This is a genomic window from Sediminibacillus massiliensis (genome assembly GCF_900156915.1).
GTDB lineage: Bacteria > Bacillota > Bacilli > Bacillales > Amphibacillaceae > Sediminibacillus_A > Sediminibacillus_A massiliensis.
Genome location: NZ_LT732535.1, coordinates 461,374 through 518,644, shown reverse-complemented (window position 1 = coordinate 518,644; position 57,271 = coordinate 461,374). Strand labels below are relative to the sequence as shown.

Here is a 57,271-nt window from a genome sequence, read left to right as displayed (position 1 = left end):
GAGAAAGGGAACTGTCGAAATGACCGTGGCGCTTGATTTGGTGAAAACACAGGAATCCCTCATTTCCGTAAGTTGATAGTTTATTGTACGCCAGGAAATTAAATAGGTGTAGGCAGATTCATAACAAAAAAGAACAAATCAGAAGAAACGATTTGTTCTTTTTCTAAAAATTTTAGTCTGATATCACATCAGCGGTAATAATTAAAGCAAAGGTTCCACTCAATATTAGTCCAAACAGAACAGCAGAAAGCATTTTCCTCACTTCCTTTTCCGGAAATCTGTTACATCATTAATTACATTATAAGCCCGGAATTCCGGCAAGAATCGGAAAAAGTTTGTCAATTTCATGAAGGTGCACGAGTTATTTCCCGGGCAAGCGCATAAACCGACTTTACCTGCTATCCAACTGCACGCATAGTGTCGTCAATTGACGTTAAAAAGGGAATGAAGCTTGTATTTGCAAATGGTCTTTCCATTTTTCCACATTAATTCGACAACTTTCCCCTGGCCAATCTGCATGGCATCACGATCTCGTTTTATTTCGATCGTTTGATTCATGGGAAATAACCGGTATCCTTCAAAGTGGATTTCAAAGAGATTTTCGAGTTCATTCCTTCTTACTTCTTTTCCATAGGTCAGTATGTGGTTTTCCAGTGACAGAGGCATAGACATGAAACTCCCCCATTATGCGAATAATATTTTACTTTAATTTATGATTCGCATAAGAAAAGATTTACATCAAGTGCCTCTTTTCTTCTGTATTGATATAAGTATCGGTGATATTCATAAAATCATTTAAATGGAAAGGGAAATCTATACCATACTTCTCTAATAACGTCGTGTTTCTAGTAAACTTTTGTACATAATCAAATCCTAATGGACATCCTGATTGAATTAAAGTATCCAAAATAGATATAATTGTTTGAAATGCCGCCGTAACTTCCATCGTTTCCATAAGGGACAAGTCATTTATCTCCGGAATTTCCAGTAATTTAAACTCTCTCAATTTTTTTATGTATTCTTCAGAAAAAAATACAGGGAAAACTCTTTGGTACAAATCTTGAATAAGGTCTGTTATATAATCATGTTGATCGGGAGTAGACGCTGTGACTACCTTCATATTAATCCTCCTGTTTACAGGTTTGCAAGTATGACCAATCCCCGGTCTCTGCACCAGGGAGTCGTTGACCGGAAATTGATCTCATTTGCAGTGCTTATTCAACTATATCATGATGATTACCTGTTTATTAAGGAACAATTATTGGCAAAAATCAATGTAGCAAGAAGGAAACATGAGAACCTTTCTGGGAAGGAGTGATTTGCAGTTTTGCTTGAATCTCCTCTTTCAACTGCGGCACGTGGGATATGATTCCCAGCAATCGATTGCTTTGTTGTAATCCTTTTAGGCAATCAATAGCCTGTTCAAGCGACAGCTCATCCAGCGTACCAAATCCTTCGTCAATAAATAATGTATCAAGCTGCACCCCGCCAGCATGTGCTTGTACTACATCCGACAATCCGAGGGCAAGGCTTAGAGAAGCTTTAAACCCTTCGCCTCCTGACAATGTTTTAACGGAACGCTGCTGACCGGTGTGGTGGTCGACCACCTCTAAATCCAATCCGCTTTGGGCCCCGCGTTTTGCGACTTGATCACTTCTTATCAATTGATAGCGATGATCAGTCATTTGGTCAAGCCGGATATTGGCCTGCATAAGAATTTCATCTAGGAAAGAGGATAAGACATAACGTTCAAAGGATAGCCTTAAATGATTCTCACCTCTAGCCAAATCTGCTAATTCCCCAATATCAAAATACTGTTTGGAAAGAGAGGTATGCTGTTCTACCAACTCGTACAATGTGGCATCTATTTGCTTCAATTGCTGGATTTGTACAGATAATGATTGATTGGCTTCATGAATTTCTTCCAGTTTCTTTTCCCATGCCGAAAGTTTTTCCTCCATCATAGCGAGATCAGGTTTTTCTACACCGTTCACTTTTACATTCAATTCATCCAACCGATTGGACACAAACTGATATTTTTGGTTGTATTGTTGGATGGCCTCTTTCCATTCCTGCAGTTTAGCTTCTGACACTTTGGCTGAATGATAGCCTGCCTCATCTTTGAAACCATTCTCCAATCTTTTCTTTTCGAATTTCTCCGCTTCATTGTCATACTTCGCTTTAATCTCGACTGTGAAGGCTTGCAACTGATTCGTGATTGTCTTGATCTCATGAAGTTGTTCTTTTTCATGTTGGTATGTTTGTTGGAGTTTGTTCCAATATTTAAGCCAATCTTGGTATTGTCTTTCTTTCACGGCTATATCGGTCCTTATCAAAGATGGATCGGTTTCAACGTTTTTCGTTTCATTTTTTATACTGTCTATCTTCGTATTCACCTGGTACCATTTTCCGGATATTTTCTCTTTCATTTCTTTGTACTTATCCAGTAACTGCTGTTGTTTGTCCAATTCCTCCTGTAATTTTTGTTTATCATCTTTTGCTTTTTCTACAGACTTCAAATATTCGCTCACTTTATTCAAGCGTTCTGACAGCTCGGTTTCTTTTTCCTTCCAAGTAGCAAGATAAGCTTTAACTGATTCCTCTTCATAGGAACCAAGTACCTCTTCGAATTCTTGAAAAGCCTGATCAAATAACCTTCTTTGGGTTTGTCCATCTGATTTCACTTGAATATAGTCATTTTGTAAGGAAGTGAAGTTTTTCTCTTTTACTTTCAGTTCTCTTCTGGTTTTTTCCAAGTCTTTATCGACTGAATCGATTGTAGTTCCGGTAACTAGCTGTGGATGGTCTGTACTGCCACATACCGGACATGGAGTCCCAGGCTGTAGATTCTGCGCCAGATACCTTGCATGATTCCTTTGCTTTTCATCTTCCATGTTTGTAAGGGTATCTCTTAGTTGTTCTATTTTCTGTTGTTCCTGAGTGAATTGCCGCTGTACTTTCTGGAACTGTTGCCGCATTTCGTTTAACTTGTGGCTTTCCTCTATCAAATTCTTTAGTTTGCTGATAATTTCTCTAACATTCTTACGTTCGTTTTCGAGATGATAAAACTCTTTTGTCCATTTCTCATGATTGCTCAAGCGTTGTTCCAATTCCTGACTTTGTTCTATTATTGCTTTGATTGACTGCTGTGCATCTATTATCTTTGTATCGATTGTTTGCTGTTCTGTCTCCACTTGTTGTTTTTCGGCCAGCAGCAGCTGGTATTGCATAATACTCTCTAATTGTTGTTTCAGTTCATCTATTTGTGCTTTAAGTTTCTCTCTGTCCGTTTCCTTGTTTAACTCTTCCTCATACGTTTTTCTGACTTCTGAGAAATGGGAACCGACTTCCTGTTGCTTTTTCTGATAACCGGCCAGCTTTTCATTCTGCTCCTGCCATTCTTGTTTCCTATAAACCATTTGCTCCTCAAAAGGCACAACCCTTGCTGCTGTTTCAGCCAATTTCACACGATTTTGTTTTTCGAGTATTTCTTGCTCTTGCCTTTTCAGTCTTTGTTTTTCGTTGAGAAGATTTTCTTTTTCGTTGAACAAATCCAATAGTTGCTTTGCTTGATAATATTTTTCTTGTGCTTTATTGAATTCCTTTTTCTTTTCTGTTTGATCAGAGAGTCCCTTATCCAGAGCTATCTCTGTTTCTTTAATTTCCGCTTGCAGCTTTTCTAAAATTTTCTCCGTAGAATCTATTTCTTCCGGTTGGAAATGGATCCAGTTTATTTTAGAAAATTCTTGTTCCAACTGCCAGTCCAATTGCCGGATGGATTCCTTCAGTTCTTTTGATTGTCTCTTGAATTCTTCTGTTATCCGCTCGTAAAAATGGGTGCGGAAGATCTTTTGTAGTATTTCTTCTCTTTCCTTACTATTCTCTGAAATTAGTTTGCGGAATTCCCCTTGAGGTATCATGATCATCTTACGAAACTGCTCATAATCCAAACCGAGCTTTTGCTCAATCAGGTCATTGACGTCTTTGATTTTGGAAGTGACCAACTTGTGTCCTTCCCCATCTATTTCATACATCACGGCGCGTGCGGGTTCTTCGGTAAAACCTTCTCCTCGTTCTTTCAGTTTAAGCTGTTTAGGATTTCTGATAACTTTGTATGTTTTGTCCTTTAAGGCAAACGTGTAACTTATTTCCGTTGCCTTCCCTACCTCTGCGAAGTGACTCCTTAGGGAATCCTGATCCCGATCGCTGCCACTCGCTTTTCCATATAAAGCATAGCAAATAGCATCAAAAATAGTAGTTTTGCCTGCACCGGTAGGACCCGTAATTAGAAAAATAGATTCATTGCCAAGTTCTCTAAAATCGATGGTTTGTTCGTTGTTATAAGGGCCGAATGCAGTCATTGTCAGGGTGATAGCTCTCATAATCATCCATCCCTTTCTTGGTCGACTAGTAGTTGAACGACTTCCTGAAGTTGCCTTTTTCTATTTTCCGGTATTATTTCGCCCTTCATTTCTTGATAAAAGGCTTCAAACAGTTCACTGTGGGACATCTTTTGCTTTTCTTTTATTTTCTTCAAATCACTAAGCTGCATTTTTGAAGACAGAACCTTCCGTTCCAGTCTTAGAATGTTCGGATATACTTTTCTCAACTTTCCCATCGGATCAACAAGCTGTCCATCATCCAGCAGTCTTACATGCAGGTAATCTTCCGTTGGTTCATTATTGATTAAGTCTTCAAAGAACCCCTCAATAATTCTCAAATCCCTTTTAGGATGTAGGGGATGGAGAGAGATATCATAACTACCATCCTTATCGATGTCTACCAGTGCGATGGATTTATTATGATTAGCTTCTGAAAAAGAATACTTCAAGATAGAACCACTGTAACGAATACGTTCACTTGTAATCCGTTGAGGCTGGTGTAAGTGTCCAAGCGCTACATATGAAAACGACTGCAATAATGCTGCATCCACATAGGGACTTCCGCCTATCATGGATAATCGCTCTTCTGATTCAGACTCCATGCCGCCCGCTAAAAAAGCATGCCCGACAAATACATGCCGCTCATCCATATTATTTTGGCTCTCTATATGTTTGACGATTGCCTCCATTGCGGATTGATGGGATTGAATGGAGTCATCTTGGAAAAAAGAACGGACGTCGGCTGGTTCAAGATATGGAATCAAATGAAAATGCACAGGCCCTTCTTCATCAAACAACGTGATTGGAGTCAATGCTTCTTTTAGTTTTGTTTCCAAATAAAGTTGCTGGGAGCGAAATAATCTGCTTCCAAAATCTAACCGGTCCGGACTGTCATGGTTGCCGCTGATGGCCAAGACAGGAATCTCATAATCTATGATCAACTTCGTAAATATATCATTCAATAATTCTACAGCTTCTTTGGGTGGAATAGAACGGTCATACAAGTCTCCAGCTATGACGATTACATCTGGCTTTAACTTTTCAACCAAAGCAACCAATTCGTTAAGAATATGACGTTGATCCTCTGTCATATGGACACTGTTCACTATTTTTCCCAAATGCCAATCGGCTGTATGTAATATTTTCATGCAATTCCCTCCTATCTCTATTTTAGCACGATACATGTTTATTGTATTTTTCAAATTACTGGATACTTAGTAAAATGGTTGCTTGATTGGACGTGATTTGATTGGTTGTTTCCACTGAATATGGTGCGAGGATGACTTTTTTTAAGTTGTTTATTTAGAACATAGTTTTGTGTAAACATATTAATCATGAGGGACTTCTTGTTTGCTTTTTCTGAAAACAAAAAACCTGGCTTGCAGCCAAGTTTTCGTCTTTTATTATGATTCATTGTTTAAATAGTCTTCCCAAAGACGATCAAACACCTGTGAAGCCTCGGTAAAAGGAATATTCCATTCCAGGTACCTGCTGATCTCATCGTATGATGAAGACTGTTTGGGAAAATCATGGTCATTAAACATCCAGTCCGCAAGGCGCCTCTCATCACTACTTACACCTGCACCTCTATATCTCATCATATAATGGTAAAAGGAACGCATTTTTACTCACCTCATGCTTTCATTGCTCATTCGCTGTCATCTTGCATGAATTTTTCATGCTGCCGCTGTTTTCTCCGATAAGTAATATCTGACAAAAAGATACTTATTTCATATAAGAGAATTAAAGGAACGGCCACCACCAGCTGCAATACAAAATCCGGCGGAGAAATCATCGTACCAATGATAACCAGAATCAAATAAGCATATTTTCTCGTTTTTCTCATAAATGCAGGAGTCAATACACCCAAACTGGTCAAAAACATCGTGACTATAGGTATCTCGAACAAAATGGCAAACGGGATGGTTACACGCAATAAAAAACGAAAATACTTATCCACCGTGAATATTTCATTGAACATCCCGTCATTCAACGACAATAGAAACGGCAGGATCAAATCGATGAAAATGAAATATCCGAATACAAGGCCCCCTGTAAACAACAAAAAAGTGGCAGGAATATATGCAAGAGACACTTTTCGTTCACGGGGTGTCAATCCAGGTTTTACGAACAGCCAAATCTGTAAAGATAAGAAAGGTATCGTTCCTACCAATCCAACTATCGATGCCATAGTGAAATATATCCAAATAATTTCCCCAGGACTGATTACATTTAAAGTAAAATCCAAATCGTTAACGAAAAAACCGTAAATTTCCTTCACGAATACAAATCCTGTAATAAAAAATACCAGGAACACAACTGCTGTCCAAATGATCCTGTTCCTTAACTCGGACAGGTGTCCTGTCATATTCATCTCTTTATCTGGTGACTTGTTGCTACCGTCAGACAAACCAATTCCCCCTGCTGGAACATTTTATGTGCAGAAAAGAAGATGTAAGGTTCGCCCCTTACACCTTCGATCAATCAGTTATTATTTTTCTCTTCGACTTTCTTCGGTTCTTCGTCAGATATAATATCTCTTGTAGCTTTTTTGAACTCCCTTAAAGAACTGCCGACAGCTTTGCCGATTTCAGGCAGCTTAGACGGTCCAAATACCACTAAAGCTATGATTAAAATTAATATTAACCCCGGAAATCCTATGTTACCGAACATTACACATCACTCCGATGAGTTTATTTTTTTGGCGTATGGCTTTTATCTTCGTCTTTCTCATGTTCATCAGTCAACTCTCTGGTCGAGTCTTTGAACTCTTTTAAAGTTTGACCTGTTGCTTTGCCGATCTCGGGCAGCTTTTTAGGTCCGAAAATTAGAAGCACGATAATAAGTATCAAAATCAAACCAGGGATACCGATTGCTGACAATCCCATTACATTCACCCGCTAACTGTTAAGGTTATCTTGCAGAGCTTCATCTATCAGGCTCATACTGCTGAAGAAATATATTTCACGTCTAATATATCATCTTTTCCGAGGAATGTCCTATAATTACATAAAGTTTTCAATTTGTTCATACTCTTCCCGATAATTCATGTTGAAAAAATGTCGGCTTAATATGGCTTCTGGTATTTGACCATCCAATTCCAGATAGTTTACTTTCAGCTGGTCCAGAAACTGTTTCACTTTGTATTGCTTCCCATCCAAACAAGCTCTTAACTTTTCCAGGCTTTTTCGGTGATATATGCCCGACAATGGTTGAATTCTGTTCTTAAATATTGGTATTACAGCTTCATACTCATCCATTTGATTGGCCAAATAATCATAAACCTCATGTGAGATAAAAGGCATGTCACATCCGGTAAGGCTTAACATGCTGCTATCGTCATAAGAAAACGCCGCCTCCAAACCGGCAAGCGGACCTGCCTCTTGGTAACGGTCCATGAAAATCGGCAAGCCAAGGAATTCAAATACTTCGGGCTGATTGGCGATGATGATCGTTTCAGGAAAGCTTTTCTGTAGTTCTTCAGCAATCAGACTTATAGCCGGACGCTCGCCTATTGGCAACAATGCTTTGTTCTCCCCCATTCGGGAAGATTTTCCACCAGCAAGTATGACACCAGCTTTTTTCACTGTGGACACCTCCCTCTATCTATTGTTTACGCGATCATATTGCAAGAAAAAATAATCGTAGGGATTGCGATCGTCTTTCTCCCCTTTTTCTTTTTTTACCAGTTTCCAATCTTTCTCATCGAAATTTGGGAAGTATGTATCTCCCGGAAAAGATTCTTCAATCAGAGTCATATACATTCGGTCTGCATATGGCAATATTTGTTCGAACAGAACTCCGCCCCCGATAACGAACAGTTCTTTATCAGGATTGCGCTGATCCCAATCTAGAATGGAATCAACTGAATGTATAACATGACAATTTTCCGCCCGAAAATCAAGATCAGTAGTCAAGATGACATTTTCTCTGTTTGGCAATGGCCCGTTCATCGAGTCGAACGTTTTCCTGCCCATGATAATTGTATTGCCGGTAGTCAACTTTTTGAAAAACTTCAAATCATTCGGAAGCCGCCAGGGCAATCCGTTTTTATATCCGATCACTCTGTTTTTGTCCATGGCATAGAGTAATGAAATCAAATTCGCAATCTCCTTTTCTGCTTGATTATACGGCAACCGGAGCTTTTATAGCCGGATGCGATTGGTATTCGACGATCTCCAGATCTTCCATTTCGATGTCAAATATGGACCCTTTATCGTCCTTTATTTTCAGTAAAGGAAGTTCGTATGGTTGCCTGCTCAATTGGGTATGAATTTGTTCGACATGATTGGAATATATATGACAATCACCGATAGTATGAATGAACTCGCCTGCTTCTAATCCGCATTCTCTGGCAATAAGATGTGTCAGCAATGCATAGCTGGCAATATTGAATGGCACTCCCAAAAAAATGTCTCCGCTTCTCTGGTATAATTGACAAGACAACTTACCTTCGGCTACATAGAATTGAAAAAGGGTATGACAGGGCGGAAGTGCCATAGTCGGAACATCTTCAGGATTCCAGGCAGTTACTATATGCCTGCGCGAGTCCGGATTTGTTTTGATAGCTTCTATGACTTGCTTTAGCTGGTCGATTGAATCTCCCTTGGATGTTTTCCAGTCACGCCACTGCCTGCCATAGACGGAGCCAAGCTCACCAAACTCTTCTGCAAACGACTCGTCGGTTAAAATTTTATCCTTGAATTTTTCCATTTCATTTTGATATACCTTTTGGAAATCCGGGTCATGCTGGCTTCTACGGCCAAAATCCCGCATATCAGGACCGGAATATTTCTCACTTTCGATCCATCTTTTGAAAGCCCATTCGTTCCATATATTATTATTGTGCTCCAAAAGATAGCGGATGTTCGTATCTCCTTTCAGAAACCATAACAATTCACTTGCAATCAATCGAAACGGCACCCGCTTAGTCGTCAGCAATGGGAAGCCTTCCTGCAAGTCGAATCTCATCTGATGGCCGAACAATGAATATGTTCCCGTTCCTGTTCGGTCCCCTTTTTTGTTACCTTCTTCTAATACTTTCCTGCACAAATCCAAATATGCCAATTCACCGTTGCTCATAAACCTTCCCTACTTCCATTTAAAATTTCAGCTAATAATAATAGAGGGGTATTTGTCGTAAATCCTCTCTTTTCAGGCTGGCAAGGAAACAATAGGTTTCCGGTGCCTTTGCCTTTATCCGTTCCACTGACTCTTCCGAATAATAATAATAGGCAAACATTTCCGAGAAATATTCCGACGGATAATCTTGAAAATAGGCTTTATCAGGAAACATGCTTTCTACTTCTGTCAGCCAAATATCTTTCAGTCGGTTCGCATAATCATTCGATGAATTCAAAATCCGGTATACGGTATGACCGATTTCATGGAGTTCCAGATTGATGGAACCATGGCCACTGCCTTTTTCGCTGGCACCTACCTTAGCAGATACTAACCAGCTTCCCCCCGCTCCGGGTACTTCTGACCAGGTAATGTCGTGGTTCCATCCCCGGGGTTCTTGCCATTTCAAATAATACAATAAAGGCTCATCGGTAAGCCTGCCTTCGAATAATCTGATTTTCACACCTTGGTGGGTCAACATATCCAATACTGAGCGGTCAATACTATTAATCCTGCCGAGCATACCGATCAATGCTTTTGTGGATTTTGCCCTTTCCGGCACGATGACCAACTTGTCCAACAAATCATAATTGGCATAATTTCTAACCTGATGGAATTTCTCGTTTCCCATAGCTTTTTGGAGAACTATCCCTTGAAACGGCCGTGTAAAGTCTGAAAAAGGAATAATGATAAAAATAATGACAATAAAAACAACTTTACAATGCTTCAGAACATGAATCATGTTATCTTCTAGAGGGTAGTGAAGTTATGCTCTCTTCTTTAGGTTTTGTAAATGCGGTATTGCCATTTTAACATAAACACAGGTCTCTGAGTATTGCATGCAGAACAGCTCTTACTCAAAAGGGTTTTGTACTTGTCATGTCTTCCATTCACGGAAGAATTGTTCCAAAAAGCTCTCCATATACCTATGTCTTTCAGCCGCTTCAGATTTTCCGGACTCTGTATTCATCAATTCCTTTAAAAGGAGCAGTTTATCATAAAAATGCTGGATGGATGTATTGCTTTTTTCCTCATCGAATAGCAGCTGATTTTTCGCCCCTCCATAGGCAAAAGTCCTGGCTATACCGATTGCACCGATTGCATCGAGCCTGTCAGCATCCTGAACCACCTTTCCTTCCATGGTATCTGGAATAGTCCCCTTGCTGAAGGACACATCGGCTACAGCCAGTTCGATCAGTTTTATCATTTCTTCCGGCAACCCCAATTCTCGCAGAAATCCTTTCATCTCGTTCTTTGCTTCCTCGCCATCGGCAAACAATTTTGCGTCACCGATATCATGAAGCCAACCAGAAACTTCCGCAATGAACGGGTCTGCTCCTTCTATCGTTGCAAGCCGCCTTGCCGTTAAGGCTACACGCTTCATGTGATGATAATCATGTCCAGTCGGGTCTTCATGAAAAAGCCCATATACATACGATTGAATGTTTGATAAGAACTTCTTTTCATTCATCCTGCCATCTCCTATCCATTGTTGTTGAATAAATCCAATTGTCTCGGATTTAATTCTGTATAGTCAATGCCAAGCAGTGCTATTAATTGCTTAGCATTCGCTGCGGCATCCCCACCAGAGTTATTGTTGAATAACACTGTAATATTCTTCGATTGTTCGCTTAATTTTTTTATGTTATCGGCCCACTCCAGTAATTCTGCCTGGTTATAATTATATAGAAAGCGTACCGCCCGCCAATCTTTATTGCCATTCCTGTTCCAACCATGAACATTTCTTCCATGGAAGCGGATAAGGGTTTTGTGTACACTGGTCGGTTCCAGCACAGCAGGTACAGAACCTCTTCCCGCTTGAGGTTCATCACAAATAGTATGTATCCAGCCTTCTTCTTTCATAAAACGGAGTGTGTTTTGCTTATATTTCTCTTCAAACCATGACTGGTTTCTGAATTCTAAAGCAAGTGGTAAGTCAGGAAGCAATCTCCGGATTTTCTTGAGCTTGCCCACGTTCTCTTGGGAAACCTCGAACCATGGAGGGAATTGGAACAACACAGCATCCAGTTTCTGAGCATCCAGAACCGGCAGTATGGAATCATAATAGGCTTTGAATAAGTCTTTGGCTTCCTGGTTGTTCATCGTGCTCCTGTCGTGCCCAGTCATTTTCTGATACGCTTTTATGACGAAGGAAAAACGTTCAGGTGTTTCACTTACCCATTTTTCATAATTCCTCTGCGGCTGGATCCCATAAAAGGCCGAATCTACTTCTACAACAGGAAAATGAGAACTGTAAACGGCTAATTTATCTTTAGAGGGTGTTTTATCAGGGTATAAAATCTCGTGGTCTCCCCATCCAGTAACTCCTATATTGATAGTCATGCTCCGGCTCTCTCCTCTCCTTAAACATTTTATATAGTAAACATTATAAAATAAAGTCAGATACATAGGTTAGTTAATCGGTTAATATAGAACTCAGGCGTTAACTTTTGAGCTTCTCAACCAAGTCAGTTTGAATTTGACTTTTTAGGATGAAAAAGTTTCTCCATGCTCCCTGAATATAGCGTCAAAAATTTAAATGCTTCTCACAAAATTGTTAAACATTATAAAATAAAGTCAGATACATAGGTTAGTTAATCGGTTAATATAGAACTCAGGCGTTAACTTTTGAGCTTCTCAACCAAGTCAGTTTGAATTTGACTTTTTAGGATGAAAAAGTTTCTCCATGCTCCCTGAATATAGCGTCAAAAATTTAAATGCTTCTCACAAAATTGTTAAACATTATAAAATAAAGTCAGATACATAGGTTAGTTAATCGGTTAATATAGAACTCAGGCGTTAACTTTTGAGCTTCTCAACCAAGTCAGTTTGAATTTGACTTTTTAGGATGAAAAAGTTTCTCCATGCTCCCTGAATATAGCGTCAAAAATTTAAATGCTTCTCACAAAATTGTTAAACATTATAAAATAAAGTCAGATACATAGGTTAGTTAATCGGTTAATATAGAACTCAGGCGTTAACTTTTGAGCTTCTCAACCAAGTCAGTTTGAATTTGACTTTTTAGGATGAAAAAGTTTCTCCATGCTCCCTGAATATAGCGTCAAAAATTTAAATGCTTCTCACAAAATTGTTAAACATTATAAAATAAAGTCAGATACATAGGTTAGTTAATCGGTTAATATAGAACTCAGGCGTTAACTTTTGAGCTTCTCAACCAAGTCAGTTTGAATTTGACTTTTTAGGATGAAAAAGTTTCTCCATGCTCCCTGAATATAGCGTCAAAAATTTAAATGCTTCTCACAAAATTAGTAAACATTATAAAATAAAGTCAGATACATAGGTTAGTTAATCGGTTAATATAGAACTCAGGCGTTAACTTTTGAGCTTCTCAACCAAGTCAGTTTGAATTTGACTTTTTAGGATGAAAAAGTTTCTCCATGCTCCCTGAATATAGCGTCAAAAATTTAAATGCTTCTCACAAAATTGTTAATTTTTACTCCTTGACAAGTAGAATTCCGAGTGCATTATATTCTTGACTAGTATATTAAAATAGGCTATATTGGAGTCAAGCAAAGAAGATGTAAAGGATTCAGTAAGGACAGGTAGCTTCATTAGAAGTTGGATTGGAATTATGATCCTCATGCTTCTGACGGGCTGCCTTTTTTGTTTCCATACCTCTTTCTTTGTATCATTAACACGTTTGACGTGGTAGTTTTTAGGGAGGATTATTAACATGCAAAACGGTGTAGTGAAATGGTTCAATGCAGAAAAAGGTTACGGATTTATTCAATTGGAAGATGGGAATGATGTTTTCGTACATTATTCAGCCATCCAAGAAGAAGGATTCAAAACATTAGAAGAAGGCCAAGAGGTAACTTTTGAAATTGTCGAAGGTGACCGTGGTCCACAAGCAGCTAATGTTACTAAAAATTAATCATACAACATTAAGCGGTGGTCAATTCGGCCACCGTTTTATTTATTATCTGTCTGGATTCAAAAATCAGACAACAATTAATCACATACTATGTAATCTGGAGGCTTACGCATGATCGAAGTATATACAGATGGGGCAGCAAAAGGAGATCCGGGCCAAAGCGGGGCAGGCATCTACATTAAGGATGGAACCGCTCAAAAGATGTTTTCCATTCCACTTGGCATTCATACGAATCATGAAGCAGAATTTCTTGCCGTCATAGAAGCACTGAAAATATGCAGACAGCAATTTCCCGGTGAGATCCTTTCTTTCAGATCAGATTCTAAATTAGTAGTAGACGTTATCGAGAAAGACTTTACAAAGAATAAGACCTTCCTTCCTTTTTTGGAAGAAATAAAAAAATCCTCCTCAGAATTTCCGTATTTTTTCATCAAATGGATTCCTGAAAAACAAAACAAACATGCCGATAAGTTAGCGAGACAAGCCCTCCGGGAAAAGGAAGAAGAGTTTGACACAGATTAAGCGCCCGAGAGAGATCGGGCGCTTTTTCATACAAGGCTCACTATTTTATGTACAATCCTTTTTCTCTCAGTAAATGGTTTGCTTCGCCGGCATCACGGACAGTTGAATGAGCTAATAATTCAAGAACACTTAAATAAAAGCTGCCGTCAAATTCAACTTTGAGTTGTAATGTTACTTTAAGTGCCTTGATAACTTTCCAGTCTTCTGCATTGGTTGAATTCTTGCCGAGATATATAAATCTGATATTTTCATCAGTCAATTTAAATCCTTGGGTCCATAAATCTTCGATAAAGTAGCCGAGCTTGTTCCTTTTTCCGATTTCCAAAGTCATCCTTTAGACACCAACCTAACTTCATTCGAACTTACTTATTAAATTAGTAGATAAATTCCCTTCCTCATTATGACGAAGTAAAACTTGTTTGTCCAGAACATCTACCTGTTTTTCAACCTGGCCAGTGCTTTTTCTTCCTCCGGGATTCGTATAACCAACAACAATAGATGGATGATCGGGAAGAGAACTGCAGTCAAGTAGGCCTGGAAAAGAAGTGGAATGATAAACAATTCAATCCCCACAATCACATAGTTAGGGTGTTTCATCATCTTATAGGGCCCTTTCGCTACCAAATCTGCCCCCGGAAGAATGAGTATTTTAGTGTTCCAGAACCTTCCCAGCGATGTGATGCACCAAACCCTGAAAAGTTGAGCAAGGATAAAAAGGATGAACAGCCGGTAATCTAGCGCTACCCCGCCAGGATGTCTCAGCAGGGATTCAACCAGCAGGAATATAAAAAACAAGCTGTGAACAATGACGAACCATTTATAGTGACCCGCCCCCTCTTCGTATCCTCCTTTTGATTTTATCCACTTTTCATTGCTTCTGGCTACTGCCAATTCCGCCAGCCGCTGGACGACGAGGAATAACAGCAGCCCCCACATCCACAAGTTCATCCGGACCACTCCACCTCTAATAATTCTGAACTAAAACCAGGACCCAAAGCGGAAACAATGCTCTTTTCTCCCGGTTCAACACCGTTCTTCATCCATTCTTTCAAGATATATAAAACTGTACAGGATGACATGTTGCCATGGTCGTGCAAAACTTGATAGGAAAATTGCAGGGAATCTTCGGAAACGTCCAGGACCTTTTCAATTGCGTTCAACACTTTTTTGCCTCCTGGATGTGCAATGAAAAACCCATAATCGGTTGATATGGTTCCCTGTTTTTCCATGAAATCGTCCACATGTTCTTTCCAAAATGTCTCGACAAGACGGGGAATGCTTTTAGCAAAGATGACTTCAAAACCATGAGGAGCAATTTCCCATCCCATGACATCCAGCGATTGTTTCTTCAATCGAGAGCTTACTGCTTTGACTTTCGGGACAGGTTGCCGGATATGGTGTCGATATTCCGATTTGTCCCCTATCATCAATGCAGCCGAAATGCCATCACCGAATAAGGCAGAGCCAATAAAGTTGCTTTTCCGTTCGTCATCCTTCTGAAAGGTCAAACTGCATAACTCTGCACATACGATCAATGTCACTCCGGAATTATTCGCCTCGAGCCATTCATGACCTCTGGCAAGTCCGCTTGCTCCGCCGGCACATCCTAACCCCCATAAGGGAATTCTTGTGATATCATCCCTGAACGATCTCTTATTGACAATATGGGCATCCATCGATGGAGTCGAAATTCCAGTACTTGATACAAAAACAAACGAATCGATGGCTTCATATGGTATAGGATCATGAAAGTTTTCTTTACTGGATAAACACTTATCGATGGCTTCCAAACTATGCTGAAGTGTTTTTTCCTGATAAATCCGGTTTCGTTCTACAAAAGAATGCTGCTCTGAAAACCAGGCCTTTGAAACAACAAACTGTCTGTTGGCCACATGAGCATTTTCGAACACAGGCATTAACCTGTCGAGTTCTTTTTCCGGCCGGGGGAAAATATTTTTGATGAAATCTTTGACTTCTGTTTGTTTCATATTGAATTCGGGTTGACTAGTACCGATTGAGGCAATATAGGACATAAACTGACACCTTCTCTTTTTCTTGGTATTGGTCTGAGTTTGGCTGGAACTGGGAAAAAAAGACTCCACTCAATATGTAATACCCTGTTCCTGACCGTAATAACAATTTTTGAAAGAAATTTGAATAGGTTGTTAGTTTTTCCAACTGCACTTAAAAATATGAAGATCAAAAGTCATTTACTAGAAACCATAAATGGTCATTCCACCATCAACGAATAATGTTTGTCCGGTAATATAATTGCTGGCATCTGAAGCCAGGAAAACAGCACTTCCTGCCAATTCTTCCAACTTTCCGATCCTTTTCAAAGGAGTTCTGGCCAATATGTCATCTACGTAATCCTTATCTTTCAATATTTCTTCCGTTAGAGAAGTGGGGAAATACCAAGGTCCAATGGCATTTACCCTTATGCCATATTTACCCCACTCCATTGCGAGGTTCTTTGTCATTTGAATAAGACCGCTCTTTGTCATAGCATAAACGACCCCTGTCCTTAGCGCCACATGTCCTGCAACCGAGGTGATATTGATTATTTTGCCACCACTATTCTGCTTCATCTTTTTTGCTGCAGATTGAGCGAGGAAGAAACTGCTCTTCATATTAATATCGATGATCTTTTCCCATTCTTCCTCGGTTACCTCCAAGGCTTCACTTCTGAAGTTGATACCCGCATTGTTGACCCATACATCAATTTTCCTGTCACCTATCAACTCATCCAACTGTTTGGTGATGGATTGATAGTTTCGCACATCCTCACAAATCGTGTATGCAAAACTGCCGAAGCTTTCCACCTCTTTTTTTGTTTCTTCGAGTCCCTGTTCGGTTCTTGCAATCAACACTAGATCTGCCCCTGATTCCGCATAGGCTGAAGCAATCGCTTTTCCAATTCCTTTCGTGGCTCCTGTTACTACCGCAAGCTTGCCTTCCAGTTTAAAGCTGGGTAAATACATATTCTTCACTCCTGTCACTTTTACAATATTTAGATTTTTCCAACATTTTCAAAAAGTATTTACTTTTCATTACCAGAGTACTAAAATACATAATTGTTCACAAATTATACATATATCGAAGGGGGTTATCAGATGAAAAAGTTGTTACTACTATTTGGTATCATATCTGTTATGGTAGTCGCAGGCTGTTCCCAATCTGATTCCGGTGAAGAAGAAGCCAGTGACAATTCTTCTACAGAAGAAAATCAAACAAATGAAGATCAAACAGACAGCACACAAGTGAAGAAAGATGTACTTAATGCACAAAGGGATTTCACTAGCACAATCAGCCCGTATCAACAAAAGATCAACGCATATCAAGCAAGTCTTGCAGATGAGGAAGCTGCAGAAGAAGATACACAAGCAGCAGCTGAAGAAGCATTGACAGCGGCAAAAGACGCTCAAACTGAACTTGAAGGATATGAGTTCAGCACGGACCTCCCGGAAGATGTCGAAGAGAAATATAACAGTGCCCTTTCGTCACTAAGCGAGTATTATGCAGAGATGCATTCCGCAATCGAAGAATCTGCCTTGGATCCTGACTTTTCGAATGCTGAAGCTAAATGGGAAGAGTTCCAGACACAAATCAATGAACTTTATGAAGGCATCGATATGCATGCACCGAACATGGGAGATGCATTAAGCTAAATATTTCACGAAAAAACATGAGGGTTTGATAACCTCATGTTTTTTTGTACGTAACTTATCCTCTTTCCCCCATTCCTCTATTCCTCCATCGTCCGAAAAAAGAGACTTTGTCACAAAAAAGCCACATACTTTTCTACAATACAGTTAGTAAAATCCTCATACCTTGCAGTCCAGGCGTTAATGAACAAACTGTGAATCCTTGCCGGCCGGTGAAAAAACCATCTTCCCATCGTGTAACATAAAATGTGTAAGCAATTCAGGAAAGGGGTTGGATGATGATGGCTGGAATGCCTGCAAACAAGCACAAAACGGATGTTGCTTCACAGCTGGGAACAGAACCGGATTTAAAAGGAACACTGATTTCTGTTTTGGCACTGGGCGGTTTCATCGTGTTTATCGGAATCATATTGATGCTGTATATCTTTTGCTATATGGTGTTTACTGCACCAAAAGAAAAGCAAGAATTTCCACTGGCAGAAGTAGCTGAAGATGCAGAACCCACTCCCATGTTCCTGGAAAATTGGAAACTGTGGATCGGGATAACCATTACACTGATTGTCTTTGCATATACAATTCCTTTCATGGATATTATCCAACACTCTCCTCCAGGATCGCCTGGTTATGAAGCATTGATCAGATAAAAGCGAGCCACCATCCTTTGCACGGATGGTGGCTCGTTCCATTTAGAATTGATAAATTTTGGCGTACTTTTCATTCAGATGTCTGACTAAATAATCTGGATTCAATTCTTCACTCGTTACGTCTTTTAATATTTCCAGTGGTTTTTTCATTTTTCCATACTGATGGATATTATCGCGCAACCAATTCTTGATTGGTTCGAAATTCCCATTTTTAATCTTTTCTTCGAAATCCATCTGCTCCATTAAAGTATGATGGAACTGCGCTGCATACATGTAACCTAAAGCGTAAGAAGGAAAATAACCAAAATCCCCTGCTGCCCAGTGTATATCCTGCAAAGTACCTTCTTTGTCAGACGATGGTCTGATTCCGAGATAATCCTCCATTTTCCGGTTCCATAACTCCGGTAATTCACTGACGGAAATTTCCTCGTTAATCAACGCCTTTTCCAATTCATAGCGGACCATGATATGTAAAGCATATGTCATTTCATCTGCTTCAATCCTAATAAAAGATGGCTTCACTTCATTGACCGCCCTGTAGAAGTCATCAAATGATATATCATGAAAAGACTCGGGCGCATACGATTTAAACAATTCGAAATGATTTTCCCAGAACGCTTCACTTCTCGCCACAAAATTTTCCCAAAACAAAGACTGGGATTCATGGATACCCATCGAAGTTCCGGTAGCGAGAGGCGTTTGCATCAATTCATCCGATATGTTTTGTTCATATAGGGCATGCCCCCCTTCATGAATAGTTCCAAATACTGCCATCCGGAAGTCTTCTTCGTCATATCTCGTTGTCACCCTGACGTCGTGCTGATTGACAGAGATTGCAAATGGATGAATCGTTTCGTCCAATCTTCCCGCCTCAAAGTCATACCCCATCCTTTTAAGTATTTCAAGGCTGAATTGTTCTTGCTGCCGCTTCGGAAAATGGGTCTTCAAGATGGATGGATCCGGTTTAGACTGGGAATCCTTCACTTTTTCCACCAGTCGGGAGAGTGATTCCCTCAATTTAGGGAACACTTCATCCAGAATTTCAGTGGTCACCCCCGGCTCATATAAATGGAGCAAGGCGTCATACCGATGTTTCTCATATCCCCAATAATCTGCAAATTTCTTATTGAATTCCACCAATTTTTCCAAGTATGGTTCTAGTAGTTTAAAATCATTATTTTCTCTTGCTTTTTGCCACACAGTCTCGGACTTTGACTGCAGCATAATGAATGACTTGTATTCATCATTGGGGATTTTCCGGTTTCTCTCATACTCTTCTTCACATTCTTCCAATGACTTTTGGAGAATAAGACTGTCAGTTTTTCCTTTTAACCCATCGATTAAATGTTTGATTCTTTCAGAAGTGGAAAGTAAATGAAGCTTTTCTGATAAGATACCGATTACCTCCGAGCGCTGATCCACTCCCTTTGAGGGGATTTTGGTCCTTAAATCCCATTGAATCAGAGCGAGAGCCTCTTCATATGCCTTCCTCTCTTTTAACAGCTCACTGAATTCTTTTTCCAACTGTTGAATAGACGCCATTTCTTCCCCTCCCATTATTGCCTGCCGAAATATTGATAATAGTCCGTCTTGATAAAGCCATTGAAAAGTTTCCGTTTTTTTGAAGCCTTTTTGCCATAGAGTTTTTCAAAGTTCTCATTAGAGGTCAAAATATAAACGCTCCAGCTTGGATGATCTTCCATTGCCCTGCCAAGGTCCTTGTACATTTGTTCAACCTCTGCTTTGTCCCCCAGTCTTTCACCATATGGAGGGTTACCGACAAGATAGCCATGTTCTTTCCGCGGATAAATATCCCTCACTTGCATCTGTTTCCAATCAACTAAATCACCCAAACCTGCTTCCATCGCATTGTCCTTTGCCACATTTATCATACGATGGTCGATATCAGACCCTGTGATATCCAGGGGTTGATCGTAGTTGGCGAGGTCCTCGGCTTCTTCAAGTGCCCTTTCCCACGTTTTGTTCCCGATCCACTGCCAGTTTTCCGAACTGAATTCACGATTGAAACCCGGAGCTATATTTTGCCCTATCATCGCCGCTTCGATCGGAATTGTACCAGAGCCGCAAAAAGGGTCGGCGAATGGACGGTCAGGGGTCCAGTTTGTCAATTTGATGAGAGCGGCCGCCAAGGTCTCCTTCAAGGGAGCTTCTCCTTGTCCAATTCTGTAACCGCGTTTATGCAGCCCAGTTCCTGATGCGTCGATCGTCAAAGTCGCCTTGTCTTTCAGAAGTGCCACTTCTATCCGATAAAATGCGCCAGTCTCTTTTAACCAGGACGCCACCCCATGTTTTTGCTTAAGTCGTTCGGCTACAGACTTCTTCACTATCGCCTGACAGTCCGATACACTGTACAATTTAGACTTGACTGATTTCCCGATAACAGGGAACTCCCCATCTTCTTCAATATATGACTCCCATGGGAGAGCTTTCGTTTTCTCGAACAACTCATCAAAAGAGGTTGCTTCGAATTCGCCGACAAGCACTTTTATTCTGTCAGCGGTACGGAGCCACAGATTGCATCTCGGAATAGCCGAAACATCCGCGTTGAAGATCACTTTGCCATTTTCCACTGAAACGTCGTCATACCCAAGATCTTTCACTTCTCTCGCTACGATGGATTCCAAGCCCATCGCCGCTGTGGCTATCAATGTTACTTGCTGGTTCATATGTATTGATTCCTTTCTTTGCCATAGTGCTTCCTATCGGTTAGATTGCCCTAATAAAGAAACAAAAAACCCTTTCTATCCGATGCCTCCGGGTTAAGAAAGGGTTACTAATGATGTAATAATTGTAAGCAAGACCCCTGAATGTTCTGTAAGCCATGTTCTGTACTATTGTACTGCAAACGGTGGTCAGCCTCGTACGCAAGTAGTAATCATCTATCTCCAGACTAGAGCCTGGCCCTCTTTCGGTTCTGTTTCCCTAATAAAGGATGCCCCTACCATTATTTGGGTTGCTCACTCGCGGGGTTTACCTCGTTCCACTCAGACAGTTTCCTGACTGACTACGTCACTGTGGCACTTTCAAGGTTGCGATGCCATATCCTCAAAGGACTTAGGCATCATCCCTGCCGTTAATCCCCAAAGGGGATTACCTTGACTTATGACTTCGTCAAGCGCGAACACTACAGGCATCGCAGCCTGTGTGAGCATGGACTTTCCTCTACACATAAATGTGCAGCGATTACTCAAACATTCATCGATTGCTTATCTATTGTAATATGATTGGTTGCACACGTCAATGCGACAATAATGATTATATCAAATGGTAAGACGCTTTGCACTAGTAATGATTACCAATCCAATAGATCAAGAATCGGCATCTGCATATTTTTTTCCAAAAACAGCTTTTTCTAAATTGGAAACCCTCTTCAGAATATCATAATTCACTTGGTGGTTCGTCGTAGTCGATCTAGTCCTTGACTGATCGGATTGTTTTCTTAAGCGTTCATTTTCCTGTTTTAATTTATCCATTTCTTGTTGAAAGGCTTCATAATCCTGGATGATAATGTCCAAAAACTCATCAACCTCTTCTTGATTGTACCCACGCATACCAGTTTTAAAGTTTTTTTCCAATATATCTTTTCCAGTTAATTGAATACGGTCTAACCCCATTGTTATCACCTCATATCTCATCCAACTTATCCTTTATTTTTTCAAAACATTTGCTAAATGTCAATTTTAACTCTTGTTCAATCCCAATGTTCCGGATTTTCCATCTGTATGTCGTTGACTATTTCCTCAAGCTCCATCGGTGTGATCAAATAAATCGGATAACCATTCTTTTGATTTGCCGATGCTGCAACATCATAAAAAAAGCGGGTGCTGCCAGGAAATTCTTCATTTAACAAGATTACGCAGCCGTCACTTTTTTCGACAAGCCATTGATTCTTTGCTTTGAATTGATAAGGCCCTTTATAGCCACCATGATAGATCGGCTGGTGAAAATCTGCCTGAAGGACAAGTTCTTCGTATATCATCTTTAAAGAATCCGGCCACCTTTGATCTTGATCTTCAAATGGCGGGATGATACCAAGTTTGATGTCATAAGTGTCCTGCAGCTCTTGCACAACCTGCCCGGCCCATAACTCTACCCCCATCTGTCCCGATATCAATACCCATTCCAAACCTTCTTCTATAAATGATATTATCTTTTTTTTAATTGCAGCTTTTATGTATTCTATCCGCTTATCATCCTGTTTGAAGATGTTCATTTCCATCGGTTTGTAACCTGTAACTGTCAGGATTTTCATCTTCCGTTCACCTCCTCTTGTCAACAAGGAAAGAGCTGGCCTGTTGTCCAGCTCTTTTATTTATCAACACCATTTTTTGTTCTTTTTCCATCCTTTTGGTCCGTATGGTCCCATTCCAGGGCCTCCCGGACTCATCGCACCTGCTACCTGGCTGCCGGGGCCATATGGTGAAGTCGATGCACCGGCCACCTGGCTGCCTGGTCCGAAAGGAGGTGTAGCAGCACCGGCCACCTGGTTGCCGGGAACATTAAAGGAACCTCCGTACAGGTCCACACTGTCAACTGTGTTTTGTACTGAAGTGGAATGTGGATAAACATGGTTATTTTTTATTAAATGGTGATTCATTACGGTCGTATGAGAGGGATGAACATGTTGAACATTCTCCTCATAACAATTATGGACCACGTTATGCTTAGTAGGATAAACGATTTGATTTGCAGGCTTCATACATCCATGATGCGGGCCATGATGACGTCTCATAACAAGTCTCTCCTTCCTTAATTATAGGTTCACTAATAACCTATGATAAGTGGCCGGTACTTGTCTAAGACATTAACCTATTTTATAGGAAAAGTTACTAATTAATGACTTGCTTACACTTCTTCCGCCGGCAGGTCGCTTGGTTCGAAAGAAAAAGGGAGCAGCTCCTCCATTGTCATCGTTTTTTGATCGTCATGGAGGTTGCCGATATGGATAAGCATTTTCTTGTCAAAAAACTCACTCATCACTTGCCTGCAAGAACCACAAGGTGGAACAGGCCGACCGGTGTCCGCGACGACGGCCATTTCGGAAAAATCGGTCTCTCCTTCCGAAATGGCTTTAAAGATGGCAACCCGCTCAGCGCAAAGACTGACAGGGTATGCTGCATTTTCAATATTACAGCCTGAATAAACTTTCCCTGAAGTTGTAAGCAAAGCAGCACCAACAGGAAATTTGGAATAAGGTGTATATGCTTTCGCTCGTATTTCCTTCGCTTTATTGAGTAAATCGATTTTTTCCATTATGACAGCAATCCTTTCTTTGAGAGAAAAATAGAATTTGGTCCTGTTGTCAGGAAGTTTGTTTCCCGATATCTTTCAGCAACAAATCAAATACATATTGAACGGATTGATACAATTCCATATATCTCTTGCGTTTCACATCGATGTAATAGCTATGCAAAAGCAGAAGTTGCAAATTTTCTGAGGTGGAAGCAACTTGTTGAGGATGGACGCTGACCTGTTTGTTTTGAACGAATGCAGAGGCATGCTCTTCCCATTTTACAATCAAGTCGTGAACAGGAGTAGTCTCTTTTTTAACGAAAGAAAAAAATTCCCTGTCCCTTCTATCCTCCGGTTTGTCGTTTGTTTCATAACGGTTTCTTAGGTTTTGGAATATATCTTTCAATTGGAGGGTAATATGTTGTATTTCCATGAAATTTTCCCGCCTTTCACATCTACTTTATCATTATTTGCGGGCAATTTGCATTCTTTTGAAAAGATTTCTGAAAACAGAGGGAGAACGCTTCTGTGATTTAAAGGAGAATTGTCCCGTATCTATTGGTTTTGGTTTAACCTTATTTAACTCTTCCCTCAGTTTGATGACCTCTGTTTGAAGCTCATCTATCTCATTTCTATGGGCAAGTGTCATCGTCAATACGATGTCATCCGCTTTTGTAGAAAGTCTCTGGTCAATAATGCGCAAACGGTCAGAAAGCTCCACATAAGCTCTTTCAAATTCCTTCTTGGAAACTCCGGGTCTTTTGACTACTTCCTTATGTGCAGTTTTCATTTATACCTCTCCTTTTTTTCGGATATTAAAGAAAGTATTCTGCTTTTTTTCTTCTTCCCCTTCCAGGCTGACAAAACTAGAAAAAAACATACAAAAATAGTGCCTGGTCGTATTTTTTACCGGACACTGTCTAAAACTAAAAGAAAAGGAGGGATAACCATGAGTGAAAAACCTAAAGCAAGGGAAAGCAAACCGATGAAAAGTCAACAAACAGAGAAAAAAAGAGGTTACGGTGATAAAAAACTGGAAGGACCGGACAGACCTTCTGTCTAATCCGGACAATAGACAAAGGGTTGTCATCTCTGAGACAGCCCTTTTTTTACAACCATTCTCTTTTCAATTTGGACAATGATTGCAGCAAAGCCCGTTTCCGGTAGAAGCTTTCAGCGGTAACATCGTTGTCCCCTGTTTCCTTTATCCTCAGCCACTTTTTCTTTATACCCCCTTTTAAGTACCAATCATTCCGAATAATATCACGGTGGCTGATAACAGGATAAACCAGTCGTAAACAAGGACCTGGTGTAATGCCGTCATTTCCATGCAAAAACTGTTCGTAATCCCTTCTTGAACCTGTATGCTCGGTTTTCATTGCAAAATCGATGACTTTCTCATAGAAGCCGGATTTGAAAAGTTTGAATGCAAGTTTGTTTCCCAACTGGATCCGCTTATCAAGAGAAGAAAAATCATGAACACATGTCCCGACCAACTCTCCATCAATGGTTGGCAGAAGGACAGCATTCAAATGCAAAAAATCTTGAAGAATATAAGGGAAATTGAAAAAAACATGTTTACGATAATATCGATTCTTAATGACAGGCTGTTGTATGACATTCTGCTCATTGATGATCAATGCATTCATTAATCTATTTTCCACACCTTTTTCCCAAAAAGCCATCCATTCACTGACCATATAGCTGGATACATTGAAAGATGGCAGTAAGTCGAACAATGGCCTTTTATGGTCCTTTGAAAGTTGATAGGTAACCAATTGCGGGAAGGCGTCGGAAAATATCAGCCAATTTGCTCTTTCATAAGTGGAAAACAACTGCCACCTTATATGTTCTGGAAGGAACTCACTAAACAGGGGCGTTTTAAGATCCGTGATATTCCAACCAGCATTTCTGGATACCATGCTCGCCAGGAAAGACCATTTTATTTCTGGAAATGCCAGGAAAAATTGCAGGTATGCTTTCGTCCTGGAAATATTGTCGGTGTTCGCTAGTTCTGTTACAGTTTTGATATAATTTATTAGAGTTGTCCTTGTCTGCTGCATTTGCTTCACCTCAGGTTTATTGTGTGCAAGAATCATGCAGTATAAAGGAAATGTCATAATTTTTTTTAAATATAACTCTCATAAATCTTCTTTTTTTGGTATGATACTGTCATGCACAGGAGGTATGATAATGAATTATCCAAACGGAAAGAAGGCTTCTTTGCGTGGAAATGCCAACTCCCCCAGTCCTGCCTTTGCCAACCGTGGGATGAGCCTGGAGGATGACATCAATGAAACCAATGAATTTTATCTTTCTACAAGGAAAGCAGTGATCCACAAGAAACCGACTCCCGTACAAATCGTAAAAGTGGATTACCCAAAAAGAAGTGCAGCAGTGATTAAGGAGGCCTATTTCAAACAGGCTTCCACTACAGACTACAATGGAGTCTATCGCAGTAAGTACATTGATTTCGAGGCTAAACAGACAAAAAATAAGACGTCCTTTCCCCTCTCAAATGTACATCAACATCAGATTGATCACATGAAAGAAGTGATCGAACATGGCGGGATCAGTTTTCTGATTGTCAGATTCAGTGTATATAATAAAACATTTCTTTTTCCGGGAGTGAAACTTTTTCAGTTCTGGGAAAGTCAATATAATGGGGGGAAAAAATCCATTTCATATGAAGAAATCAAACAGGCTGGTATCATAATCCCCTTCAAGTACCAGGCAAGGGTAGATTACTTGCAAGCAGTGGACCAGCTTTATTTTTAGAACGGAGGAAGATGAGTTATGGCAGAAAACAGCCAATCTCGAACAGCAAGACGAAAACAGCTTAAGAAAAAGAAGAAACCATTATGGAAAAATGCCTTTAAAATAATCGGCATCATCATTTTATTGATTGGATTAGGTATAGGCGGACTATTCACATATTATATTGTAACAGCTCCGAAACTTGACGCAGACAAACTATCAGTACCAGCTTCTACAAAGGTACTCACAAAAGACGGAGAAGAATTTGCAAACCTCGGGGATCAAAAAAGAACAAAAATCGAGTACGATGACCTCCCGCCTATTTTAATAGATGCTGTGACAGCGACGGAAGATTCAAGATTCTTCAGCCACATAGGAATTGATTTCAGAAGAATTGGTGCTGCTGTCTTGGCAAACTTCAGAAGCGGATTCGGTGCTGAAGGAGCAAGTACGATTACACAGCAGGTGATTAAAGGATCTTTCCTGTCACCCGAAAAAACACTAGAAAGAAAAGTACAGGAACAATGGCTTGCCCTTCGTTTAGATAGCCAGTATTCGAAAGAAGAGATACTGGAAATGTATTTAAACAGGATCTACTATGGAAATGTATATGGAGTAGCCGAAGCAGCCGATTTTTATTTCGGCAAAGAAGATTTAAGTGAGTTGACTTTACCCGAAGCGGCCTTATTGGCTGGGTTGCCTCAACGGCCAAGTGCCTATGATCCAACCAAAAATCCTGACCTTGCACAAGAAAGAATGAATACGGTATTGAGTTTGATGGTACAACATAACAAAATAACCGAAGAAGAAGCGGAAGAGACACGGCAAGTCAAGGTCGAATCCATGCTTGTTGACTCCGATTCCCGGCCGGACTCTTCTCCATATGAAGCTTTCTTGCAGCAAGTGCAAAAAGAGGTTAAAGAAAAACTTGATGCAGATATTTATAGTGACGGATTGGAAGTCCATACAACACTAGATCCAGCTGCCCAAGAACAAGTAGAATTCTTGTTAAGCAACAGCGATGATAATCCAATCCAATATCCCGACAATGAATTCCAGGCAGGCGTCTCTGTTCTCGACACTTCAAGTGGAGCAATCAGGGCGATTGGAGGAGGCCGAAAATTTGATGATTCCAAAGGCGGATGGAATTATGCGATCGATGGCAACGGCCGACAGCCAGGATCTACTATCAAGCCGATTACCGTTTATGGACCGGCGATCGAGCATAATCAGTGGTCGACATATCATCAAATCAATGATGATGCTCCATATCAAGTAGGTGACAGTGCTATCCGGAATTGGAACAGAACTTTCCAAGGCTGGGTCAGTATGCGTTATGCATTGGAACAATCGCTCAACGTACCTGCAGCCAAGACACTCGAAGAAATAGGTTACGATGTCGCACAGCCGTTCGCCGAGGGGCTTGGAATTGAGTTCGCGGATGACAGAATGACAATCCGTGATGCAATCGGAGGAACCGAAACAGGTGTTACATCCCTTCAGATGGCTGGAGCTTACAGTGCATTCGGTAATAAAGGAATATATACAGAACCTTACTCTGTTACAAAAGTAGTCTATAGTGACGGCCGGACGGTCGAACTTGAACCAGAATCCGAACCTGCAATGCACGAATATACGGCATATATGATCACAGACATGTTAAAAAGTGTCGTTACTGAAGGAACTGGAACCCGTGCAAATGTCCCTGGCCTTCCAGTTGCGGGGAAAACAGGTACGACAAACGTAGCTGGCGGAGATGGTGCAAACAACGCCTGGTTCAGTGGTTACACCACTGATTATACAATCGCTGTGTGGACCGGATATGATCAGAGTTCCACCACTATTCCGTCTGGATATACTCAAGTCGGTCAGGACATTTTCCGGGAAACGATGGCTAAAATATCTCAAGGGAAAGAAACTGCCGATTTCGAAAAACCAGATTCTGTCGTCGAAGTAGCAGTCGAAAAAGGTTCAAATCCTGCCAGACTGCCTAGTGAATATACACCGCAATCTAGCATCGTTACAGAATTGTTTGTAAAAGGCCATGAACCATCTAAGACTTCGCAAAGATTCGACCGGCTCGATCCTGTCAGCGGTCTTTCCGCTTCTTATAATGAAGAATCGAATTCGATAGAAGCAACATGGAATTACGAAGGTGATGAAGATGTTGCTTTCGAGATAAGTGCCGGGACCGGTGGGTCACTCAACAATTTATCGACAACCGATGATAAAAGTATCGAAATAAGCAGCGTCGATCCAGGTACGACTTATACAATTTCCGTCAAAGCCATCAGTGATAATGACTCGAGTGAAGCAGTCTCCGTTCAGGTCGAAGTTCCAGGTGAAGAGGAAGAAGAAGAGGAACAACCGGAAGATAATGCAGATGAACAAGAAGAAGATCAACAACAAGACGAAGAAAACCAAGAAGATGCTCCGCAAGACCAAGACGGTGAAAACGATCAGGATAATCAAAATGGTAACGACGATAATGGACAAGGAAACAACAATGGAAATCCCGGCAATAACGAAGGAAACGGTAATGGTAATGGTAATGGCAACAACGGTAATAATGAAGGGGGAGCAAATAACGAAAATGGTGAAGGCTCTTCGGATAATGAGGCAGACAATCAGGAATCAAACGATAATGAGGGGGAAACTAACGAGGATTCCCCACCTGCAGAAGAGCCCGAAACAGGTAACGACGAACAGAACAACGAAAACAGCGAAGCATCCAGAAGTCTACACGCTTCTGCTTGGTCAGAGGTATGGAAATACGTTAGCTGAATAACCGATGACATAAAGAAAAGGACAGCTGCCAATATAACGGCAGCTGTCCTTTTCTCCTTTTTTCTCGATTTAAAGGTCGATGTTTTTCTCCCTTACTTTCATTCGTTTCTGCCCTTCTCGGCAGATATCCAGCAAATCACATTCATCGCAGTTTGGGTTTTTTGCTTTGCAATGGTATCTTCCAAAGAAAATCATACGGTGGTGTGTTTGGCTCCACTCCTCCTTCGGAACTTTCCGCATCAAAGTATTTTCCACTTCCAGCACCGAGTCTTTCCAGCGGCAGATGGCAAGCCGTTTCGAGACTCTTTCTACATGGGTGTCCACGGCAATGGCCGGCTCATTAAATGCTACCGACGCCACTACATTTGCTGTTTTTCTCCCTACTCCCGCCAATTTTACCAATTCATCCCTTGTAGAAGGAACTTCGCCTTCATACTCATCCAATAGCATTTGACATAGTTTCCGGATGTTTTTAGCCTTGTTTCTATATAAACCGATGGACCGAATATCCTCTTGTAATTCTTCAAGAGGTACGGAAAGGTAGTCTTCAGGACTTTTATACTTCTTAAATAAGTCTTTTGTAACTTTATTGACAAGTGCATCTGTACACTGTGCAGATAGCACTACAGCAATCACCAATTCAAATGGATTGTCGTGAGTCAGTTCGCATTCTGCTTCGGGAAACATTTCAGCCATGACATCGAGGCAGCGACGAACCTGTGTTTTGTTCAACATTTCTTTTTCCCCTCTCAATCCTCTTCAAGCCAATTATAATACAGCGAAACATCCCTGTTTGACCGTTCCGCCTGGGCCTGCTGATTGTTTTGGTTTACGTGGAAAGCCTTACTCTGTTTTCTTGCTTGTTCTACAGATTTAATCCCTTTCTTCTTCCACTCACCCAATATCCTGTCAATATATCTGAAGTTCAGTTTCCCCATTAGCACAGCTTCGCGCAATGCAGCCTTGATTAAAGACGGCTCTTGGTTATCTTGGTCAATCCATATATTGACCGTCTCAATTTCGAATGGGGATAACGGCCGACCGAATTCTTGTTCAAACAAGATGAAAATGTTCGTTTGTTGTTCGGCTTTTTGCTGTTCGTTGCCTTGTCTGGATTGACCCGTATCATTATAAAGGCTCTCCCAAAGGGGTTCAAGTGAATAACACTCGTTAAGAATTTGACGGTCGTTTTCTTCTTGTTCGATCAATAATAAATTTTTCTGTATCAGCTTTCTCAGTATGCTCGAACACTCCTGATCCGAGAGAGTGGTGAACTGAGCTATCTCAACCGGTGTAGGAAAGTAGTTTCCATTCATTTGAAATCGGTGAATATGTAAAATGACCATAACCTCTGATTCCGTTAATCCGATAGCATGATATTTCTGCAGTATAAGCGACGGGATCACCAATTGGTCTTTAAATAATGACTGATAGTTCCTGTTACTTGACATGGTTGTGTCACCTCTACCTTATTATTGCACATTGAACCTGGTTTCATGATTGACATAATAATCCCTTGTCACCATATACAGTGGCAAGGGATTAAATCAAGTGAAGTGTTTATCATGGATACAGTCGGTTGAGCAATCTAGGGAATGGAATGGTTTCTCTTACATGCTCGACACCGGAAAACCAAGCAACAGTCCGTTCGAGTCCTAATCCAAAACCGGAATGTGGAACACTTCCGTATTTTCGCAACTCAAGATACCATTGATAGGCGTCACCGGTCAAATTATGCTCCTGGTACCTTTGTTCCATCAATTCGAGGTCATCGATTCTTTGTGATCCCCCGATTACTTCTCCATATCCTTCCGGAGCAATCAAGTCCGCACATAATACTACTTCAGTCCGCTTGGGATCCGGTTTCATATAAAATGCTTTAATGTCCGCAGGATAATGGGTGATAAACACAGGTTTATCAAAGCTTTCAGCTATAGCAGTCTCATGGGGTGCACCGAAGTCTTCACCCCATTCTATATCATCGAATCCTTTTTCTTTAAGAAGTTGTATTGCTTCATCATACGTAATGCGAGGAAAAGGCGCTTGGATTTTCTCCAGCTTCGTAATATCCCGATCAAGTGTTTTTAACTCGAGTGCACAATTGTTCCGTACATTTTCTGCAATATAACTGACATACTGTTCCTGTACTTCCAAACTTTCTTCATGGTTCATGAAGGCCATCTCCGGCTCTATCATCCAAAATTCAATCAGATGTCTCCGGGTTTTGGATTTTTCAGCACGGAAGGTCGGGCCAAAAGAGAAAACTTTTCCGAAAGCCATTGCTGCTGCTTCCATGTACAGCTGTCCGCTTTGTGACAAATAAGCTTCCTCGTCGAAGTATTTCGTATGGAACAGCTCTGTCGTACCTTCTGCAGATGAGCCGGTCAAGATAGGCGGATCGATTTTTACGTAGTCATTTTCATGAAAAAAGCTGTAAGTAGACCGGATGATTTCGTTACGGATTTTCATGACTGCATGCTGCTTCTTCGATCTTAACCAGAGATGACGGTTATCCATCAAAAACTCTGTGCCGTGTTCTTTGGGAGTAATCGGATAATCCACCGATTCGCTAATTACTTCGATCTCTTTCACTTGAAGCTCATACCCAAAAGGCGAGCGAGTGTCTTCGACCACAGTACCTGTAACATATAGTGATGTTTCTTGTGTAAGGTTTTTGGCGGATTGGAATGTTTCTTCCGGAACTTCCGCTTTCACAACTACTCCTTGAATGAATCCTGTTCCGTCTCTTAGCTGTAAAAAAGCGATTTTACCACTGGAACGTTTGTTAGCCAGCCAGGCGCCAATGGTAACTTCTTTTCCTTCGTGTTTTGAAACTTGTGAAATAGTCGTTTTCAAAATAATACCTCCGATACCCTTATTGATGTTTTAAAACGAACCTTTTTATACGGTTTGCAGCTTCTTCAAGCTGTTCCAGTGAAATGGCATACGATAGCCGGACGTTCTCTGGAGCACCAAAGCCCGAACCTGGTACCAATGCGACCTTTTCTTCCTCCAAAAGGGCTTCAACCCATTGATCGACACTATCGAATCCATTGTTTTCGACTGCTTTTTTCACATTTGGAAATAAATAGAATGCACCTTTTGGTTTTACGCATTCAATTCCAGGAATATCCACTATCCATTCGTATAATTTTTCCAGGCGATCCTTAAAGGCCTTCCGCATTTCTTCCACCTGGTCCTGGGATGAACGATAGGCAGCAAGAGCAGCATACTGTGCAATTGAAGTAGGATTCGAAGTTGAATGGGAAGCCAAATCGGTCATGGCTTTTATAATTGTATTGTCACCCACAGCATAACCGATTCGCCAACCTGTCATGGAATGGGACTTGGAAACCCCGTTTATAATAATCGTTTTTCGCTTTAGCTCTTCTGAAATCTCTGCTATGGATACATGGTTCAAATCTGTATAAATCAATTTTTCATAAATTTCATCCGAAACAATAAAGATGTCATTTTTCAGACAAACTTCACCTAAATCTTCCAGTTCCTCTTTCGTGTACATTACACCTGTAGGATTACTTGGAGAATTCAGGATGACTGCCTTAGTCTTCTCATTGATTGCTTCTTCCAGCTGCCCGGGTGTTATCTTAAACTCATTTTCCTCTTTCGCCTCTATGATAACAGGATTTCCCTGCGCCAATTTAATTTGCTCTGGATAACTGACCCAGTATGGAGCTGGTACTACTACTTCATCACCCGGATTCAACAAAACTTGGAACAAAGTGAACAGTGCGTGTTTGGCACCATTCGTGACGATGACTTCGTTCTCTTTATAATCAAGATTTTGATCTTGTTGCAGCTTGCTGACAATAGCTTTTTTCAAATCCACTATGCCGCCGGACGGCGTATATTTGGTAAATCCTTCGTTCATTGCAGCGGCGGCTCCATCCAAAATATGTTTCGGTGTATTGAAATCGGGCTCTCCGGCTCCCAGCCCAATAACATCATGTCCTTCCTGCTTCAATGCTTTCGCCTTTGCTGTAATCGCCAGTGTTGAAGATGGAGTCAAAGTTTTCACCCTGTTTGCAAGATCCATTTTAAATTCATCACCTTCCTATTTTATTGAACGATTTAAACGAAAACGCTCATAACTTTCGCCATCTGAAAGGGAATAATATTCCAAGACAAAACGATTGTTTTTATCTATGTATTTGATTTCCAACAATGGTTCTTCTCCGTCGATCGCCAAAACCGAGTCGATCAGCTCACAACTATTGCAAGCACCGCGCCATTCGGACAATAGCTGGTCGACAGGTATCAAATTGTCTTCCAGAAAAAATTGGATGGATGTGTCTTCCCCTTCAGGAACATAGACAATAGCATCGCTTCCGTCTTCCGTTTGTCCTGAAATGACGTGATACAAAGTATCGCCGTGGTAACGGGAGACATCCGAAACTTCACTTATGTTTGTTTCCTCTACAGCCCTTTCAGCCGCTTCCGGATAACCGGACTCTTTCTCTTTTTGTATGCCGCTTATAAAATAAAACGTGTACCCTATAAGCACAATCAGCATCACCAGAATCGCTGCCGATAGCCATTTCAGCCAATCAGGTACGGTAAATGGTAAATACTGCTTTTCCATCATCTTCATCATCCAATGCCAACCCGAACATTAAATCATCTTCCTTCAGAGTTCTATTTAAGCTGTCCACGATCTTGTATAAGTCATCTGAATGCTTAATCTTAACTGTCGACAACGTTTCGATTTTCTTATCCATAGAAACCACCTCCGATAACATTTGTCACCGCCGGATGAACCAGCTTCTATTATCATAACTTATTTAAATTGCAAGTTGAAGCATGAAGGCAGTTTATGTGGAAAATTGCAGATGTTTGCCGGATTATCAATATTTGTTACTTATATCATTTTTCTTTTGTCAAACACTATAAGTAAAGTTGAAAACAAGAAAACAAACACCCATATAATTATAACAGCCAGCAGTATGTAAAAGGTGATGTTTCTGTAATTTTCAACTAAAAATTTTCTAACCCATACTAATTTTAATTGTGCGCCATTCAGGCGCACAATTTTTTTAAGTCATTTTCAACACTTCATAATCCTTTTCGTTCAAGCGGATGATTGTCGTCCCTACCTGTTCCAATTGATAGACATCGATCCATGATTCATTCAGCCTTTCAATCAGACCTTCATTGGGATTTCCCTTCTCACTATTGAAAATAATTGCCAAGTGAGGATCAATCCGGTCAAGCATGAAGGAACTCGGTGATTTACCCCGTGCATAGTCGCCGATTTTCACCATTTGCGGATCAGGGTTGTACTGAAGCAGTTCGTCTTCATCCTCAATTCCGCTGTTGCTTAAATACAAAAGGGTATTGTTGCCGAAAAGGATTTCCATGGACATTTCGCCAGTTTTGTCGGTTTTCAGTACTTTGAAACATACACCATTTGGATAACTGTACTCTTTTCCTTCTGCCCAGACTTCCTTTGGTACGCTGCTGACTTGCTTTTCGCATGTCTTACTTAATCCGCCGGAATGAATGACTGCCTTTATTTTATATTTGTCAATCAACCTTTCTGCATTTTGACAATAATCAGCTGATTGCTTGGTTAAAATCAACGAATTAATACTTGTTATGTTTAAATCGTTCAAATCTTCCAACAGTGCTTCTTCACTTCTTGACGGACCGGTATTAATAAGAATTGTTTCATCCAAACCTTTTATAAGGGTTGCTTCTCCATCCGGCAAGTCAAAAAAAGCAAGGTAAATTTCTTTCTCGTTCAAGTCCACGACAGTTTCTCCGGACACAGACGGGACAGAGGCCCCAAACATCACAGACCAAGCCAGTAAACAGCCGATCACATACTTCATGTATTCTCACCCATCCTACATATCCTAGTTACCTACACTAACTAGGATATGTAAAAATGCCAAAGGTATCATATCCAATCGTCTGCTTTTTTCATCAATTTACTGGTTGTATCATAAGTAATTGGGACTTTTGGAAGAGAATCAGTAAAATAGCGTCCATATCTCGCTTTTACAATACGATCATCACAGATAAAGACTATCCCTCTGTCGGTACTTGACCTGATCAAACGTCCAAATCCCTGCTTAAACCTTATCACCGCGTGAGGAAGGGCCATTTCCATGAATGGATTTTTTCCTGTTTTCTGAAGACGCTGTGATTTTGCCTCGAAGACCGGATGATCTGGTGGTTGGAAAGGAAGCCGGACAATTATTAAACTAGACAAATCACTTCCTGGAATGTCCACGCCTTCCCAGAAAGAACTCGTGCCCAACAGAATTGCTTTGTCGAAAGCTTGAAAATTTTTCTTCAGCCTGGCCCTGCTGCCACTGGAAATCCCTTGGGCTATGAGCATGTAATCGTTTATTTCGGAAAACTCTCTCAATATGTTGTAAGTTTTCTTTAACATGTCATAGGAAGTAAACAATACAAGCATTCTTCCTTCAGTTATTTCGGCCAGCGATAAAATGGCCTCGCTCGTCGCCATAATAAATTCTTCTTGTCCGGACTTCTTCATATCAGGAAAATCACTCGGTACCATCAATTGTACTTGTTGGTCATATCGATAAGGAGAAATGATTCTTTTTTCGATCACTTCCTCTTCTTTCAAGCCAAGCCGTTCCCGTATATACTTGAATGAATTTTTCATGGTAAGAGTTGCACTGGTCAGGATGACACTTTCCTTTCCATCAAACAAGTTGTCAGCCAGTATTTTCGCAACATCTACAGGTTCACAGTACAAGTAAACAGCATTCTTGGCGCCAAAAGCTTCGATTTCCACCCATTTAACCATGGACTCTTCGTCAAAAAGAAACATGCTCTCTAAATCATCCATCAATGCTTGTAACTTATCGATATTATTTTGTATCCCATCCAAATCATCACTTGTCGCCATCTCGTTTTTCTTCAGCTGAGTTTTTTGCATTTCCAACAAATGGATCAAATCCCTGAGAAAAAAAGTGAGCCTTGTGGTCATTTCTTTGACTGTATTCCATTTGGCAGAAGGTTCACTCGCTGAATCCAGCCGGTATTGGTACCGCCCTATATCATTTACTGCGATGTTCTTGCGGCTCTTTTCAATTACATAATCAAATATAAAACGGAACAAATCATCCGTTTCCTCCTTGCACTGTTGCCACAATTGATCCCAAATTGTGTCCGACTGTTCTTGTAAAGGCCCAAATCTGGCAATCATCCCTCCGTACCAATCCTGGGGACTGGAAGAACCAATGCTATTCAGTAAATATTGAATCGAAACATAATCGAGCTTCAAACCGAAATGCTTCGCGGCTGTACCTTCCAAATGGTGCGCTTCATCTATAATCACCTTGTTGTAGGAAGGCAGCAGGGTGTGTTCGCTATTTATATCTGCACACAACAAGGAATGGTTCGTTATCACTAGGTTTGCTTTTTGTGTATGATAGCGCACATATTGGTAAAAGGACCTGCTGAACCATGGGGACTTAGGATCGATATACTCTTCTGAGTCCGTTGACACCTTGCGGAAGAAACTTTTCCCGCTTGAAGGAAGTTGGATCTCATCTATATCACCCGTCACCGTTTCAGTCAACCAGACCAATATGATTGCCTTGGTCAACGTGATGTCATAATTATCCGGCTGATCGGAAAATAGTTCTTTTTCATACTTGCTTAAACTTAAGTAATGTTGTTTTCCCTTAATTAGTGCTACATGGAACGGGAAATCGAGAACTTTTCTCAGTACTGGTATCTCTTTCTCAAGCAGTTGTGACTGTAGTTGGGTTAAGTGAGTGCTGATTAGAATTCTCTGACCCGTTTTCACCGATTCGTAAAGCGCGGGAATAAGATAAGCCAGCGATTTTCCTGTCCCCGTTTCTGCCTCCAAAAGAGCATGCTGGGAAGATTGGAAAGCGTCATATATCGCTTCGGACATCTCTGCCTGCCCTGATCTCGGTTCATAATTCTCCATTTGTGAAGCTATTTTGCCATCCGGCCTGTAAATTTCTTCAACAAAGTCGCCGAAAGAAGGAAGCTTAAAAGAATCTTCCATGGGGACTTTTTCTTTTTTCTTCAAGGCAATTCCACGAAATACTTCCAAATCATCCCTTACTGGGGAAGTGAAAGACAATTCTTCCATATAATAATCCAACACAAAGTATAAATCACTCTTTAGCGTGCCTTCCAATTCTTGTAATTGATATAAGGTTTCATATGGAAGATTCCTTATCTTTTCGAGTAAATGAATAAGCAGTTTTGATGTTACAGTGGCATCTGACAATGCCCTGTGTGGGTCAGTATGCTGTAAATCCAAGTAATCGGACAGCTGACCTAGCTTGAACCCCGGTGCCTGAGGCAACATGATCCTCGACAATTCAACTGTATCGATAACCGGCTGTTTTAATGGCGTTAATCCGGCTGCCTGTATTTCATAATTTAAAAAGCCCAAATCAAACGGTACATTATGAGCTACTATGTAAGCATCAGCAAACAATCCAATGACCTCATTGGCAATATCTTCGAAATGAGGAGCATCCGCCACATTTGCATCCGTTATCCCAGTAAGATTTGTGATAAATGAAGGAATAGGGGTGTTCGGATTGACAAATGATGAAAATTCCTCCACGACTTGTTCATTTTCTATCACCACTATACCGATCTCGATGATTTTGTCTCCTTTTGAAGGTGTGTGCCCGGTTGTTTCTAAATCGACTACGACATATTTTCTCATATATCCACCTCCTGATAGTAGAGTGGTTGATTTCATAAAGACAAGGAAAACTCTTATCAATACCTGCTTTGATAAGAGTTTTCATAAATATCCGGGCCGATGCCCGTCACTATTCATTTACTTTCTTACAAGAAGGTTAATGGTGGTTCTTCTTCTATTAATTCTACGATGTTGTTATCTGTATCCATGATGGCGATTTTGGGCGAGTAAGCGGCCAGCTCATCTTCTGTTAACATTGCATAAGAAACAATTATGACGATATCGCCAGGCTGAACAAGTCTGGCTGCAGCACCGTTAAGACATATAACACCGCTTCCCCTTTTTCCTGGTATAACATATGTTTCGAGTCTTTCGCCATTGTTGTTGTTCACAATTTGCACTTTCTCATTTGGAAGGATCCCGACTTTTTCTATTATATCTTGGTCAATCGTTACACTTCCAACATAATTCAAATTAGCCTCTGTTACACGGGCACGATGAATTTTCGCTTTCATCATGTGTCGAAGCATCTCTTCTCCTCCTACAATTCCATACCGGAGTTGTTGTCCAACTGGATAATCATATTGTCAATCAACCTAACCTTGTCGAAAAAGACAGCAACTGCCAAAATCACCTGGCCGCTGATTTCATCGATAGAGGTCAATTCCGGGTAATCAAGCAATTCAACATAGTCTATTTTACCACGGGTGTGCTGCTTTATAAATGCTTTCACTTCTTTAACAATAGTAATAGGATTTTTTTCTCCGTCAATTATGGATTGATGCCCCACTCTCAAGGCTTTATACAAAAATTTAGCCTCTTCTCTCTCTTCCTTGGTTAGATTCACATTCCGGCTGCTTTTTGCGAGCCCATCATTTTCTCTAACCGTATCTACCGGAACGATTGTCACAGGGAAGTTCAAATCCTTCACCAACGCATCGACTACTGCGACTTGCTGTGCATCTTTCTTTCCGAAATAAACATTGTGCGGATTGACAATATGGAACAGTTTTGAAAGCACCGTCACCACACCATCAAAGTGTCCTGGCCTTGACTTTCCACATAAAGCTTCTGTCCGTTTCGTTACTTGCATCGTAATAGACGGTTCTTCCGGGTACATCTCCGCCACGGTAGGGATAAACAATATGTCCACTTTTTCGCTTTTTGACACAGAAACATCCTGATTTTCATTTCGGGGATATGTTTCATAGTCTTCGTTGGCACCAAATTGTAGAGGATTGACGAATATGCTTGCAATAACGATATCATTTTCTGCTCTAGCCTGTTGCATCAACCGTTGATGCCCTTCATGAAGAAAACCCATCGTCGGCACAAAACCGATTTTACATCCCTTTTCCCTAAACTCACAGGTATATTGCTGAAGATTGGCTACAGATCTAACTATCTCCATCATCAAACCCACCTGTCTCTGGCAGTAATTCTGTATTCATGGAATAAGAATGTCTGTCTTCCGGGAAAGTCGCAGTTTTGACATCCTGGTGATATGTTGCCAATGCAAGAACCATCTCTGTATTAGCATCAAAGTACTCTTTAACAAACTTAGGAAGTCTTTCCACTCCATATTTCAAAATGTCATGGTAAACAAGAACCTGGCCGCTGCAACTATTGCCGGCACCTATACCAATGGTAGGAATGTCAATTGTATTTGTAATAAGGGCTGCCAATTCTTTCGGAACACATTCCAAAACCAAGGACACGGCACCTGCCTTTTCCAGGGCTTTAGCTTCCGTAATTAGTTGCTGGGCGGTTTCACTGTTCTTTCCTTGAACTTTATACCCGCCTAGCACGTTGACAGATTGAGGGGTCAATCCTAAGTGGCCTATAACAGGGATACCACCACTGGTCAACTTTTCGATCAATTTGAGGGTGTCTGTTGCAGCTCCTTCCAATTTTAACGCCTGGGCACTTGTTTCCTGATATATCCTGGCAGCATTTTGGAGAGAAACCTCCAATGAGACATGGTATGACATGAAGGGCATGTCAACAACCACAAATGTATCATTTGCCGCTCTTGTCACCGCTTTGCCGTGATGGATCATGTCTTCTACAGTGACCTGGATCGTCGACGGATATCCCAACACAACCATCCCTAGCGAATCACCTACCAAAATCATATCGATACCCGCTTGCTGAACCAGCTTCGCTGATGGGTAGTCGTAAGCAGTAACCATGGAAATTTTTTCACCGGACCGTTTCATTTCTTGAAAATGCACTATGGTTTTCATTTCAATTCCCCTTACCATTGAATTTCTGCTGAATACAACGTTTCTACTTTATTATCAGCTGTCCTTACTTGTACTGCCCCGTTCGCAGCCAGACCAACTAATTCTGCTTTCCACTGTCTGCCAGGAGTATTGATCGTTACGATTTCACCCATTTTATATGCAAGACTTTCCCATTTTTGCTTGGTATCGCTAAATCCATATTGAAGAAAATGGTCATATGCCGACTCGAAATTTGAAAGGATGGTTTGAATGAGTGTATTCAAGTTCCATAGCTGTCCTGTTTCTTGTCTTAACGATGTCGCTTTTTTATGCAATTCCGCAGGCATGGCTGTTTCCAATTGATTAACATTCATACCGATTCCGAGCACGATGTACTGGACCTGGTCTTGTTCAGCCTGCATTTCTGTAAGTATTCCCGCTGTCTTTCTCCCGTTAATCATGATGTCGTTAGGCCATTTAATTTGCGGATTCAATCCAGTCACTTCTTGAATTGCATTGGCGAGAACTGTCGCTGTCATCAAAGTGATTTGTGGAGCAATGTGAGGCATTATCCCGGGCCTGAGAACAATGCTCATCCAAATACCTTCACCTTTAGCCGAATGCCATTTTCGGTTCATCCGGCCTTTGCCTGCTGTTTGCTCATCCGCGATAACCACGGTTCCTTCCGGAGCTCCTTCGGCGGCAAGCTGATGGCCTATGATCTGGGTCGACAGTACTTCTTTTTTATGTATGACTCTCCTGCCGATTTTATTTGTCTTAAGCCCCCATTGGACGGTATTTGCTGATAGTTTGTCGGGAAAGTCGGTAATCCGATATCCCTTTCGCGGCACTGCTTCTATCCCGTACCCGTCTTTCTCGAGCTCTTTCATATGTTTCCACACAGCAGTCCGGGAAATATCCAGTTGGAGGGAAAGTTCCTGCCCGGATATATGACCATCTCTGTTTTTTGAAAGAATCTCGATTAATTTATTTCGTGTGGTCATGATTCCTTATCCACTCCTTTATATCTTGCTTGTTGTTGGATATTTCCCCCGTGACAACATACCTTTCGATAGTGTCCAGACATTCTTTGATCCATGCCCCCTTCTTCCTTTCAGGGTACATATCCACCAAATCATTTCCATTAATGGACAGCTGCTTTCTGTCTTTAATAGGCAGACCTTCCTTAAGTCGACGCAATTCTCTTTCAGTTATGGAACCCACCAACAAAGAATAAAGGCTTGCAAAACCAGGAATCATTTCTCCAGGAAGCTGATAGACAAGCCAAGGTCCAATTCCATGGCGACGGCTTTGGCGAAGGAGAGTTGATAAAAGCTTTGCCTCCCTGCCCACCCGATTGGAAAGTTTCCATTCTTTTACCCAATCATCAACAGGTACGGCAGGCAGTACCTCAACAAAGAAACAAAGCATCTCCCGGAAAGAAGACAAAGGCACAGCAGTTTCTGCGAGCTGATTAATGAATGATTGATTGTTGCTGAAAACAGGAAAGTATTCAGTCAGTCCGGATTGTTTCAACAAACCGGCACCCTCTCTGACATTTGAACCTTGAAACATTTTTTCCAATTCTACCGCTATCCGTTCAACGGCAATATTTTTCAATAATGGGGCTTGTGCCTGCAAAGCATGCAGTGTGGTTTGTTCTATGGAAAAACCAAGCTGGCTGCAGAACCTTACTGCCCTCATCATCCTCAGCGGATCTTCTTGGAATCTCTCGACAGGTTGCCCCACCGTCTGAATCAATCCAGACTCGATATCATCCCTGCCACGGAATGGGTCTATTATGTTTCCTCTTCGGTCCATCGCCATTGCATTGATGGTGAAATCACGTCTAGACAGATCTTCTTCGATATTATCGACATAACCGACGCGGTCAGGATGACGGAAATCAGAGTAACCAGCTTCTACACGGAATGTCGTCGTTTCAAAAGATTCGCCATCCATCCTTACAATAACAGTACCATGTTCGATACCGACAGGAATGACTTTGTGGAATAATGCTTGAACCTCCTCCGGCCTGGCCGAGGTTGTAATATCGATGTCGCCGACTTTTCTGCCGAGCAGCAAATCACGTACTGCCCCGCCGACAAAGTAAGCCTTGTAGCCGTTCATTTCAAGCTTTTCCAATATTTTTTCTGCTGAAGAGAAAGAGTCCGGAACCATTCTGAATCACCTGTCTACATTAAATTGTCATATATTTTTTCATATTCGGAGATAATTTTGTCTGAGTTGAATCTTTCTTTAACTGTATAAATGCTGTTTTGAGACATACGCTTCCATAATTCCCCATTGGTCAATATATCCAATGCCATATTGGAAACTTGATCGACATCACCGAGTTCTGCAATGTAACCATTGTATCCATTTTCGATGACTTCGGGAATTCCACCTATATTTGTACCAATACAAGGAACGCCGCAGGCCATCGCTTCAAGCAGTACTAACCCAAAACTTTCTTTTTCGGACAATAACAACTTCAAATCCGATATAGACAATATATCAGCAACGTTTATTTGTCTTCCGAGAAATAAAACATTGTCACTAAGTCCTGCACTTTCAACCAGCTTATACATTTCAGACAGTTCGGGCCCGTCTCCGACCAGCAACAACTTGGCCGGCATTTGGCCGCAAATTTTTTCGAAAGCATGAATGACATCCTGTACTCGTTTCACTTTCCGGAAGTTGGATATATGAACAATGACCTTTTCTTCTTCCTTTATACCATACTGCCTTTTCAAATCATTACTGGAACGATAGTAGTATTCATTTTCATCGATAAAATTATGGACTACCTCGATTTTTCTTTCCACACCCAGCATCTCTTTTGTTTGGTCTACAAGGCTGTTCGAAACCGCCGTTACCGAATCAGACAAGTCTATGCCATGCTTGATCATTTTCTTTAAGCTTCTGTCGATTCCGAGTACGGTAATATCGGTTCCATGCAAGGTAGTGACGATTTTGACATCATGGTCTGCCATGTCTCTTGCAAGAATAGCACATATCGCATGGGGCATCGCATAATGAACATGCAGGATATCTAACTTCTCCCGGTCGATTACTTCTGCCATTTTACTGGCCAGTGATAAATCATACGGAGGGTATTTAAAGACCGGATAATGATTTACCTCCACTTCATGGAAATAAATATTCGAGCGAACACTATTCAAACGAAACGGAAGGCTGGAAGTGATAAAATGGATTTCATGACCTCTCTTTGCCAGTAATTTTCCTAATTCGGTTGCTATAATACCTGATCCTCCAACTGAAGGATAACAAGTTATTCCGATTTTTTTCATCATTTATTTCCTTGTTCCTTTTTTTTCTGTACAATCTCTCTCCATTGGAAATCTCCGTGCTCCAATGCGCGGATCACAATTTCAGCAGCGCCAAGATTCGTGGCCAGCGGAATTTGATACACATCACACAAGCGCATAAGAGCACTTACATCAGGTTCGTGCGGCTGTGCCGTCAACGGGTCACGGAAGAAAATCACCACATCCATGTCATTTTCCGCAATCATGGCTCCGATTTGTTGGTCTCCTCCCAAGGGGCCAGATTGGAAACGGTGGACGTCCATTTTCGTTGATTCTGCTACCTTTTTCCCCGTCGTACCGGTAGCAAACAGGCGATGATGCTTGAGAATATGGGTATAAGCAATTGTAAAACTGATCATGTCCGCTTTCTTTTTATCATGCGCGATTAAAGCTATATTCACTTTTATCCCCTCAATCCAGTAAATTTTCGAGTCCATACACCAGCATATCAAGTTTTATGACATGCTCGACTGCCAGCTTAACTCCCGACATAAATGATTCTCTGTGAAAGGAATCATGCTTGATAGTCAAATTTTGACCAGAGCCCCCAAACACTACTTCCTGATGTGCCACAAGACCGGGAAGCCTCACACTGTGAATTTTCATTCCATCAAAATCTGCTCCCCTGGCACCTTCAATGGTTTCTTTTTCATCGGGATGGCCTTGTTTTTTACTCTCTCTAGCTTCTTTTATCAACTGGGCTGTTTTCACCGCAGTACCGGATGGCGCATCCAGTTTATTATCATGGTGGCGTTCGATTATTTCCACGTCAGGGAAGTATTTTGCCGCCCATTTGGAAAATTGCATCATCAGTACAGCCCCTAATGCAAAATTAGGAGCAATAACGACTCCCAGTTCTTTCCTTTCTGCCAAATCGGTGAGCTCTGCCAACTGCTCCTCTGTGAATCCCGTCGTACCAACTACAGGGCGCAAACCGTATTCCAATGCTAACTTCGTGTGCTTATAGCCGACTTCAGGAGTAGTCAAATCCACAAGGACGTCGGCTTCAACCGATTGAAAACATTCTTCTAAATCTTCATATATGTATGCATCGAACTGGGGCAATCCTTCTACATCTTTAACTTGTTTTCCTCCATTTTTTCTGTCAACACATGCAGCAAGTTCCAAGCCTTCTTCTTTGCTTATCATTCTGAGGGCTTCACTGCCCATTTTACCACGGGGACCTGCGACGATAATTTTTATTTTATTCATCTTCTACTTCCTTTCCCTCAATTCTTGTCCAACGATTCTTGTCTCTGGTTTCAATTTTATTCATTGCCAGCTCGAAAGCATCAGAAAGGCTGATATTCAAAGAGTTGGCAAAACAAATCATCACAAACAACAAATCGCCGAGTTCCTCTTCCATTGTACTATCATCTTCACTCGGTTTTTTTGGTTTTTCACCATACCGGTGGTTGACTTCTCTTGCCAGTTCGCCCGCTTCTTCCGTCAACCTGGCCATCAGGCTGAGCGGTGAAAAATAACCTTCTTTAAATTGGGAAATATAACGGTCAACCCTTTGTTCCATTTCCTTGGTGGTATAGTTCTTCAGATTATTCATGACTGAACTCCTTTATGTATTGCTTCAAATCAGGCAAAAGTCAGAAAAAGTTGCCTTCATATAATTTTATCACTTATCATGTTAGCTAAAAGGAGAAATTTTGACAAATGATTCATCCAGCGCAACAAAGTCAGACTGCTCTTTTAATTTTTCAAATTATATCGTAGAGGTGAGAATGTGGCATTTTGGGGTTTGAAATTGAAAAATATACTATTTATCCTGCTTGGGGCAGCTATTTTTTCTTTTGGGATCGTCCATTTTAATATGCAGAATGAACTGGGCGAAGGCGGATTCACCGGTATTACTCTGTTGATGTACTTTTTATGGGGGTGGGATCCGGCTGTAACGAACATCTTGCTAAATATTCCCGCTTTTATCGTAGGATGGAAGTTTTTAAGCAGGAACACCTTTCTTTATACAGTTATCGGCACATTGGCAGTGTCTCTGTTTTTAAGTGTCTTTCAAAACAATCAGTACCAGCTTTATCTTCAATCGGATATGACTCTGGTGGCGTTGTTTGCAGGAGTATCGATCGGTATAGGGCTAGGTATCATTTTCCGCTATGGTGGGACGACAGGCGGTGTCGATATCATCGCAAGAATTGTATATAAATATGCAGGATGGAGCATGGGTAAAACAATGTTTCTATTTGACGGTTTGGTCATCGCCACTTCCATTTTGACTTACCTTGAATTGGTGGAAGGCATGTACACACTTGTAGCTGTCTATGTAGCAGCCCGTGTAATTGATTTTATCCAGGAAGGCGCATATGCAGCAAGAGGGGCGACTATTATCTCCAACTCCAGTACAGAAATATCTAATAGAATCATGGAGAAAATGGACAGGGGTGTTACCGTATTACAAGGCAAGGGTCATTATACAGGTGAGAAACGAGATGTGCTTTACTGTGTTGTGGCCAGGAACGAAATCGTCCGATTGAAAAACATCATCCACGAAGTTGACCCCCATGCGTTTGTGGCGGTGACCTCGGTGCATGACGTAGTAGGAGAAGGGTTCACACTGGACGAGAACAAAAAACCGCTAAACGATTAAAAAAAGCCGGTTCCCCAATAATTCGGGAATCGGCTTTTTATTTACTCTTCGCTCGGTCCTAGAAACATTAATACAAAGCGGATCAATTCGGCAACGGCTACCAGTGCGGCAGCTACGTAAGTCAAAGCAGCAGCGTTCAAGACTTTTTTTGTCTGGCGCTCTTCGTTGTTACGGATGATTCCGCTGGACACCAATTGTCCCATCGCCCGATTGGAAGCGTTGAATTCCACCGGCAGCGTAACAAGTTGGAACAGCACCGCAAAAGACATAAATACAATCCCTACTAAAACGAGATTCATCAATCCCATTAAGGCACCAGCCAGAATAAGAATGAACGATAGGTTTGAACCGAGATTTGCAAGCGGGAACAATGTATGCCTGAAGCGTAGAAACGCATATGATTCAGCATCCTGTATAGCGTGGCCTACTTCATGAGCAGCAATTGCTGATGCTACCATGGAATGTCCATGGTAATTGTCGCTCGATAATCTGACCACTTTCTTTCTTGGATCATAATGGTCTGACAGTACTCCTCTGGTTTCTTCGATTCTGACATCAAATAAGCCATTGTCATCCAATATCTTTCTTGCCACCTGTTGTCCTGTCATATACGACGAAGTAGCAACCTTTGAATACTTTTTGTATGTGCTTTTCACTTTTGATTGTGCCCAAAGCGGGACAATCAGCAATAGGGCGATATAGATTAAATAGCCGCCTAAAGATGAGAACATTTCCATTCCTCCATAGTGTGAAAAATCTATCTTACTTAAGGTCAATTTTAGTCAAAAAGCCGGAAATAGTCAACTGTTTTCACTTCTATTCCCTACTTTATCTTTCTCACCTTTGTATTTTTTAAAACCTACATACGACAAAGTTGTAATAATAACTCCTCCGACTAAAACCACCATGATCAGCAAGGTAATGCTCTTCTTTATATTGTCTTCTTGTTTAAAATTCAGATCATGCAGTTGCCCGGTTACCGAAGCCAAATTCTCCTCTTCTGGATCAATAGCCAACTCCCCTGCTGAAACAGCAGAAGAAAGTGCTTCGAAATCAGACTGGGGAATGGAAAGCTCAAGAGCCGGTGCTATCACTTCCCAATACTCAGCTGCTTTGGCCATGTCTTCTGTTGTCAAATTTCCGTCTTCCTGTAAAGAGGCGATTTCGGAGCGAAGATCACTTGTCCATGAAGAAAGCAATGCCTTGTCATCGTCTTGCAGTGTATCCATTACTAGTAACAGCTTCAATGCTTGGGAGTATTTTTCTCTATTCTGCTTCTCCCGATTTTCTACAGTTAAAATAGTACTGTCTACCAACTCTTTCAATTTCTCACTCTTGTCCCATGGCGAATGCTCTTCTATGAACTTTTCCAATTCAGCACGATGTTCATCTAAAAGTCTGGAGGCATCTTCATGTCTGCCTTCCTGTACAAGCCGTGTGAATTGATGAACGGTAGAATATATATCGGAATGATGGGCGGCAACTTCCGTATTCGAAAACAGATTCCATATAAGTATTATGAGTGACATCAACAATAAAAGCCCTGTTTTTTTCATAGAAATCCCCTCTCCTTACTATTCACTCTCAATGTATGAAAAGAAGGACAGGTTTAGACCAAAACAGGACACACTCTTCACATATGACTAAGGGTATTTTTCCCTTTCTCCACGGTCATGATATAAGCGATAAAGATAGATAGAATACTTAGCCAAAAAGTGAAATATCCTATTCGATCCATGTGATCTAATAAGGATGAATATACAGGCATCATACCGAATACGTAATCGATTATATCATTATGCAATGTCCAGATTGCCGCCACTACGATATGCCGCATTCTGATTTTATAGAAAGGCGCATATAACAATCCTTGAACTGCCATCGCTCCATGGGAAGCCATCAACATATATCCCTGCCAGGCTAAATCACCAGTCACGGCTAAGACCAGCAAGTTCATCATTACAGCCCAAACACCATATTTAAACAAGGTTATCATGCCCAGAGCCTCTATATAAGGCACATTTTTGCCTTTAATGAAGAAAATCAAAAAAACTGCAAAGAACAGACTGGCGGTGGGGCTATCCGGGACAAACGGCAAAAAAATTGCCGGTGTTACAGCAAGCTGGGATCCATACCAGAAATAACCATAAATCGTCCCCAAAACATTGACAATAAGCAACAACCATAAAAAAGTCTTATTCGTTAATATGTATCGGTACATAAATTATTCCTTTCCTTTCATGAAATGCAGTACAGTACAAAACACGGCCGCCTTCTGCCCATGCTCCACTTCCATCAGATACAAAGCCCCCGCCTTCTGCCGGGCGGGGGCTTGAGTGGTATTATTCGTTATTTTCTTCGTTTACAGAGACGATAAATTCAGCCAATTGCTGAAGTTCTTCTTCAGAGCCGTTGAATTGCCCGGCAGGCATATCACCTATACCATTTACAGCAATGTCTTTGATAGTGTCTACATCATGCTCTATTCCGATTAAAGACGGTGCCGCTGCACTACCTTCGAGTGATTCGCCGTGACAATTGATACAGCTTTGCTCATAAACAGCATACCCAGGATCTTCCGTGTCGATTTCAACTTCTACAGGCAGTTCTGGAGTATTTTCTTCTGCTCTTGTTTCCCAATCAACATGTTCGGCAGCTTCATAAGTAAGCCAGAATACTGCAGCGATACTTATTAACATAAGGGATACTGAAATCGGTCTTTTCGATACCCTTCTGCCCGGTCGGTTATCAAGAAACGGTGCAAGCAAAAGTCCGCCAAATGCCAATCCAGGCATTACGACCGTTCCGAGCACCACCCAAGGCCCACTGGCAAACTCATATTTTAATAATTGATATAAAAATAAGAAATACCAGTCTGGCAGCGGTATGTAGCCAGCAGTGGTCGGATCGGCAAGCCCTTCAAGAGGGGCGGGATGGGCCACAGTCATACATAAAAATCCAACGAGAAAAACAGCTCCGACCAGCCATTCTTTCAAAAGGAAGTTAGGCCAGAATGCTTCTGTTCTTCCCGGATATTCAGAATAGTCTTTTGGTATATTAGGTTTCCGTTCGGCTGTTATACGTGAGTCGCCGACGAATTTCATCCCTTTACCCTTATGCACAGCTTTCCCTCCTTTTTGTAATCTTCATCATTTTATAGTGGTCCAGAAATCCCTTGTTTCCTGATCATGATAAAGTGGATTGCCATTAGTGCAAATAATGCAGCAGGCAAGAAGAAAACATGAACAGCAAAGAATCTGGTTAATGTTTGGGCTCCTACAATTTCAGGATCTCCCGATAAGAGAATTTTCGTAGCTTCTCCTATAAATGGAACACTTTCTGCGATTTCCAAGGTTACCTGTGTGGCGAAATACGCTTTGTTATCCCAAGGCAACAGGTATCCTGTCAATCCCAGCCCAAGCATAACAAAGAACAATAGAACTCCGACCATCCAGTTCAATTCTCTTGGTTTTTTGTAGGCACCCTGGAAAAAGACACGCAAGGTATGTAAGAATAACATTACAATAACTACACTGGCTCCCCAGTGATGCATTCCCCGGACAATTTGACCGTGTGCCACTTCAGTTTGCAAATAATAAACAGATCTCCAAGCGTTTTCAATATCCGGTACGTAATACATCGTCAAGAACATGCCTGACAAAATTTGAATGACTGTGACAAAAAACGTCAGTCCCCCGAAGCAGTAAACGAACGCAGAGAAATGATGTGCGGGGTTTACGTGTTCAGGCACCTCATGGTCAGCGATATCCCGCCACAATGGCGTAATATCCATCCGCTCATCAACCCAGTCATATAATCTCTGAAGCATCTATTACGCCTCCCCTCTCGGTTTAGTAGGTCCAAGCAATAAAGAACCATTTTCAATCTTGTACTCATAATAGTCCAAGCCCTCTGAAGGCGGAGTACCAGGTACGTTTTCTCCACTTTTGTAATAACGCCCTTCATGGCAAGGACAGAAAAATTCGTCTGGATACTCTTCCGACCCAGCCCAAGTAACCATACAGCCAAGGTGTTTACAAATTGGCGACAACGCAACAATATCGCCATTTTCATCTTTATACACCCACGCAGTTTTCGTTACAGTAGATTCATACCAGGCATCAACCTGGTCAATTTCCCAATCGACTCGCTGCGGTTCTTCGGTAATGTCGTCCACATTGGCAACAGATTTGAAATCACCTGAAGTCTGTGCAGTCAATACCGGATCAATCGCGAACCGAACCATTGGCGCAAGCATACCGGCAGCCATAAACCCCCCAACACCTGTAAGTGTATAGTTTAGAAATTGACGACGGGATACTTGTTGTTTCTTTTCACTCATGGTTTACCCCCCTCTATGCTAAAATCCGACATACATGGTAAATATAAGTTTACTAGGACATTACCATGATAGCGCAAACTGTTTGTCCGGTCAATAAATTATCAGCCTTACAATACAAGTTTCCGGACTACCAGTAAGATTTGATCAATTCGGTAATCTGGGCTATTTGTTCCTTTATGATGTTTTGTGTCTCGGCAGCATGCATATCGCCGGATTGTATTGCTGGAAGCCAAAGTAGATTTCCTTCCAAATTCCGTTCGTGTTTTTTCCAGTGATGGTCGAATGTAAAAAAGAAAACATGCTGAAACGGCTTGTCCATCGCCTTCGAAACCCATTCGTTCAATCTGGCAGTTTCTTTTTCCAAATCAGCAGAAGAAAGATAATTATATGTAGGAAACAAAAAAATCCTTCCTTTATACAGCTTCTCCATTTGATTGACAAAAATGCTCATCGACTCGGATTGAATCGAACTTTTTTCCATTGAACTGTTGTCCTCAAGGGATATTGGGAGAAGCGGCAGAAGCAGGGTGTCCACATATTCTTCAGCCGAAAAATACAGGTCCAAGTCACTTTTCGTCCAACGCATAGCTTTCACTTCCTTTCTTATTCTATCTCGCTTATCTAAAATTATCATAAAAGAAGACAAATTTCACTTAGCTAAGCAAAATTTGTCTTCCATAATTCCCGTTTAAGCCATTTATTTAGAGTTGACATGGTGGGCATACTGTTCCTCAAGTTTTTTCAGGCTAATGGATAGTCTTTGGAATTCTTCTTTGTCTCTATTATCCAAGGCATAGTCTATTTTTTTCTGTATTTTTTCTTTTTGCGTTTCAAAAATAGAGCTCTCCAGTAAATCCTTTGCGGCGATTTGGTCCTTTTCGGTTATGAAGTAATCATCCGGCAAGAACGGATTGTCTTCCAATACAGCCACATACGATGCACATTGGTGTGAATTTTTAAAATTGAGCTGAATATACACAGGTTCTTTCCGGTTCAACCGAATATCGTGAAAAGATTTCTCGGCATCTGTTGTTACAATATGGTTCTTATAAAAGCGGAACGGCGCCTCTTCAGAACAATAAGAAGAGATGACGATACCACGGGGGCAGTAACGGGCTTCCCTGATAAAATGGACCTTTTCCAACAGCTTTTCATGATTGATCAAATAGTTAAGTATCCATACGCTTTCTCTTCTTTTCAATTGATAATTTCTTAAAAACCAACGAATAAATTCTTTTTTATCTTTTATAGAAATGGGTGTATTCAAATTGGTGCTCCCTCCTTTTTGAAAGAGAGTTAAAATTCCTCACTTTGGGATAATCGGATTAGATATTCTTCCACTTCATAATCAGCAGGGTCCAACAATAAATACTTGGAAAACACTTCTTTTGCTGTTTCTGTCCTCCCCTCTTCCACTAGAAAATACCCGTATTCTTTAAGAAAATCTGAGTCTTCTTTAAAATTATTATATGCTTCCTGGTACTGAATTAATGCCTCATCATATGATTCTGTCTCTCGATAAGCTTTGGCAAGTTCCCATTTATAGCTTGCATCTTCTTCCCCATTCTCCAGAAGAGTCGATAACAACTCTGCGACAGATTCATAGTCCTCGTTGTCCTTGTAATTTTCCACCAAGAAAAGGACCGCTTCTTTAAAGCCCGGGTCTAAAGATACCGCTTCTCTTACAAGTCTGTAGCTTTCTCCTTGATCTCCCAGCCTGTGTGCCAATACTCCGGCAAGGTGATACAGCTCCTTATTGAATTCATCGGTATTCAGGCCTTTTTTTGCAGTGTCGTAAGCTTCCTGCACCATTCCTTCCGACTCATACGACTGTGCAAGGAACAAATAAACCGATTGGTAATATGGATCGTTTCTTACAAGTTGTTCCCACACCTTGATAGCGATATCCAGGCGTCCGGCTCTATAAGCCGTAAATCCGTATTTAAAGAGGTTATCCGGATTTTCACTTTCCGATTCCTGATAGTACTCAATGGCTTTTTCAAACTCTCCTGTGGCAGCATAGGCTTCCGCCAGCCTGATCCCCACTTCTATATCTCCTATCACCCGTTGGTTGTCATAAACTTTTTCATAATATGGGATAGATTTTTGATACTCTCCCGTAGAGAAAGCCAGTTCACCCAGCGCAAAGTCAATAACGGGTTCCAGTGGATCGATATTTTTCGCTTCTAGTAGTTTTTGTTCGGAAACTTCGAATAACCCTTGGGCCTGATATAGATCCGCTAATTGAATCAAGGCCTCTAAGTATTCCTCATCTTCTGGTGTGAATCTGTTGAGCACATCGATGGCCTCTTCGTCTTCGTTTAAATCGATGTGTATCTCGGCAAGCATCAATTTCAGTTCCGGCTCCGCTGGATATTGTTGGGAAAGAACATTCAATATATGCTTGGCCTCTTCCAGCATTCCCCATTGCATATACAATTCCGCAATTGTGTACTTTTCTTCTTCGTTTGCTGAAGGAAGATAACTCTCCAGTGCCTGAATTGCTTCTTCCGTTTTATTTTGCTCCATCAATTTGATCGCTTGATGTATTTCCTCCATCTGGAACACCCTTTCTTTCTACAACACAGTCATCAATTCCTGCGATTATCTGCTCTATTCACAAAAAATGTCTCGGTATTGAGACTTTTTGATAATATCCTCTTCCTATCTCCGGTTCTACTTGCTGGTTGGCCATTACCACTTTTCCTCCAGCAACTGTAACAACCGGACTAGCTTTATGATATCGGAATTTTTCGGGTTCATCAATGGATGGGAATTTATCAATCGGAAATAAATTATAGTCTGCACTGCCTTGAGGTAATAATTCGCCTTTATATGGGGAAATTCCTGTTATCCTCAGCAATTTTTTCGGCAAAGGGAGATGAGATATTTCTTCATAGGAAGAGGAAATGAGAAACGAATCGACGACATGTTTCCAAGCGTGTAAGACATGTTTGTCCGGAGCCTGATTGTTTTCCATGGTGAAAAAAAGATGGATCCCCGACAAGCTTTGTGCTTGTTGAATCCACTCCCATTTCACTTTCCACAATTCTTTCTCAGTAGCAAGCTCAACAATGATAAAAGGAAGTCTCTTCCTTCCGAAAAAGCGTATCTGTTCAGTCTTTAAATATGGGAGAGGTATTCGGGGAACGATCATATAATCGATAGGAAGATATGCAAGTTTTTCTTTGAATTGATAAAACTTCCTTTTGAAGTGCTGGCTGCTGTATACAGGCAGCTGACAGAGTAATAATGTACAACCACGATCAATATAACTTTTGACCGTTTCCTTCGAATTGGCTTGAAAGTAAACCGGTTCTTCCATATCAACATAAACTTTTCCGGGTCCGATCCAGAAGCCATCCACCACCATTTCTACCGGGTTCACTTTATGTGATCTTACAAATCTTCCATCTTCCACATGTATACATTTTGACTGCCAATTCTCTTCTTCGTAAATAAGATCGCTGTAAAAACAGTAAACCTCCATACTTGTACTCCTCCTTATGGATTTGTACAAGGTATGAAGGTGTCAGCCATACTATGATAATGTGGAAGAAATTTTAGCCAGATCATCGAAAAATTCCGGATAGGATATATTGATGCATTCCGGATTCGTCAACTGGACTTCACCCTTGGCGATAAGAGAAGCAATCGCAATCATCATCCCGATGCGGTGGTCGCCGTATGAGTCTGCTTTGGCACCCGAAAGTTCAGTTTTACCGTTGATGATCATTCCATCTTCCGTACCAGAGATATCTGCCCCGAAAGTTTTCAACGTTTCCACTACTGCTGCGATCCTATCTGTTTCCTTGTATCTTAACTCTTCGGCATCTCTTATGATGGTTTCGCCTTCTGCCTGTGTAGCCAGTAGTGCCACTACCGGCAATTCATCGATAAGCCGCGGGATGATATCTCCTTCAATTACAGTCCCTTTCAACGGAGCATAAGACACGGTAATATCTCCGATAGGTTCTCCGCCAATTGGATCTTTTACTTTGACCTGGATGGAAGCACCCATTTTTTTCAATACATCCAATATACCGGTCCTTGTCTGGTTCAAACCTACATTCTCAAGCGTGACATGACTCTTTTCGACTATCGCCGCAGCTACCAGAAAAAATGATGCAGAGGAAATATCTCCTGGAACCTGGACATTAGCTCCTCTTAATGATTGCTTGCCATCAATGGAAATGCGGTCCTCCTCAACCGAAACCATCCCCCCGAATGCTTGAAGCATCCGTTCTGTATGATCCCGGGTTATCGCCGATTCCTTTACTTCTGTTTTTCCATCAGCGAGCAGACCGGCTAATAACACTCCGGATTTTACTTGGGCGCTTTTTACAGGGCTTTGGAATTGAATGTTTCGCAAATTGCCCCCCCTTATGGAAATCGGCAGGTATTTTCCTTCTTCCCGTCCATCAATATTTGCACCCATTTTCCTGAGCGGTACGGTTATGCGATCCATCGGTCTGTTTGACAACGACTCATCACCATGTAATACACAATGGAAAGGCAGACCGGCAAGAACTCCCATTATAAGTCTTGCGGTGGTTCCTGAATTGCCTAGATAGATCGGTCTTTCAGGCTCTTTCAATCCGCTTACTCCATTGCCATGGATTATTATTGATTGTTCGTCCTTCTCAATTTTGACCCCCAAAGCTTCAAAGGCATCGATGGTTCTCATACAGTCTTCGCCGTCTAAAAAACCGGTTATTTCTGTTTTCCCTTCTGCCAGCGAGCCAAATATCACGGCCCGGTGAGAAATGGACTTGTCTCCAGGAACTGAAATCTTCCCGTGCAAAGATGATTCAACTTTTTTCAGCGTCTTAGTCATATTTTATAATTCCCCTTAGTCCTGAATCATGGTTTCATACCCTTTATCACCCAGTGTCTGCTCTGCTTCCATTTGATAAATCTTATCCTGGAAACTCAATCTCAAGACACCGGTTATTCCTTCTCTGATTTCAAGTATTTCAATATTATTAATACTTATATTCCTACCCGCCAAAAGCTCAACCACTCGGAGCAGTGCTCCTGGCTGGTCTCTGATATCCACGAACAAATCATAAAATGACGGGATTGCACCTTTTTGTTTGTGGCCAAGCCCATCTCGATATTCCTTTGCTTGTTGCAAGTAATCATACATGGAATGTTTGTTGCCGGTTTCTAGCAGCAGCTTTAACGACTCCATTTCCGAAATCCAATCCTGAAGCAATTGTGTCATGCTATGCCGGTTTTGAAAAAAGATATCCTGCCACATTTCCGGATTGCTCGAAGCGATCCTGGTTATATCCCGAAAACCCCCCGCTGCAAGTTTAGGGATATAAGAATGTGTTTCCTGCCAATTCTTTGCCTGGTGTACAAGGGATGAAGCGATTAAATGAGGAAAATGAGAAATGACACTCGTCATTTCGTCATGCTCTTTCGGCTTAAGCTTCATAAATTTACTCTTTGTCTGTGCAAGTAATTCTTTCAGTTTCTCAAGTTTCCCTTCAGTACAGTCTTCGAATGGGGTCAAAACATAGATGGCATTTTCGAATAAATGGGATTTCGCAGCCTGGATTCCCTTTTTATGAGATCCCGCCATTGGATGGCCTCCGATAAACGTAACCGCCGGATCCTTCAACAGTTGCGCCGCTTTCATAACCGGACCTTTAACCGATGAAGCATCGGTAATAATCACTTCTTTCTTCCATTCCAACTCCGATAGTCGGCCGATTAGCTCGATAGTCTTGGAAACAGGGGCTGCCAGGAGGATGATATCTGCATCTTCGGCAGCTTCTTCGAAATTTCCACATGCCTCATCAATTATTTCGTTCATCAAGCTGTATTCGAGCGTTTTGCCGTTTATATCGTAACCAACTATTTTATACCTGCCTGTCTGCTTGATACTCAGTGCGAGCGAGCCTCCGATCAGTCCCAGTCCCGCTACCAATACTGTTTCCTTCACTACTGGATCCCCTCTTCAACGGAGACAAGAAATGCTGCAATGTGCTCTTCGAGGTGTGTCATATCCTCTTTGCTTCCAATGGTGACTCTAATTCCATTCGGGTGTCCAAGAGCTTCACCGGACCTTACAATAAATCCCTTACTAAGGAGAAATTCATATATTTGATCTCCCTTAACCGGAAGTTTGATAAACAAGAAATTAGCTTCAGAATCATAGTACGTCAAATTGTTTTTCTCGCAAAAATTCATTAACTGCCGTTTGTTTTCCTTGTTTTCTTGAACAGAAGCAGTCAGGAAATCCTGATCTTGCAACGCCGTAAGAGCTGCTTTTTGTGCTACTGTGGTGGTATTGAAAGGCCCTCTGGTAACATTCAGCAATCTTGCCACTTCCTCATCGGCTACTCCATAACCAACCCGAAGTGCCGCTAATCCATAGGCCTTTGAGAAAGTTCTCAATGTCATAAGATTCGGGTAGTCTTTTATCGAACCGACGATATCTGGGGCATCACCGGCTTCAACATACTCATAATACGCTTCATCCATTACAACCAACACATGACTCGGGCACTGTTCCATCACATTATCAAAGCTCTCTTTGTCGATTAACGTACCTGTGGGATTGTTCGGCGAGCAAAGCCACAGTATTCGTGTGTTTTCATCAATTTTTGAAAGCATACCATCTAGATCATGGTAACCGTCTATTAAAGGAACTTCTCTGACTTCTGCTCCCTCAATCAAAGCATTATGTTTGTATTGAGGAAATGTCGGAGCAGCCATGACAGTATTCTTTCCTGCATCTAAATATGTACGGCAAATGATTTCCACTACTTCGTCAGATCCACAACCAAACACAATCTGATCCCCGTTCACTTGATGTTTATCGGCGAGTGCCTTCCTCAACTCTGTAGAATATCCATCAGGATATACTTCCAGGTTTTTTATAAGATCGTTGGCTGATATTTTGATCTGGTCTGAGAAGCCGAACGGATTTTCATTTGATGCCAACTTGACAATCCGCTCCAACCCGTACTCTTCTTTGACCTCTTTTATTTGTTTGCCCGGTTTATAAGGACTCATCCCTTTTA

General features: G+C 41.2%; 64 protein-coding genes and 1 other RNA gene (1 of these 65 cut by a window edge). 7 read left to right on the top strand and 58 right to left on the bottom strand.

What is annotated here, in order from left to right:
* Positions 1-423: 423 nt before the first annotated feature.
* From CZ434_RS03360 to CZ434_RS03295, 14 genes are all read right to left on the bottom strand, one after another.
* On the bottom strand, positions 424-672 hold the full coding sequence (locus CZ434_RS03360; protein ID WP_077621796.1) for a DUF2584 family protein: 249 nt from the start codon (positions 670-672) through the stop codon (positions 424-426).
* A gap of 61 nt (positions 673-733) precedes the next feature.
* Complete coding sequence (locus CZ434_RS03355) at positions 734-1,120, bottom strand: DUF5365 family protein (RefSeq protein ID WP_077621795.1); 387 nt, start codon at positions 1,118-1,120, stop codon at positions 734-736.
* A gap of 151 nt (positions 1,121-1,271) precedes the next feature.
* Positions 1,272-4,382, bottom strand: a complete 3,111-nt coding sequence (locus tag CZ434_RS03350; RefSeq protein ID WP_179107156.1) for an AAA family ATPase — start codon at positions 4,380-4,382, stop codon at positions 1,272-1,274.
* Positions 4,383-4,384: 2 nt separating this feature from the next.
* Complete coding sequence (locus CZ434_RS03345) at positions 4,385-5,530, bottom strand: exonuclease SbcCD subunit D (protein ID WP_077621793.1); 1,146 nt, start codon at positions 5,528-5,530, stop codon at positions 4,385-4,387.
* A gap of 255 nt (positions 5,531-5,785) precedes the next feature.
* Positions 5,786-6,004: a YozE family protein gene (locus CZ434_RS03340; protein WP_077621792.1), complete on the bottom strand. Its 219-nt coding sequence runs from the start codon at positions 6,002-6,004 to the stop codon at positions 5,786-5,788.
* A 26-nt stretch (positions 6,005-6,030) separates the two neighbouring features.
* Complete coding sequence (gene tatC / locus CZ434_RS03335; protein WP_077625055.1) at positions 6,031-6,756, bottom strand: twin-arginine translocase subunit TatC; 726 nt, start codon at positions 6,754-6,756, stop codon at positions 6,031-6,033.
* 110 nt (positions 6,757-6,866) lie between these two features.
* Positions 6,867-7,055: a twin-arginine translocase TatA/TatE family subunit gene (locus CZ434_RS03330; protein ID WP_077621791.1), complete on the bottom strand. Its 189-nt coding sequence runs from the start codon at positions 7,053-7,055 to the stop codon at positions 6,867-6,869.
* A gap of 20 nt (positions 7,056-7,075) precedes the next feature.
* Positions 7,076-7,270, bottom strand: a complete 195-nt coding sequence (gene tatA / locus CZ434_RS03325) for a twin-arginine translocase TatA/TatE family subunit (RefSeq protein WP_077621790.1) — start codon at positions 7,268-7,270, stop codon at positions 7,076-7,078.
* 117 nt (positions 7,271-7,387) lie between these two features.
* Complete coding sequence (gene mobA / locus CZ434_RS03320; protein WP_077621789.1) at positions 7,388-7,969, bottom strand: molybdenum cofactor guanylyltransferase; 582 nt, start codon at positions 7,967-7,969, stop codon at positions 7,388-7,390.
* Between the two features lie 15 nt (positions 7,970-7,984).
* Positions 7,985-8,482, bottom strand: a complete 498-nt coding sequence (locus CZ434_RS03315; protein ID WP_077621788.1) for a dihydrofolate reductase — start codon at positions 8,480-8,482, stop codon at positions 7,985-7,987.
* 25 nt (positions 8,483-8,507) lie between these two features.
* A complete protein-coding gene (locus CZ434_RS03310; protein WP_077621787.1) occupies positions 8,508-9,464 on the bottom strand; it encodes a thymidylate synthase in 957 nt (318 codons plus the stop codon).
* A 31-nt stretch (positions 9,465-9,495) separates the two neighbouring features.
* On the bottom strand, positions 9,496-10,245 hold the full coding sequence (locus CZ434_RS03305; protein ID WP_077621786.1) for an anthrax toxin lethal factor-related metalloendopeptidase: 750 nt from the start codon (positions 10,243-10,245) through the stop codon (positions 9,496-9,498).
* Positions 10,246-10,380: 135 nt separating this feature from the next.
* Positions 10,381-10,974: an HD domain-containing protein gene (locus tag CZ434_RS03300; RefSeq protein ID WP_077621785.1), complete on the bottom strand. Its 594-nt coding sequence runs from the start codon at positions 10,972-10,974 to the stop codon at positions 10,381-10,383.
* 11 nt (positions 10,975-10,985) lie between these two features.
* Positions 10,986-11,846 (bottom strand): DUF72 domain-containing protein, encoded by an 861-nt coding sequence (locus CZ434_RS03295; protein ID WP_077621784.1) that lies wholly within the window; start codon positions 11,844-11,846, stop codon positions 10,986-10,988.
* 1,351 nt (positions 11,847-13,197) lie between these two features.
* Between CZ434_RS03295 and CZ434_RS03290 the strand changes: the two genes are divergently transcribed.
* Both CZ434_RS03290 and CZ434_RS03285 read left to right on the top strand, forming a co-directional pair.
* Entirely contained in the window at positions 13,198-13,398 is a 201-nt protein-coding gene (locus tag CZ434_RS03290; protein ID WP_077621783.1) for a cold-shock protein, read from the top strand.
* Between the two features lie 111 nt (positions 13,399-13,509).
* On the top strand, positions 13,510-13,920 hold the full coding sequence (locus tag CZ434_RS03285; RefSeq protein ID WP_077621782.1) for a ribonuclease HI family protein: 411 nt from the start codon (positions 13,510-13,512) through the stop codon (positions 13,918-13,920).
* Between the two features lie 40 nt (positions 13,921-13,960).
* Here CZ434_RS03285 and CZ434_RS03280 read toward each other — a convergent pair whose 3' ends face one another.
* The 4 genes from CZ434_RS03280 to CZ434_RS03265 all read right to left on the bottom strand — a co-directional run bounded on the left by CZ434_RS03280 (position 13,961) and on the right by CZ434_RS03265 (position 16,901).
* The gene (locus tag CZ434_RS03280; protein WP_095742890.1) at positions 13,961-14,251 is read right to left on the bottom strand and encodes a DUF6123 family protein; all 291 of its coding nucleotides are present in this window, start codon (positions 14,249-14,251) and stop codon (positions 13,961-13,963) included.
* A 101-nt stretch (positions 14,252-14,352) separates the two neighbouring features.
* A complete protein-coding gene (locus CZ434_RS03275) occupies positions 14,353-14,868 on the bottom strand; it encodes an isoprenylcysteine carboxyl methyltransferase family protein (RefSeq protein WP_077621781.1) in 516 nt (171 codons plus the stop codon).
* Complete coding sequence (locus CZ434_RS03270; protein WP_281252232.1) at positions 14,865-16,022, bottom strand: type III polyketide synthase; 1,158 nt, start codon at positions 16,020-16,022, stop codon at positions 14,865-14,867. The genes CZ434_RS03275 and CZ434_RS03270 overlap by 4 nt, the downstream gene beginning before the upstream one ends.
* Before the next feature lie 111 nt (positions 16,023-16,133).
* Entirely contained in the window at positions 16,134-16,901 is a 768-nt protein-coding gene (locus CZ434_RS03265) for an SDR family NAD(P)-dependent oxidoreductase (RefSeq protein ID WP_077621779.1), read from the bottom strand.
* Between the two features lie 132 nt (positions 16,902-17,033).
* Between CZ434_RS03265 and CZ434_RS03260 the strand changes: the two genes are divergently transcribed.
* Together CZ434_RS03260 and CZ434_RS03255 are read left to right on the top strand one after the other, a co-directional pair.
* Positions 17,034-17,588 (top strand): hypothetical protein, encoded by a 555-nt coding sequence (locus tag CZ434_RS03260; RefSeq protein WP_077621778.1) that lies wholly within the window; start codon positions 17,034-17,036, stop codon positions 17,586-17,588.
* Between the two features lie 278 nt (positions 17,589-17,866).
* Entirely contained in the window at positions 17,867-18,229 is a 363-nt protein-coding gene (locus CZ434_RS03255; protein ID WP_425442001.1) for a hypothetical protein, read from the top strand.
* 42 nt (positions 18,230-18,271) lie between these two features.
* On the opposite strand, the gene CZ434_RS03250 is transcribed toward CZ434_RS03255, so the two are convergent.
* The 10 genes from CZ434_RS03250 to CZ434_RS03205 all read right to left on the bottom strand — a co-directional run bounded on the left by CZ434_RS03250 (position 18,272) and on the right by CZ434_RS03205 (position 25,545).
* Entirely contained in the window at positions 18,272-19,771 is a 1,500-nt protein-coding gene (locus CZ434_RS03250; RefSeq protein WP_077621777.1) for a carboxypeptidase M32, read from the bottom strand.
* A 14-nt stretch (positions 19,772-19,785) separates the two neighbouring features.
* On the bottom strand, positions 19,786-20,916 hold the full coding sequence (locus tag CZ434_RS03245) for a THUMP domain-containing class I SAM-dependent RNA methyltransferase (RefSeq protein WP_077621776.1): 1,131 nt from the start codon (positions 20,914-20,916) through the stop codon (positions 19,786-19,788).
* A 144-nt stretch (positions 20,917-21,060) separates the two neighbouring features.
* Positions 21,061-21,445, bottom strand: an RNA gene (gene rnpB, locus CZ434_RS03240) — RNase P RNA component class B.
* Between the two features lie 113 nt (positions 21,446-21,558).
* On the bottom strand, positions 21,559-21,864 hold the full coding sequence (gpsB, locus tag CZ434_RS03235; RefSeq protein ID WP_077621775.1) for a cell division regulator GpsB: 306 nt from the start codon (positions 21,862-21,864) through the stop codon (positions 21,559-21,561).
* 77 nt (positions 21,865-21,941) lie between these two features.
* Positions 21,942-22,502, bottom strand: a complete 561-nt coding sequence (locus CZ434_RS03230) for an SLOG family protein (RefSeq protein WP_077621774.1) — start codon at positions 22,500-22,502, stop codon at positions 21,942-21,944.
* A gap of 63 nt (positions 22,503-22,565) precedes the next feature.
* Complete coding sequence (locus tag CZ434_RS03225) at positions 22,566-22,982, bottom strand: spore coat protein (protein ID WP_077621773.1); 417 nt, start codon at positions 22,980-22,982, stop codon at positions 22,566-22,568.
* Positions 22,983-23,095: 113 nt separating this feature from the next.
* Positions 23,096-23,515, bottom strand: coding sequence for a cytidine deaminase (locus tag CZ434_RS03220; protein WP_281252295.1), 420 nt, complete (start codon positions 23,513-23,515; stop codon positions 23,096-23,098).
* A 37-nt stretch (positions 23,516-23,552) separates the two neighbouring features.
* On the bottom strand, positions 23,553-23,915 hold the full coding sequence (locus CZ434_RS03215) for a DUF1798 family protein (protein ID WP_077621771.1): 363 nt from the start codon (positions 23,913-23,915) through the stop codon (positions 23,553-23,555).
* 33 nt (positions 23,916-23,948) lie between these two features.
* Positions 23,949-24,272, bottom strand: coding sequence for a hypothetical protein (locus tag CZ434_RS03210; protein ID WP_077621770.1), 324 nt, complete (start codon positions 24,270-24,272; stop codon positions 23,949-23,951).
* A 319-nt stretch (positions 24,273-24,591) separates the two neighbouring features.
* Positions 24,592-25,545, bottom strand: coding sequence for a DUF2515 family protein (locus CZ434_RS03205; protein ID WP_077621769.1), 954 nt, complete (start codon positions 25,543-25,545; stop codon positions 24,592-24,594).
* 130 nt (positions 25,546-25,675) lie between these two features.
* On the opposite strand from CZ434_RS03205, the gene recU reads away from it, so the two are divergent.
* Together recU and CZ434_RS03195 are read left to right on the top strand one after the other, a co-directional pair.
* On the top strand, positions 25,676-26,260 hold the full coding sequence (gene recU / locus CZ434_RS03200; protein WP_077621768.1) for a Holliday junction resolvase RecU: 585 nt from the start codon (positions 25,676-25,678) through the stop codon (positions 26,258-26,260).
* Positions 26,261-26,278: 18 nt separating this feature from the next.
* Positions 26,279-29,023, top strand: coding sequence for a transglycosylase domain-containing protein (locus tag CZ434_RS03195; RefSeq protein ID WP_077621767.1), 2,745 nt, complete (start codon positions 26,279-26,281; stop codon positions 29,021-29,023).
* 72 nt (positions 29,024-29,095) lie between these two features.
* Here the strand turns inward: CZ434_RS03195 and nth are convergent, their stop codons facing one another.
* The 17 genes from nth to CZ434_RS03110 form a co-directional block, all read right to left on the bottom strand.
* Complete coding sequence (gene nth, locus CZ434_RS03190; protein ID WP_077621766.1) at positions 29,096-29,761, bottom strand: endonuclease III; 666 nt, start codon at positions 29,759-29,761, stop codon at positions 29,096-29,098.
* Between the two features lie 14 nt (positions 29,762-29,775).
* Positions 29,776-30,477 (bottom strand): DnaD domain-containing protein, encoded by a 702-nt coding sequence (locus tag CZ434_RS03185; protein ID WP_077621765.1) that lies wholly within the window; start codon positions 30,475-30,477, stop codon positions 29,776-29,778.
* Positions 30,478-30,589: 112 nt separating this feature from the next.
* Positions 30,590-31,882 carry an asparagine--tRNA ligase gene (gene asnS, locus CZ434_RS03180; RefSeq protein WP_077621764.1) on the bottom strand — a complete coding sequence of 431 codons (1,293 nt, stop codon included), beginning with the start codon at positions 31,880-31,882 and terminating at the stop codon, positions 30,590-30,592.
* Between the two features lie 19 nt (positions 31,883-31,901).
* Positions 31,902-33,083, bottom strand: a complete 1,182-nt coding sequence (locus CZ434_RS03175; protein ID WP_077621763.1) for a pyridoxal phosphate-dependent aminotransferase — start codon at positions 33,081-33,083, stop codon at positions 31,902-31,904.
* An 18-nt stretch (positions 33,084-33,101) separates the two neighbouring features.
* Positions 33,102-33,641, bottom strand: a complete 540-nt coding sequence (locus CZ434_RS03170) for a cell wall elongation regulator TseB-like domain-containing protein (protein ID WP_143262114.1) — start codon at positions 33,639-33,641, stop codon at positions 33,102-33,104.
* Positions 33,595-33,765 (bottom strand): YpmA family protein, encoded by a 171-nt coding sequence (locus tag CZ434_RS03165; protein WP_077621761.1) that lies wholly within the window; start codon positions 33,763-33,765, stop codon positions 33,595-33,597. Before CZ434_RS03165 ends, CZ434_RS03170 begins: the two co-directional genes overlap by 47 nt.
* Positions 33,766-34,080: 315 nt before the next feature.
* On the bottom strand, positions 34,081-34,878 hold the full coding sequence (locus tag CZ434_RS03160; protein WP_077621760.1) for a ComEC/Rec2 family competence protein: 798 nt from the start codon (positions 34,876-34,878) through the stop codon (positions 34,081-34,083).
* Positions 34,879-34,946: 68 nt separating this feature from the next.
* Positions 34,947-37,742, bottom strand: a complete 2,796-nt coding sequence (gene dinG, locus CZ434_RS03155; protein ID WP_077621759.1) for an ATP-dependent DNA helicase DinG — start codon at positions 37,740-37,742, stop codon at positions 34,947-34,949.
* Between the two features lie 125 nt (positions 37,743-37,867).
* Positions 37,868-38,251, bottom strand: a complete 384-nt coding sequence (gene panD / locus CZ434_RS03150) for an aspartate 1-decarboxylase (protein WP_077621758.1) — start codon at positions 38,249-38,251, stop codon at positions 37,868-37,870.
* Positions 38,252-38,262: 11 nt separating this feature from the next.
* Positions 38,263-39,132, bottom strand: a complete 870-nt coding sequence (gene panC, locus CZ434_RS03145) for a pantoate--beta-alanine ligase (protein ID WP_077621757.1) — start codon at positions 39,130-39,132, stop codon at positions 38,263-38,265.
* The gene (gene panB / locus CZ434_RS03140) at positions 39,119-39,967 is read right to left on the bottom strand and encodes a 3-methyl-2-oxobutanoate hydroxymethyltransferase (protein WP_077621756.1); all 849 of its coding nucleotides are present in this window, start codon (positions 39,965-39,967) and stop codon (positions 39,119-39,121) included. Before panB ends, panC begins: the two co-directional genes overlap by 14 nt.
* Positions 39,968-39,978: 11 nt before the next feature.
* Complete coding sequence (locus CZ434_RS03135; RefSeq protein ID WP_342745653.1) at positions 39,979-40,950, bottom strand: biotin--[acetyl-CoA-carboxylase] ligase; 972 nt, start codon at positions 40,948-40,950, stop codon at positions 39,979-39,981.
* On the bottom strand, positions 40,934-42,127 hold the full coding sequence (locus CZ434_RS03130; protein ID WP_077621754.1) for a CCA tRNA nucleotidyltransferase: 1,194 nt from the start codon (positions 42,125-42,127) through the stop codon (positions 40,934-40,936). Before CZ434_RS03130 ends, CZ434_RS03135 begins: the two co-directional genes overlap by 17 nt.
* A gap of 14 nt (positions 42,128-42,141) precedes the next feature.
* Positions 42,142-43,260 carry an N-acetyl-alpha-D-glucosaminyl L-malate synthase BshA gene (gene bshA, locus CZ434_RS03125; protein WP_077621753.1) on the bottom strand — a complete coding sequence of 373 codons (1,119 nt, stop codon included), beginning with the start codon at positions 43,258-43,260 and terminating at the stop codon, positions 42,142-42,144.
* Positions 43,260-43,679: a methylglyoxal synthase gene (mgsA, locus tag CZ434_RS03120; protein WP_077621752.1), complete on the bottom strand. Its 420-nt coding sequence runs from the start codon at positions 43,677-43,679 to the stop codon at positions 43,260-43,262. Before mgsA ends, bshA begins: the two co-directional genes overlap by 1 nt.
* A gap of 10 nt (positions 43,680-43,689) precedes the next feature.
* On the bottom strand, positions 43,690-44,490 hold the full coding sequence (gene dapB / locus CZ434_RS03115) for a 4-hydroxy-tetrahydrodipicolinate reductase (RefSeq protein WP_077621751.1): 801 nt from the start codon (positions 44,488-44,490) through the stop codon (positions 43,690-43,692).
* Positions 44,483-44,839, bottom strand: a complete 357-nt coding sequence (locus CZ434_RS03110) for a nucleotide pyrophosphohydrolase (RefSeq protein ID WP_077621750.1) — start codon at positions 44,837-44,839, stop codon at positions 44,483-44,485. The genes dapB and CZ434_RS03110 overlap by 8 nt, the downstream gene beginning before the upstream one ends.
* Positions 44,840-45,031: 192 nt before the next feature.
* On the opposite strand from CZ434_RS03110, the gene CZ434_RS03105 reads away from it, so the two are divergent.
* Positions 45,032-45,892, top strand: coding sequence for a YitT family protein (locus CZ434_RS03105; protein ID WP_077625053.1), 861 nt, complete (start codon positions 45,032-45,034; stop codon positions 45,890-45,892).
* Between the two features lie 41 nt (positions 45,893-45,933).
* Here the strand turns inward: CZ434_RS03105 and CZ434_RS03100 are convergent, their stop codons facing one another.
* From CZ434_RS03100 to hisC, 13 genes are all read right to left on the bottom strand, one after another.
* Positions 45,934-46,623, bottom strand: coding sequence for a zinc metallopeptidase (locus CZ434_RS03100; RefSeq protein ID WP_077621749.1), 690 nt, complete (start codon positions 46,621-46,623; stop codon positions 45,934-45,936).
* A 69-nt stretch (positions 46,624-46,692) separates the two neighbouring features.
* Positions 46,693-47,448: a sporulation protein YpjB gene (locus tag CZ434_RS03095; protein ID WP_077621748.1), complete on the bottom strand. Its 756-nt coding sequence runs from the start codon at positions 47,446-47,448 to the stop codon at positions 46,693-46,695.
* 77 nt (positions 47,449-47,525) lie between these two features.
* Positions 47,526-48,113: a lipoprotein heptaprenylglyceryl N-acetyltransferase LhaT gene (gene lhaT, locus CZ434_RS03090; protein ID WP_077621747.1), complete on the bottom strand. Its 588-nt coding sequence runs from the start codon at positions 48,111-48,113 to the stop codon at positions 47,526-47,528.
* Positions 48,114-48,234: 121 nt separating this feature from the next.
* Positions 48,235-49,014, bottom strand: a complete 780-nt coding sequence (locus CZ434_RS03085) for a menaquinol-cytochrome c reductase cytochrome b/c subunit (RefSeq protein WP_077621746.1) — start codon at positions 49,012-49,014, stop codon at positions 48,235-48,237.
* Positions 49,015-49,046: 32 nt separating this feature from the next.
* The gene (gene qcrB / locus CZ434_RS03080) at positions 49,047-49,721 is read right to left on the bottom strand and encodes a menaquinol-cytochrome c reductase cytochrome b subunit (RefSeq protein WP_077621745.1); all 675 of its coding nucleotides are present in this window, start codon (positions 49,719-49,721) and stop codon (positions 49,047-49,049) included.
* 3 nt (positions 49,722-49,724) lie between these two features.
* Positions 49,725-50,234, bottom strand: coding sequence for a QcrA and Rieske domain-containing protein (locus CZ434_RS03075; RefSeq protein WP_077621744.1), 510 nt, complete (start codon positions 50,232-50,234; stop codon positions 49,725-49,727).
* A 127-nt stretch (positions 50,235-50,361) separates the two neighbouring features.
* Complete coding sequence (locus CZ434_RS03070) at positions 50,362-50,820, bottom strand: DUF2487 family protein (RefSeq protein ID WP_077621743.1); 459 nt, start codon at positions 50,818-50,820, stop codon at positions 50,362-50,364.
* A gap of 111 nt (positions 50,821-50,931) precedes the next feature.
* The gene (locus CZ434_RS03065) at positions 50,932-51,501 is read right to left on the bottom strand and encodes a ReoY family proteolytic degradation factor (RefSeq protein ID WP_077621742.1); all 570 of its coding nucleotides are present in this window, start codon (positions 51,499-51,501) and stop codon (positions 50,932-50,934) included.
* A gap of 29 nt (positions 51,502-51,530) precedes the next feature.
* On the bottom strand, positions 51,531-52,793 hold the full coding sequence (locus CZ434_RS03060) for a tetratricopeptide repeat protein (RefSeq protein ID WP_077621741.1): 1,263 nt from the start codon (positions 52,791-52,793) through the stop codon (positions 51,531-51,533).
* 58 nt (positions 52,794-52,851) lie between these two features.
* Entirely contained in the window at positions 52,852-53,724 is an 873-nt protein-coding gene (locus CZ434_RS03055; RefSeq protein ID WP_077621740.1) for a hypothetical protein, read from the bottom strand.
* Between the two features lie 51 nt (positions 53,725-53,775).
* Positions 53,776-55,071, bottom strand: a complete 1,296-nt coding sequence (gene aroA, locus CZ434_RS03050; RefSeq protein WP_077621739.1) for a 3-phosphoshikimate 1-carboxyvinyltransferase — start codon at positions 55,069-55,071, stop codon at positions 53,776-53,778.
* A gap of 15 nt (positions 55,072-55,086) precedes the next feature.
* Complete coding sequence (locus tag CZ434_RS03045) at positions 55,087-56,187, bottom strand: prephenate dehydrogenase (protein ID WP_077621738.1); 1,101 nt, start codon at positions 56,185-56,187, stop codon at positions 55,087-55,089.
* A protein-coding gene (gene hisC / locus CZ434_RS03040; RefSeq protein WP_077621737.1) for a histidinol-phosphate transaminase crosses the window boundary here: on the bottom strand, positions 56,187-57,271 show its 3' portion. Its footprint extends 19 nt past the window's final position; the window shows 1,085 of its 1,104 coding nt (coding positions 20-1,104); its start codon lies off the right edge, out of view — the gene reads right to left on this strand; it ends in the stop codon at positions 56,187-56,189. The genes CZ434_RS03045 and hisC overlap by 1 nt, the downstream gene beginning before the upstream one ends.

Bases quoted from the DNA above. Each gene is read 5' to 3' on its own strand.
- CZ434_RS03360 (WP_077621796.1), bottom strand. From the start codon at position 672: ATGTCTATGCCTCTGTCACTGGAAAACCACATACTGACCTATGGAAAA.
- CZ434_RS03355 (WP_077621795.1), bottom strand. From the start codon at position 1,120: ATGAAGGTAGTCACAGCGTCTACTCCCGATCAACATGATTATATAACA.
- CZ434_RS03350 (WP_179107156.1), bottom strand. From the start codon at position 4,382: ATGAGAGCTATCACCCTGACAATGACTGCATTCGGCCCTTATAACAAC.
- CZ434_RS03345 (WP_077621793.1), bottom strand. From the start codon at position 5,530: ATGAAAATATTACATACAGCCGATTGGCATTTGGGAAAAATAGTGAAC.
- CZ434_RS03340 (WP_077621792.1), bottom strand. From the start codon at position 6,004: ATGCGTTCCTTTTACCATTATATGATGAGATATAGAGGTGCAGGTGTA.
- tatC (WP_077625055.1), bottom strand. From the start codon at position 6,756: ATGAATATGACAGGACACCTGTCCGAGTTAAGGAACAGGATCATTTGG.
- CZ434_RS03330 (WP_077621791.1), bottom strand. From the start codon at position 7,055: ATGTTCGGTAACATAGGATTTCCGGGGTTAATATTAATTTTAATCATA.
- tatA (WP_077621790.1), bottom strand. From the start codon at position 7,270: ATGGGATTGTCAGCAATCGGTATCCCTGGTTTGATTTTGATACTTATT.
- CZ434_RS03310 (WP_077621787.1), bottom strand. From the start codon at position 9,464: ATGAGCAACGGTGAATTGGCATATTTGGATTTGTGCAGGAAAGTATTA.
- CZ434_RS03305 (WP_077621786.1), bottom strand. From the start codon at position 10,245: ATGATTCATGTTCTGAAGCATTGTAAAGTTGTTTTTATTGTCATTATT.
- CZ434_RS03300 (WP_077621785.1), bottom strand. From the start codon at position 10,974: ATGAATGAAAAGAAGTTCTTATCAAACATTCAATCGTATGTATATGGG.
- CZ434_RS03295 (WP_077621784.1), bottom strand. From the start codon at position 11,846: ATGACTATCAATATAGGAGTTACTGGATGGGGAGACCACGAGATTTTA.
- CZ434_RS03290 (WP_077621783.1), top strand. From the start codon at position 13,198: ATGCAAAACGGTGTAGTGAAATGGTTCAATGCAGAAAAAGGTTACGGA.
- CZ434_RS03285 (WP_077621782.1), top strand. From the start codon at position 13,510: ATGATCGAAGTATATACAGATGGGGCAGCAAAAGGAGATCCGGGCCAA.
- CZ434_RS03280 (WP_095742890.1), bottom strand. From the start codon at position 14,251: ATGACTTTGGAAATCGGAAAAAGGAACAAGCTCGGCTACTTTATCGAA.
- CZ434_RS03275 (WP_077621781.1), bottom strand. From the start codon at position 14,868: ATGAACTTGTGGATGTGGGGGCTGCTGTTATTCCTCGTCGTCCAGCGG.
- CZ434_RS03265 (WP_077621779.1), bottom strand. From the start codon at position 16,901: ATGTATTTACCCAGCTTTAAACTGGAAGGCAAGCTTGCGGTAGTAACA.
- CZ434_RS03260 (WP_077621778.1), top strand. From the start codon at position 17,034: ATGAAAAAGTTGTTACTACTATTTGGTATCATATCTGTTATGGTAGTC.
- CZ434_RS03255 (WP_425442001.1), top strand. From the start codon at position 17,867: ATGGCTGGAATGCCTGCAAACAAGCACAAAACGGATGTTGCTTCACAG.
- CZ434_RS03250 (WP_077621777.1), bottom strand. From the start codon at position 19,771: ATGGCGTCTATTCAACAGTTGGAAAAAGAATTCAGTGAGCTGTTAAAA.
- CZ434_RS03245 (WP_077621776.1), bottom strand. From the start codon at position 20,916: ATGAACCAGCAAGTAACATTGATAGCCACAGCGGCGATGGGCTTGGAA.
- gpsB (WP_077621775.1), bottom strand. From the start codon at position 21,864: ATGGGGTTAGACCGTATTCAATTAACTGGAAAAGATATATTGGAAAAA.
- CZ434_RS03230 (WP_077621774.1), bottom strand. From the start codon at position 22,502: ATGAAAATCCTGACAGTTACAGGTTACAAACCGATGGAAATGAACATC.
- CZ434_RS03225 (WP_077621773.1), bottom strand. From the start codon at position 22,982: ATGAGACGTCATCATGGCCCGCATCATGGATGTATGAAGCCTGCAAAT.
- CZ434_RS03215 (WP_077621771.1), bottom strand. From the start codon at position 23,915: ATGGAAATACAACATATTACCCTCCAATTGAAAGATATATTCCAAAAC.
- CZ434_RS03210 (WP_077621770.1), bottom strand. From the start codon at position 24,272: ATGAAAACTGCACATAAGGAAGTAGTCAAAAGACCCGGAGTTTCCAAG.
- CZ434_RS03205 (WP_077621769.1), bottom strand. From the start codon at position 25,545: ATGCAGCAGACAAGGACAACTCTAATAAATTATATCAAAACTGTAACA.
- recU (WP_077621768.1), top strand. From the start codon at position 25,676: ATGAATTATCCAAACGGAAAGAAGGCTTCTTTGCGTGGAAATGCCAAC.
- CZ434_RS03195 (WP_077621767.1), top strand. From the start codon at position 26,279: ATGGCAGAAAACAGCCAATCTCGAACAGCAAGACGAAAACAGCTTAAG.
- nth (WP_077621766.1), bottom strand. From the start codon at position 29,761: ATGTTGAACAAAACACAGGTTCGTCGCTGCCTCGATGTCATGGCTGAA.
- CZ434_RS03185 (WP_077621765.1), bottom strand. From the start codon at position 30,477: ATGTCAAGTAACAGGAACTATCAGTCATTATTTAAAGACCAATTGGTG.
- CZ434_RS03175 (WP_077621763.1), bottom strand. From the start codon at position 33,083: ATGGATCTTGCAAACAGGGTGAAAACTTTGACTCCATCTTCAACACTG.
- CZ434_RS03170 (WP_143262114.1), bottom strand. From the start codon at position 33,641: ATGATGAAGATGATGGAAAAGCAGTATTTACCATTTACCGTACCTGAT.
- CZ434_RS03165 (WP_077621761.1), bottom strand. From the start codon at position 33,765: ATGGATAAGAAAATCGAAACGTTGTCGACAGTTAAGATTAAGCATTCA.
- CZ434_RS03160 (WP_077621760.1), bottom strand. From the start codon at position 34,878: ATGAAGTATGTGATCGGCTGTTTACTGGCTTGGTCTGTGATGTTTGGG.
- dinG (WP_077621759.1), bottom strand. From the start codon at position 37,742: ATGAGAAAATATGTCGTAGTCGATTTAGAAACAACCGGGCACACACCT.
- panD (WP_077621758.1), bottom strand. From the start codon at position 38,251: ATGCTTCGACACATGATGAAAGCGAAAATTCATCGTGCCCGTGTAACA.
- panC (WP_077621757.1), bottom strand. From the start codon at position 39,132: ATGGAGATAGTTAGATCTGTAGCCAATCTTCAGCAATATACCTGTGAG.
- panB (WP_077621756.1), bottom strand. From the start codon at position 39,967: ATGAAAACCATAGTGCATTTTCAAGAAATGAAACGGTCCGGTGAAAAA.
- CZ434_RS03135 (WP_342745653.1), bottom strand. From the start codon at position 40,950: ATGACCACACGAAATAAATTAATCGAGATTCTTTCAAAAAACAGAGAT.
- CZ434_RS03130 (WP_077621754.1), bottom strand. From the start codon at position 42,127: ATGGTTCCGGACTCTTTCTCTTCAGCAGAAAAAATATTGGAAAAGCTT.
- bshA (WP_077621753.1), bottom strand. From the start codon at position 43,260: ATGAAAAAAATCGGAATAACTTGTTATCCTTCAGTTGGAGGATCAGGT.
- dapB (WP_077621751.1), bottom strand. From the start codon at position 44,490: ATGAATAAAATAAAAATTATCGTCGCAGGTCCCCGTGGTAAAATGGGC.
- CZ434_RS03110 (WP_077621750.1), bottom strand. From the start codon at position 44,839: ATGAATAATCTGAAGAACTATACCACCAAGGAAATGGAACAAAGGGTT.
- CZ434_RS03100 (WP_077621749.1), bottom strand. From the start codon at position 46,623: ATGTTCTCATCTTTAGGCGGCTATTTAATCTATATCGCCCTATTGCTG.
- CZ434_RS03095 (WP_077621748.1), bottom strand. From the start codon at position 47,448: ATGAAAAAAACAGGGCTTTTATTGTTGATGTCACTCATAATACTTATA.
- lhaT (WP_077621747.1), bottom strand. From the start codon at position 48,113: ATGTACCGATACATATTAACGAATAAGACTTTTTTATGGTTGTTGCTT.
- qcrB (WP_077621745.1), bottom strand. From the start codon at position 49,721: ATGCTTCAGAGATTATATGACTGGGTTGATGAGCGGATGGATATTACG.
- CZ434_RS03075 (WP_077621744.1), bottom strand. From the start codon at position 50,234: ATGAGTGAAAAGAAACAACAAGTATCCCGTCGTCAATTTCTAAACTAT.
- CZ434_RS03070 (WP_077621743.1), bottom strand. From the start codon at position 50,820: ATGCGTTGGACGAAAAGTGACTTGGACCTGTATTTTTCGGCTGAAGAA.
- CZ434_RS03060 (WP_077621741.1), bottom strand. From the start codon at position 52,793: ATGGAGGAAATACATCAAGCGATCAAATTGATGGAGCAAAATAAAACG.
- CZ434_RS03055 (WP_077621740.1), bottom strand. From the start codon at position 53,724: ATGGAGGTTTACTGTTTTTACAGCGATCTTATTTACGAAGAAGAGAAT.
- aroA (WP_077621739.1), bottom strand. From the start codon at position 55,071: ATGACTAAGACGCTGAAAAAAGTTGAATCATCTTTGCACGGGAAGATT.